Origin of the sequence: Alloalcanivorax sp. C16-2, assembly GCF_046507615.1 — a bacterium.
In the GTDB taxonomy this organism is placed as follows: Bacteria; Pseudomonadota; Gammaproteobacteria; order Pseudomonadales; family Alcanivoracaceae; genus Alloalcanivorax; species Alloalcanivorax marinus_A.
The window spans coordinates 1-55217 of sequence record NZ_JBKFTL010000007.1; the positions used below are offsets into that span (position 1 = coordinate 1).

Sequence of the window (55217 nt, forward strand, 5' to 3'; positions counted from 1 at the left end):
CAGTTCGATTAAGTCTTTAAAGTGCCTTCGCACTTAAAGCATGCTCAGCTCGAAACAAATTCAACTAGGTTGACTTGTTCAAAGCCGATATCTTTTTAGACACCTACTTCGAACAGGTCCCACACGTTTGCTTGCCTGATTGTTAAAGAGCGTTTGGAAGCGCTTGGCTTCCCGACCGGGGCGTTTGCCGCTTGGCTGTGCCCGCCGTCGTTGTGGGTGCGCATTCTAGGGATTTGCGGAGAACCGTCAACACTTTTTTTCCAATGGATTCATCAAACGGTCAGAACTTGATCATAGCGCCCAAAAAAGCGGCTTTCCGGGCGCAAACCGCTCATTTTCCAGGCAAAAACCGTCCTCGCAACCGGTAGCCGATGAGGATGGCGGCCACCGTCAAAAACGCCAGGGTCTCCCCGAAACCGGATTTCTGCACCCAGAACTGATGGATCAGGGCCAACGGCAGCGCCACGAAGATCAAACGGTGCAGTTTCACCCAGCGCTTGCCAAGCCGCCGACGGGACTTGCGGGTGCTGGTCAGCGCCAAAGGCCACAGCAACAGCCAGGCGGCGGCACCGGCGATAATGTAGGGGCGCTTGCTCAACTCGGTGGCCAACCGGCCCGGGTCCCAGCCCAGGATCAGGGTCGCCCATGCAAGAAAGTGCAAGCTGGCGTAGATGAACATCCACAGCCCGAAGGTACGCCGCCAGATCACCAAGGCGGGGATATCGAGCACCCGCGCCGCCGGGCGCATGGTCAGGCACACCAGCAACAGCACCAGCGCCCACCAACCCAGCGCATTGACCAGCGCCGCCACCGGGTCCGGGCCGCTGGCGCCGGTGAGTCCTTCGTAGAGCACCCAGGCCAGGGGCAACGCGCCCAGGGGCCAGGCGATCCAGGTCCAGGCCTTGGGATTGTGGGTCCTGCCCGCCGCCATCAGTAGTTCTTTCTCAGGTCCATGCCCTTGTACAGGCCCGCCACCTGGTCATAGCCATTGAACAGTTCCGTGGGCCGCCAGTTGGGGTTGAACAGGGAGTTGGGCAGGCGCCGCTCCCGGGACTGGGACCAGCGCGGATGGTCCACTTCGGGGTTCACATTGGCGTAGAAACCGTACTCCCTGGGCGCCAGCAGGTTCCAGGTGGTTTCCGGGCGTTTCTCGGTGAACTCGATGCGCACGATCGACTTGATCGACTTAAAGCCGTACTTCCAGGGCACCACCAACCGCATCGGCGCACCATTCTGATTGGGGAGAGTACGCCCATACAGGCCGATGGCCATCAGCGTCAGGGGATGCATGGCCTCATCCAGGCGCAATCCTTCCCGGTAGGGGAAGTCTATGCCCGTGAACGGCGAGTCCACACCGGGCATCCGCTTGCGGTCGGCCAGGGTGGTAAAGGCCACGTAGCGAGCCTTGCTGGTGGGCTGGAGAGCCTTGAGCAGCGCCGCCATTGGAATACCCACCCAGGGAATCACCATGGACCAGGCCTCCACGCAGCGCAGCCGGTAGATGCGCTCCTCCACCGGCAACCCCTTAATCAGGTCCTCCAGATCAAAGGTGCCGGTACGCTCGGCGGCGCCGGCGACGGTGACCCGCCAGGGATCGACCTTCATGGCGCCGGCGTGGGCGACCGGGTCGTCCTTGCCGGTGCCGAACTCGTAGAAGTTGTTGTAGTGGGTGACGTCGTCGAAGGGGGTAAGCTTCTCGTCGGTGCGCGGCTCGCCGGCCTTGGCGCCGGCCACCTGCTGGCGTAACCAGGCCGGCCGCGAGCCGTCCTCGGCGGCCGGGTCCACGGTGCGCGCCCAGGACGGGGTGGCGGCGAACAAGCCGGCCAGCCCGCCCATAATCATCAGCTCACGGCGCTTGAGATAGACGGACTCCGGGGTGATTTCGGAGCTTTTCGGCTCATTTCTGTGGCGTTTTCGAATCAGCACGGCTCGATCTCCTGTTCGGCTACTCCGTTAGAGAGGCGAACCGCGCCTTTGTTACACCGGTTTCTTGCGCAGCCGCCAGAGGTTCAACAACAGCCCGGTGACCACGTACACCACGGCCACGGTCAGCAGCACCAGCGGCGGGTCCAGAAACACGATGGCGAACGCCACGATCACGCCCAGCAACACCTTGAACGGCACCCGCCCGATGTGAAATTCCTTGAACGAGTGGTAACGCACCGAGGACACCATCAGCAGACCCGCGCCGGCCACCGTGAAGGCTACCAGCCAGGAGATGTCGTTTCCGTCAACGCCGCGACTGGCGCCCAGCCACACCAGGGTGGCCACCAGGCCGGCGCCGGTGGGGCTGGGCAGCCCGATGAAGAAACGCTTGTCGGTGGTTTCCGCCTGCACGTTGAAACGAGCCAGACGCAGAGCGGCGCAGGCCAGATAGATGAAGGCCGCCATCCAACCAAACTTGCCGAGCTCGGAGAGCCCCCAGGAGTACGCCACCAGCCCCGGCGCCACGCCAAAGGCCACGCAGTCCGAAAGCGAGTCGTATTCCGCTCCGAACTTGCTCTGGGTGTTGGTCAGACGGGCCACGCCGCCGTCCATGCCATCCAGGATGCCGGCAACGATGATGCCCACGGCGGCGGCCTCGAACAGACCGTTCATGGCCGCCACGATGGCGTAGAACCCGGCGAACAGGGCGCCGGTGGTAAACAGGTTGGGCAGCAGATAGACCCCCTTGTGACGGGCGCCGGTGCGTTCCGCCTCTACTACCTCGAAGGTCTCCGTGCCGTGTTCCTTTTGCTCTTGCTGATCGGCCATGGTGCCTCGCCATTGTTGCGGTCCGGCCTAGTCTATCATCGCCACCGGGGATTTTCGGCCATAAAAAAACGCGCCCCGGAGGGCGCGTTTCCGTCGGTCGGAACCACCGGCCGAAGCCGGGGACGGCTTCAGTTCTTGGACTTGTCCACGATCTGGTTGGCCTGGATCCAGGGCATCATGCCACGCAGCTTCTCACCCACCTGCTCGATGGGGTGCTCGGCATTCTGACGACGACGAGCGGTCATGCTCGGGTAGTTGAGGCCGCCCTCGTTGATGAACATTTTCGCGTATTCGCCGGTCTGGATGCGCTTGAGCGCATTGCGCATGGCTTCGCGGGACTGCTCGTTGATGATCTCCTGGCCGGTGGTGTATTCACCATACTCGGCGTTGTTGGAGATTGAGTAGTTCATGTTGGCGATGCCGCCTTCGTACATCAGGTCGACGATCAGCTTCAGCTCATGGAGGCACTCGAAGTAAGCCATCTCCGGCGCGTAACCGGCTTCCACCAGAGTCTCGAAACCGGCTTTAACCAGCTCCACGGTACCGCCACACAGCACCGCCTGCTCACCGAACAGGTCGGTTTCGGTTTCATCCTTGAAGGTGGTTTCGATGATGCCGGTGCGGCCGCCGCCGATGCCACAGGCGTAGGACAGCGCCAGGTCCTTGGCCTGACCGGAGGCGTCCTGGAAGATGGCGATCAGGTCGGGGATGCCGCCACCACGGGTGAACTCGGTGCGCACGGTATGGCCCGGCGCCTTGGGCGCCACCATGATCACGTCCAGGTCCTTGCGCGGCACGATCTGGTTGTAGTGGATGCAGAAGCCGTGAGCAAAGGCCAGGGTGGCGCCCTGCTTCAGGTTGGGCTCGATTTCATTCTGGTAGATGGCGGCCTGGTTCTCGTCCGGGGCCAGTACCATCACCACGTCGGCGGCCTTGACCGCTTCCGGCACGCTTTTCACGGTGAGGCCGGCGCCTTCCGCCTTGGCCGCGGAGGAGGAACCTTCACGCAGTGCCACCACGACGTCGACACCGGATTCCTTCAGGTTGTTGGCGTGGGCGTGGCCCTGGGAACCGTAGCCGATGATGGCCACTTTCTTGCCCTGGATGAGGGAAAGGTCACAATCCTTATCGTAGTAGACTTGCATGGTGTTGCCCCGAATCTTGGTTAAGGTCAGCGAGAAAGGCCTACACCTTAGGCCATGCCTCGCGTTGCGTAAAATGATATATTCGCAACACAGTATGCCGACTGGCGAAACACCCCATGGACACCCGCTCCCTGCGTCTTTTTCTCGCTCTGGCGGAAACCCTGCATTTCGGGCGCGCCGGCGACCGCTGCCACATGAGCCCCTCGGCGGTGAGCCGCACCATCCGGCAACTGGAAAACGAACTGGGCGCCGCCCTCTTCCTGCGTGACAACCGCAGCGTCAGCCTCACCCGGGAGGGCCGCCGCTTCCAGCAATACGCCCGGGAGACCCTGGCCCAGTGGGACGGCCTGCGCCATTCCATGCAGGAGAGCAGCCGGGTGCTGCAGGGGGAACTGAGCCTGTATTGCTCGGTGACCGCCAGCTACAGCTTCCTCTACGACATCCTCAGCCGCTTCCGTAACGACTACCCGGGCATCGAGATCAAGCTGCACACCGGCGACCCGGCCCATGCCATGGACCGGGTGATGACCGGCCGCGAGGACATCGCCATCGGCGCCCGCCCGGACACCCTGCCCCGGGCCGTGGCCTTCCGGCCTATCCTGCGCTCCCCGTTGCTGTTCATTGCTCCCACCGACCAGCCGGAACTGGCCACCGCCCTGGCCGGCCCGGCCCGTGCCGAGGCCTGGCGGGAGGTGCCCATGATCCTCTCCGAGGAAGGGTTGTCCCGCCAGCGCCTGGATCAGTGGTTCCGGACCCTGGGCATCCCGCCACGCATTTATGCCCAGGTGAGCGGTAACGAGGCCATCGTCAGCATGGTGAGCCTGGGCTTCGGGGTCGGCGTGGCGCCGCGCATCGTGCTCGACAACAGCCCCCTGGCGGACCGCACCCGGCCCCTGGACGTGACCCCGGCCCTGGCGGATTACGAGGTGGGCCTGTTCACCCGCGAGAAGCGCCTCGCCGACCCGGTGATCCAGGCGTTCTGGTCGCAGTTGCGGTGACGCTCGCGGCCGCGCGGCAGGGGGCGACATCCGTCGCGATCAACGCCGGTGCCTTCTTCATCGCGACTGAAGCCGCTCCTACAGGGCGAGACATAAAAGAGGCATGAAAAAAGCCGCCCCGGGGGGCGGCTCTTCAGGGTGCCGGGCGAAAAAGGCTCAGAGGCTGAGCACTTTCTCGCCGCGTGAGATGCCGGAGACGCCGGAGCGCACCACTTCCAGCACCTGGGTTTCGCCGATGGCGTTGATGAAGGCTTCCAGCTTGTCCGTGGTGCCGGTGAGCTGGACCGTGTACACGGTGCTGGTCACGTCCACGATCTGGCCGCGGAAAATATCCACGGTGCGCTTCACCTCGGCGCGCTGGGCGCCGGTGGCCTTGACCTTCATGAGCATGATCTCGCGCTCAATATGGGCCCCTTCGGTCAGGTCCACCAGCTTGACCACCTCGATAAGCTTGTTGAGGTGTTTGGTGATCTGCTCGATCTTCTTGTCATCGCCGGTGGTGGTCATGGTCAGGCGCGACAGGGTCTCATCCTCGGTGGGGGCCACCGTGAGGGTTTCGATGTTGTAGCCGCGCTGGGAGAACAGACCCACTACCCGGGACAGGGCCCCCGGCTCGTTTTCCATGAGAATAGAAATAATACGTCGCATCATCAGGTCCGCTCCGTCTTGCTCAGCCACATATCACGCATGGAACCGTCGGCGATGTGCATCGGGTAGACGTGCTCGGTGGGGTCCACATAGATATCCATGAATACCAGACGGTCCTTCAGCGCGAACGCTTCTTCCATGGCGCCGTCCAGGTCCTCGAATTTTTCCACCTTCATGCCCACGTGGCCGTAGGACTCGGCCAGCTTGACGAAGTCCGGCAGGGATTCCATGTAGGACTGGCTGTGGCGGCCGCCGTACTGCATGTCCTGCCATTGGCGCACCATGCCCAGGGCCTGGTTGTTGATGTTGATGATCTTGATCGGCAGCCCGTACTGCAGGCAGGTGGACAGCTCCTGGATGTTCATCTGGATCGAGCCTTCACCGGTGACACAGGCCACCACCGCTTCCGGGTGGGCGAACTGCACGCCCATGGCCGCCGGCAGACCGAAACCCATGGTGCCCAGACCGCCGGAGTTGATCCACTGGCGTGGCCGGTCGTACAGGTAATACTGGGCGGCGAACATCTGGTGCTGGCCCACGTCGGAGGACACATAGGCCTCGCCGTTGGTGGCCTTGTAGAGCGCCTGAACCACTTGCTGGGGCTTCATCGGGCCCTGCTCGTTGGTCTCGAAGCGCATGCCGTGCACCTTGCGCCAGCCCTCGATTTCCTGCCACCAGCGGTCCACGCTCTTGTGGTCCGGCTCACCGCTCTCCTCAAGCATGGTGAGCATTTCCTCCAGCACCTGTTTAACCGGCCCGACGATGGGAATATGCGCCGCCACGTTCTTGGAGATGCTGGCCGGGTCGATGTCGATGTGGATGATCTTGGCGCCCGGGCAGAACTTCTTGGCGTCGTTGGTGACACGGTCGTCCAGGCGCGCGCCGGCGGCCAGGATCACGTCCGCGTTGTGCATCGACATGTTGGCTTCATAGGTGCCATGCATGCCGAGCATGCCCAGGAACTGCTTGTCGGTGCCCGGGAAGGCGCCCAGCCCCATCAGCGTGTTGGTGACCGGGAAGTTAAGCTTGCGGGCCACGGCGGTGAGCGCCTCGCTGGCGTCCCCCTGAACCACGCCGCCGCCAGAATAGATCACTGGCCGCTTGGCCTTGAGCAGCTCGTCCACGGCCTTGCGAATCTGGCCGGAGTGGCCACGGGTGACCGGCGCGTAGGAGCGCATCTTCACCTTCTTGGGGTACTCATAGGGGAAGGTGTTGTGCGGGGCCGTGTGGTCCTTGGGAATATCCACCAGTACCGGGCCGGGACGGCCGGTGCTGGCGATGTAGAACGCCTTCTTGATCATCTCCGGGATCTGACGCGGATCACGGACCATGAAGCTGTGCTTCACGATCGGCCGGGACAGGCCGACCATGTCGGTTTCCTGGAAGGCGTCATCGCCAATCCAGTCGGAACGAACCTGGCCAGACAGCACCACCATGGGAATGGAGTCCATGAAGGCGGTGGCGATGCCGGTGATGGCGTTGGTGGCGCCGGGGCCGGAAGTCACCAGCACCACGCCGGGCTTGCCGGTGGAGCGGGCGTAGCCGTCGGCGGCGTGGGTCGCGGCCTGCTCGTGGCGCACCAGAATATGATTGACCTTGTCCTGCTGGAACAGCGCGTCGTAGATGTGCAGTACAGCGCCTCCGGGGTACCCGAAGATGTACTCCACTCCCTCATCCTGCAGTGCGCGGACCACCATTTCCGCGCCGGATAACATTTCCACGTTGATTACCTCGAATCACAAAATAGCATTCACTCCGCCGACCAGCGGCGGAACGGGAGTGTGTTGCAAAACCTGCGGGAAGAGCGCCTTGCTTGGGCGCCCCGGGTCCGCGTGGAGGTGGCCGACGGCGGACACAGGTCAGGGAAGCTCGGAGGGGAGCGCACATCCACGCCCGGATCCTCCAGAGAATCCACCAGCGGGACATACGTGCAGTATTGGCTGCTTTAGGACGACGCGGTAACGCCGCCCCGGGTCCCGGCCACACAAGCACCGGTAAGTGCCTGCGGGTTCCGATCTCCGGAAAGGGCTTAATATTGTCAGAAATGCGGGCGTTTTCAAACCCCTCAAAGCCCCTTTGGTTGCACAATACAGGCCGCCGGGGGCATTCTGATCCGGCCACTGAAGGGGGAAAGCAGACCATGACAAGAGTTCGCCGAGCACTCCTCGCCGGCGCCGTGCTGGCCCTGGCCATGCCGGCCCTGGGTGCCAAGTTCTATAAATGGGTGGATGACGATGGCGTCACCCACTACGACACCAAGCCGCCGACCGGCCAGACCGCCAGCGAGGAGGTGCGCACCCGCCACTCCGCCAGCTCCGATCAGGATCAGGCGGTCAAGCGCCTCGAGGAGCGCCGGGCCGCCGAGGCCCAGGCCGCGCAACGCCGGGAGGAAGAACGCCGGGTACGGGAGAATCCGGACCAGGTCAGCGAGGAGCGTTGCGCCAGGCATCGCCAGAACCTGGAGGTTCTGCTCAACAAGCCGATCGTGCGGGCCAAGAACCCGGAAACCGGCGAGATGGAAGTGATCGACCAGGCTCGCCGCGAACAAATGCTGGAGGAAGCCCGCGCCGCCATTGAGTTTTGCGAGGCGCGGTCGAAGCGATGAGCGATTATTTGCGCGAGCGCTTCGAGGACGTGGATCTGACACCCGGCCAGGGCCGTATCAGCGCCACGATTTCCATCGGCCTGGGTCTGCTCGCCGTACTGGCCGGTTTCTGCTTCCTCTATCCGGAGCTTTTCACCACCCCGGAATTCCGCGGTTTCTACAATGCGACGGTGCTGCGCGGCGTGCTGTTCGCCGGTATCGCCGTGGCGTTCGTGGCCGGCTTCATCAGCGTGTTCCGGCACGCGGACCGGCGCTACGGGCTGGCCGGGATGGTGCTGGCCTGCATGGCGGCGCTGCTCGGGTCCGGGCGGCTGGATGTGCCGCCGGTGGACGGGCGCAGCCTGTATGCCGGCTTCGATTATTTCATTCTCACCCTGCTGGTGCTGGGGCTGGTGTTCATCCCGCTGGAGCGCATCTACCCCAAGGATCGGGATCAGCGGGTGCTGCGCCGGGGGTGGATCACCGACATGAAGTATTTCCTGTTCAGCCACGTGGGCGTGCAGCTGATCAGCTTCTTCACGGTGATTCCGATCCAGGTGTTCCTGCACGACCATGTGCATCGCGGGTTTCAGCAATGGGTAGCGGCGCAGCCGTTATGGCTGCAGTTCCTGGAGTTGCTGGTGGTGGTGGACCTGGCCAGTTACTGGATTCACCGGGCTTTCCATGAGGTGCCCTGGTTGTGGAAATTCCACGCCGTGCACCACTCCAGCGAACGGCTGGACTGGATGGCCTCATCGCGGCTGCATCTGGTGGAGATTGTCGCCAACCGGTTCGCCGGCTATCTGCCGATCTTCGTGCTCGGGTTCGCGCCGTCGGCGGTGTACGCCTATCTGGTGTTCATTTCCTTCCATGCCATCTTTATTCACGCCAATGTACGCTTCCGCTTCCCGGTGGTGCGCTGGCTGATCGCCACGCCGGAGTTTCACCACTGGCACCATTCCTCGGAGGACGAGGCGGTGGACAAGAATTACGCCGCCTTCCTGCCGGTCTACGACAAGCTGTTCGGCACTCTGTTCATGCCCGATCGGCTGGCGGCCCGCTACGGCACCCGGGCCAGCACGCAAGTACCGGAAGGCGTGGTGCGGCAGTTTTCATTCCCGTTCCGCCGCGACAAAACGCCCCGCCCCTGATCGCCACTTGTTGTGTAGGAGCGACCGGGCGGCGTTCCTACGAACCGGTCAGGGTGCGATCAATAAAGAAGGGCCGGATAATCCGGCCCTTCTTTTGTCCCCGGGGTGATGACCTCAGCCCTTGGCGAAGGTCAGCTTGTCGTCGGCCACGTCCACCCGGATGGTGTCGCCCTGGCCGAATTCGCCCTTGAGCAACGCCTGGGCCAGCGGGTTTTCCAACTGTGACTGGATCGCCCGTTTCAGCGGCCGCGCGCCGTAAACCGGATCGAAGCCCGCTTCCACCAGCTTGTCCAGGGCCGCCTCGGAAAGCTCCAGACCCATTTCCCGCTCGGCCAGCCTTTTCCTCAAGTAGTCGAGCTGGATGGCGGCGATACCCTTGAGCTGCCCCTGGCCAAGCGGATGGAACACCACCGTCTCGTCCACCCGGTTGATGAACTCCGGACGGAAATGGGTGCCGACCACCTCCATGACCGCGTCCTTCATGGCCTGGTAGTCATTGTCTCCGGCCAGGCGCTGGATCAGATCCGAGCCCAGGTTGGAGGTCATCACCACCACCGTGTTGCGGAAGTCCACGGTGCGGCCCTGGCCATCGGTGAGACGGCCGTCCTCCAGCACCTGCAGCAGCACGTTGAACACGTCCGGATGGGCTTTCTCCACCTCATCGAGCAGCAGCACGGAGTAAGGTTTGCGGCGTACCGCCTCGGTCAGATAACCGCCCTCCTCGTAGCCGACGTAGCCCGGGGGCGCGCCGATCAACCGGGCCACGGAGTGCTTCTCCATGAACTCGGACATGTCGATGCGCACCATGGCCTCCTCGGTGTCGAACAGGAAGCCGGCCAGGGCCTTGCACAGCTCGGTCTTGCCCACGCCTGTCGGGCCGAGGAACAGGAAGCTGCCGTTGGGCCGATTGGGGTCGGCGAGGCCGGCGCGGGAGCGGCGCACGGCATTGGCCACCGCGGTCACCGCCTCGTCCTGGCCGATTACCCGCTGGTGCAGGGCCTCTTCCATGCGCAGCAGCTTGTCGCGCTCGCCTTCCAGCATCTTGGACACTGGAATACCGGTCCACTTGGAGACCACCTCGGCCACTTCCTCGTCGCTGACCTTGTTGCGCAGCAGCTTGGTTTCCACCGGGCCGGCCGCTTCCTCGCGCTCCTGAGCCTGCTTGACCTTCTGCTCCAGATCCGGGATCACCCCGTACTGCAGCTCGGACATGCGGTTCAGATCGCCGGCGCGGCGCGCCTGCTCCATGTCCACCCGGGCCTGCTCCAGTTCCGCCTTGTACTGCTGGGCGCCCTGCAGGGCGGCCTTCTCGGCGTTCCAGATTTCCTCCAGATCAGCGTATTCCTTCTCCAGCTCGGCAATGTCTTCCTCGAGCTTGTCGAGCCGCTTCTTGCTGGCTTCGTCGGATTCCTTGCGCAGCGCCTCGCGCTCCATCTTGAGCTGAATCAGACGCCGGTCCAGACGATCCATTTCCTCGGGCTTGGAGTCGATCTCCATGCGAATACGGCTGGCGGCCTCGTCGATCAGGTCGATGGCCTTGTCCGGCAATTGCCGGTCGGTGATGTAACGGTGGCTCAGCTTGGCGGCGGCGATAATGGCGCCGTCGGTGATGTCCACGCCATGGTGCACCTCGTAGCGCTCCTTCAGGCCGCGCAGGATGGCGATGGTGTCCTCCACCGTGGGCTCGTCCACCAGCACTTTCTGGAAGCGCCGCTCCAGAGCCGCGTCCTTCTCGATATGCTGCCGGTATTCGTCCAGGGTGGTGGCGCCCACGCAGTGCAGCTCACCCCGGGCCAGGGCCGGCTTCAGCATGTTGCCGGCGTCCATGGCGCCGTCCGCCTTGCCGGCGCCGACCATGGTATGCAGCTCATCGATAAACAGGATGATGCGGCCTTCCTGCTTGGACAGCTCATTGAGCACCGCCTTCAGTCGCTCCTCGAATTCACCCCGGTACTTGGCGCCGGCGATCAGAGCCGCCATGTCCAGCGACAGCACGCGCTTGTCCTTGAGGCCTTCCGGCACCTCGCCATTGACGATGCGCTGGGCCAGCCCCTCGACGATGGCGGTCTTGCCGACGCCCGGCTCGCCGATCAGCACCGGGTTGTTCTTGGTGCGCCGCTGCAACACCTGGATGGTCCGGCGGATCTCGTCGTCACGACCGATCACCGGGTCCAGCTTGCCGCTTTCCGCTCGCTCGGTGAGGTCGGTGGTGTATTTTTTCAGCGCTTCCATCTTGTCCTCGGCATTGGGGTCGTTGACCGCCTCGCCGCCACGGACCTCCTGGATTTTTTCCGCCAGCACCTGTTTCCTGACGCCGGCGTTCTTCATCAATTTTCCGATCTCGCCGCCATCATCACAGGCCGCCAGCAGCACCGCCTCCGTGGAGATGTACTGATCTCCACGTTGCTGGGCCTCGCGGTCGGCCAGATTGAACAGCCTGGCCAGGTTCTGCGACAGCTGCACGTCGCCGGTGAACTGGCCCACGGTGGGCAGCTTGTCCAGGGCCATCTTCAAGGCGGTGACCACATCCGCCGGGTTGGCGCCGGCCTTTTCCAGCAACGGCGCGGCCACCCCGCCCTGCTGCTGCATCAACGCCAAAAGCAGGTGCACCGGCTCGATGGCATTGTGGCTCTGGCCCACGGCCAGGGACTGGGCTTCGCCAATCGCTTCCTGAAGTCGGGAAGTCAGTTTGTCCATTCTCATGAAACGTCTCTCCTTTCGCGCGCCATGGCGGCCCCGTCAGCGGCGACCGGCGCATGGCCGTCTGTTCAAAAACTGAACTTAAAATGCGGTCTTACGTGAAGGTTTCAAGAGGCGGGACAGCGGATATTGATCGACGTCAAGAGCGATCAGGCCGACGCCAGCCAGATCAGGCTGGCGAAGCGACCGGTCTGCCCTTCGGCGCGATAGGAATAGAAATGATCCGGGTCGGAGGCGGTGCAATGCTCCCCGCCCGACACGTCCTCCACGCCGGCGGCGTTGAGAGCCAGGGTGGCGGCATAGGCCAGGGAAAAGCGCCAGTGCCCGGGCTGGCTGTCGCGGCGGAACGCGCCCCAGTACTCGGCACCCAGGTCGATAAAGGCGCGGTGCACGTCCTCGCCCACCTGATAGGCCTGCTCGGAGATCGCCGGCCCCAGCCAGGCCGAAAGCGGCTCGCCGTCCGGCGCCAGGGTGGCCACGGCACGGCCCAGGATGCCGGCGTGCAAACCGCGCCATCCGGCGTGCACCGCCGCCACGGCGCCGCCATCGGCACGCGCCAGCAGCACCGGCAGGCAGTCGGCGGTGAGTACCACGCAGGGCCAGCCGGCTTCACTGGTCCAGACGCCGTCGGCGCGCACATCCGTCTCGCCGGCACGAATCACCCGATCACCGTGGACCTGCTGTAACCAGGCCGGAGGATGGTCGGTGCCCAGCAACTTGTGCACATGGCGGCGGGCTTGCTCCACCCGATCCGCCTCGTCACCACAGTTCATGCCCAGGTTGAAGCCGTGCCAGGGCGGCGGCGAATGGCGGCCAAGACGCGTGGTCACCACGGCGCGAACGCGGGGGTGAGGATGCCATTCCGGGCGCAGCCACTGATTGATGTCAGGCAGCGTCATGGTGCCTCCCGGTCCGCCTCCAGGGCCTGGATCAATGCCTGGTAGTCCGCCGGCAACGGGGACTCGAATTCCATGTATTCGCCGCTCGCCGGGTGCACCAGCCCCAGTTTGCGGGCATGCAGGGCCTGGCGTGGGAAGCGCCGCAGGGCCTCGCGCAGCTCCTCACTGGCGCCGGCGGGCAGCTTGAGACGGCCACCGTAAAGCGGGTCGCCCACCAGCGGGTAGCGGCGGTACGCCAGATGCACGCGGATCTGGTGGGTGCGGCCGGTTTCCAGGCGCACCTGCACCCGGGTGTGCGCCCGGTAGCGGTCCAGCACCCGGTAGTGGGTCACCGCGTTCTTGCCGCCGTACTCCAGCACCGCCTGGCGTTTCCGGTCCACCGGATGGCGCCCCATGGGCGCGTCCACGGTGCCGCCGCCGGTCATCACTCCCACGGCCACCGCCTCGTATTCCCGGTACAGGCTCTTGTCCTGGAGCTGGGCCACCAGGCCGGTGTGCGCTTCCACGGAACGGGCCACTACCATCAGACCGGTGGTATCCCGGTCCAGGCGGTGGACGATGCCCGCCCTGGGCAGGCTGGAAAGGCGCTCATCCAGGTGCAGGAGTCCGTTGAGCAGGGTGCCGTCTGCATGACCCGCGGCCGGGTGCACCACCAGCCCGGCGGGCTTGTCGATGACGATCAGGTCCTCGTCCTGGTAGACCACCGGCAGTTCGATGGCCTGGGGCTGGTCGTCGATCTCCGGTTCCAGCTCCACCGCCAGGGTCAGGGCCTCGCCGCCAAGCAGCTTGTCCTTGGGCCGCGCGACGCGTCCGTCGACGGTAAGCGCGCCTTCCTTGATCCAGTTTTGCAGCCGCGATCGGGAGAAGCCGTCGAACAGTTCGGCGGCGGCCTGATCCAGCCTTGACCCGGCGTACTGATCGCCCACCTCCTCGGTGCGCTGAATTTTCTCGCCGCCAAGATGTCCCATAGTCCGACCTGTGATTACAATAGGCGCTCCATTGTACCCCGTCGTACCGAGGAAAAAATGCCGAGACTGATTTGGCCCCTGCTGGCCGCCCTGCTGCTGAGCGCCTGCGCCAGCAAGCCGGAGGAAAGCCCGGAACGCACCGAGGCGGCCCAATACCGCGAGGCCCAGGACGCCATGGACTCCAACAACTACCTGACGGCCATCGACCGGCTCAAGGAACTGGAGGCCCGCTTCCCCTATGGCCGCTACGCGGAGCAGGCCCAGCTGGACCTGATTTACGCCCACTTCCGCTCCCAGGAATACCCGGAAACCGTGGTCGCCGCCCAGCGCTTCATGCGCAGCTATCCGGCCCATCCGCGCCTGGATTACGCGTTGTACATGCGCGGGCTGGCCAATTTCTACATGGAACGGGGCTTCTTCGATTCCTTCATGAGCACCGACAAGTCCTCCCGGGACCTGGGCTCCGCCCGGGACGCCTTCGAGGATTTCGAGCGGCTGGTGACGCGCTTCCCGGACAGCGAATACGCCCCGGATGCCCGTTCACGCATGGTGTTCATCCGCAATGAGATGGCCCGCCACGAGCTTCACGCCGCCCGTTACTATGCCCGACGCGGCGCCTACATCGCCGCCATCAACCGGGCCCAGTACGTGGTGCAGCACTATCAGCGCACGCCGATGGTGCCGGAAGCCCTGGCGATCATGGTGGAAGGCTATGAGCGGCTGGACCGGCCGGAGTTGGCCGACAAAAGCCGCCGCGCCCTGGCCGAGAGCTGGCCGGACAGTGAGTACCTGGACGATGACGGCCAGGTCAATCTGGCCTGGTGGCCCAGCGAGCACAAGGGTCTGCTGAGCCTGCTGACCTTCGATCTGCTCTGAACCCTTTCGCGGCTAAAGCCGCTCCTACGGCGCGCGGCTGAAGCCGCTCCTACGTCGAATCCACCGGCCGTAGGAGCGACCGGGCGGCGTTCCGCTTCAGTCGCGATGCCTCAATCCCCGGGCCGCCAGCCGTTGGTGATCGGGTAACGCCGGTCCTTGCCGAACGCCCGACGACTGACCCGGGGCCCCACCGCCGCCTGCCGGCGCTTGTACTCGTTGCGGTCGGTGAGCTTCACCACCCGGTACACGGTGTCCCGGTCGAAGCCGTCGCGGATCACCGCCTCGGCGCTCATGTCCTGCTCCACGTAGCGCTCCAGAATGGCATCCAGCTCGTCGTAGCCGGGCAGTGAGTCGGCATCCACCTGGTCCGGCGCCAGTTCCGCCGACGGCGGCCGGGTGATCACCCGTTCGGGGATAATCTCGGTGCCCGCCTGCTGATTGCGCCAGCGGGCAATACGGTAGACCGAGGTCTTGAACACATCCTTGAGCACTGAAAAGCCGCCGGCCATGTCGCCGTAAAGGGTGGCGTAACCCACCGCCATCTCGCTCTTGTTGCCGGTGGTGAGCACCACCGAGCCATTCTTGTTCGACAACGCCATCAACAGCACACCCCGGCAGCGGGCCTGCAGGTTCTCTTCGGCGGTGTCGGTGGGCAGGCCGGCGAAGGCATCATCAAGGATTTCCATGAAGCCGTTGAACGCCGACTCGATGGGAAGCACCCGGTAGTGAACCCGCAGGGTACGCGCCTGCCGCTCGGCGTCCTCGATGCTCATTTGGGCGGTGTAGCGGAAGGGCATCATCACCGCTTCCACCCGCTCCGGCCCCAGGGCATCCACCGCCACCGCCAGGGTGAGCGCAGAATCGATGCCACCGGACAGCCCCAGCAGGGCGCCTTTGAAGCCGTTCTTGTTGACGTAATCCCGGGTCGCCAGCACCAGGGCGCGGTACAGGCTCTCGTCGCCTTCCGGCGCCGGCAGCATCTCACCGTGAACGCGCGGCACGCCGCCGTCCTGATCCAGGTCCAGGGGCACCAGCCCCTCCTCGAAGCTGGCCCCCTGCACGCGCCGCTCGCCGTTGGCGTCCACGGCGAAGGAGGCACCGTCGAACACCAGTTCGTCCTGGCCGCCCACCAGATTGCAGTAGAATACCGGCAGACCGGTTTCCCGGGCGCGGGCGGCGACCTGCTCGTAGCGTTCGTCGAGCTTGCCGAGCCGGAACGGCGAGGCATTCAGATTGATCAGGCAGGTGGCGCCGGCTTCGGCGGCGGACGCCGCCGGGCCCTGGAACCAGATGTCCTCGCAGATGGTCAGGCCCAGCTTCTCACCGCCCAGTTCAAAGACACAGGGCTGATCCCCTGCCTGGAAATAGCGCTTCTCGTCGAACACCCGGTAATTGGGCAGGCAGCGTTTGAAGTACTCATGGCGGGGCCGGCTCTCACCGGGGAACAGAACCCCGGCGGCATTGCGGCGAATACCGTTGCGCACCGCCGGATAACCGAGCACCACCGGCACCGGAATCTCCGCGCCAATGGCGGCCAGTGCCTCATCGATACGGGTGTTGAGGCTCGGACGCAGCAGCAGATCCTCCGGCGGATAGCCGGTGAGCATCAGTTCCGGGAACATCACCAGTTCAGCGCCCAGCAGGTTGCGGGCTTCGCGGGTGGCCGCCACCACCGCGCCGGCGTTGCCTTCGATGTCCCCCACCAGCGGGTTACGCTGGGCCATTACGAGTCGCATAGTACCGCCTTTTCTCCGTGGAGCGGTGATTGTACTCTGTAGCCGCCTGACCTTGCACAGGCGTCTGGGAGAACCTTATGGGGTTGATTCGGCTGCTTATTCTGGCGGCACTGGTGTACCTGGTGTGGCGTTTCGCCAAACGCCTGCTGGCCGCCACCAACGGCGGTGACGACCAACGTCCGGCGCGCTCCGCGGAGCCGCGCGGCGAAACCATGATCCGCTGCCAGCAGTGCGGTCTCCATGTGCCCGAGCGGGAAGCATTCAAGCACCGGGGCCTGGGTTTTTGTTCCCAGGAGCACCAGCGCCAGTATCTGGAACACCATGAGCCCTAGCTGGACGCCGGCGCGCATTTATAATCTTTACCGCATCGTCATCGCCACGGTGCTACTGGCCTCGTTCTATCTGAGCGACCGCACGGTGATCGGTCAGTATCTGCCGGTCCTGTTCGAAGCCACCGTGATCGGCTACCTGATACTCACCCTGCTGTCCTCGCTGATGGACTACGCGCGGCCCGCGCGCAAGCCCGCCTGGGCCCAGCCGGTGGCCCTGGTGATCGATGTGCTGGTGCTGGGATTGGTGGTGCATGCCAACGGCGGCCTGGAAGGCGGCCTGGCGGTGCTGCTGCTGGTCAACGTGGCCGGCGGCAACATCCTGCTGCGCGGCCGGCTGGGCTTCCTGATCGCGGCCCTGGCCACGCTGACGGTGATGTTCGAGCAATTCTACTTCGCCATCCAGACCAGCGACGGAGCCCCGTTCCAACTGACCGAAGCCGGCCTGCTGGGCATCGCCTTCTTCATGGTATCGCTGATCATCCAGCAGATCGCCGAGCGCCTGGAGCGCAGCGAAGGCATCGCGGCCCGCCAACGGGTGGCGATCCAGCGCCTGGAGGCGCTCAACCAGCAGATCGTGGCGCGCATGCGCACCGGGGTAATGGTGTTTGATGAAGTCCAACGGGTGCTGCAGTCCAACCCGTCGGCGGATGCCTTCTTCGGTATCGTCATGGCCGGCCAGCACCTTCCCGAATCGCTGAGGGAACGCTACCACCACTGGCAGGCGGCGCCCCACATAGCGCCGGCGCCGTTCCGCCCCTCCCGCCAATCGCCGGAAGTGAGCGCCCGCTTCGCGGCCATGGACACCGGCCACGAGAACCTCACCCTGGTGTTCCTGGAAGACACCGCCCACATCGCCCAGGAGGCCCAGCAACTCAACCTGGCCTCCCTGGGGCGGCTCTCGGCCACCCTGGCCCACGAAATCCGCAACCCGCTGAGCGCCATTAGCCACGCCACCGAGTTGCTTGGCGAGGCGGACGCATCCCCCGAGGACGCGCGCCTTCTGAGCATCATTCGCAAGCACGTGCAACGGGTGAACGGCATCATCAGCGATGTGCTTGATCTGTCCCGCCGTCCGCGTGGCCAGGCGGCCCGTTTTTCCCTGGCCGAGGCCCTCGGCGACATCGTTGCCGGCTGGCATCAACGCGGCCCGGGCTTTGAGCGTCTGATGCTGACCCCAGGCGACACCGAGGTGGCGGTGCGCTTCGACCGCAACCAGTTCGTCCAGGTCCTGGACAACCTGATCGGCAATGCCTTTCAACACGGCGGCGACGCGCTTTCCGTGACCCTGGCCTACGGCGTGCATCCTCGTACCGGCCTGCCCTGGGTCACGATCACCGACGACGGCCCCGGCGTGCCCGAAGAGGCCCGCGCCCATTTGTTCGAGCCCTTCTACACCACCAGCGATCAGGGCAACGGCCTGGGACTGTACGTGTGCCGCCAGTTGTGCCAGGCCAATCAGGCCACCCTCGACCATGAGGACGCCCAACCGGGCGCCCGCTTTGTGATAACCTGTGCGCACCCGGATCGGCAGTTTCAATAACCATGAAAGAGAATACGCCTCGCGTTTTGGTAGTGGATGACGAAGCCGACCTGCGGGAACTGCTCGTCATTACCCTTGGACGCATGAAGCTCGATGCCACCGCGGCGGCGTCGCTGGAGGAAGGCCGGCGACTGCTGGACGGCGGGACTTTTGATTTGTGCCTCACCGACATGAACCTCGGTGACGGCACCGGTCTTGATCTGATTCGTCATGCCGCCGCCCGCGCCCCGGACATGCCAGTGGCGGTGATCACCGCCTACGGCAACATGGAAGTGGCCACCGAGGCCATGAAGCTGGGCGCCTACGACTTCATCGCCAAGCCGGTGGCCCTGGACCGCCTGCGCCAACTGATCGAGGACGGCCTGGGCATCAGCCGGGCCGAGCCGGCCGCCGAGGGCGCAGGCGAGGAGGACGGCCTGATCGGTCGGGGCCCGGCCATGCAGCGCCTCAAGCAACAGATCCGCAAGCTGGCGCGCAGCCAGGCGCCGATCTACATCAGCGGTGAATCCGGCAGCGGCAAGGAACGGGTGGCGCGGCTGATCCATGCCCTGGGCCCGCGCCGTGAGAAACCCTTCGTGGCCGTGAACTGCGGCGCGATCCCTTCGGAATTGATGGAAAGCGAGTTCTTCGGCCACCGCAAAGGCAGCTTCACCGGCGCCGTGGAGGACCGCAAGGGTCTGTTCCGGGAAGCTGACGGCGGCACCCTGTTCCTCGACGAGGTCGCCGACCTGCCCCTGCACATGCAGGTGAAACTGCTGCGCGCGATCCAGGAAAAGACCATCCGTCCGGTGGGTGAATCCCGCGAATTCGACGTCAACCTGCGCATCCTCTGCGCCACCCATCGCAATCTCGGCGAAGAGATGACCGCCGGCCGCTTCCGCCAGGACCTCTACTACCGGCTCAACGTGATCGAGGCCCATGTGCCGCCGCTGCGGGAACGGCCCGAGGATATTCCCGCCCTGGTGGAGCACATTCTGCTGCGTCTCGGCCAGGCCTGGGAAACCGCCCCTCCCGAGGTGGGCGACGGCGCCATGGCGGCGCTGCGCCAATACACCTTCCCCGGCAACGTTCGCGAGCTGGAAAACATTCTTGAGCGCGCCATGACCCTGTGCGACGGGCCGCGCATCGAGCCGGACCACCTGCACCTGCCAAGCGCCGAACCGGCCCCACAGATCGCCGGAGACCCCGGCGGGCGGCACCCCCAGCTACCGCTGGAGGACTATCTGCAGGAAATCGAGAAACAGGAAATTCTGCGCGCGCTGGACGCCACTCACTGGAACCGCACCGCCGCCGCCAAGAAGCTGGGCATGACGTTCCGTTCCCTGCGCTACCGCCTCAAGAAGCTGGAGCTGGATCAGGAAGAGGACGGCCCCAGCGAGTAATCCGCCGGGTCCAGGAACGGCGTTTCGCCGTTCATCAACTGCACCAGGAATTCCGCACTGGCCGGCGCCGACACCAACCCATTGCGGTGATGGCCCACGGCGGCGAACACGCCGTGGGTGCCGGGTACTTCCCCCAGATAGGGCCAGTCCCGGCCGCAACCGGGCCGCACCCCCGCCCAATGGTGCTCGGGGGGCAGATCCGCCAACGCCGGCAGGATCGAGGCCGCCATGGCCTCCAGGCGGCGTCGCCCCTCCTCCGTGGGTTCGGTGGACGCGTCGCCTTCCTTCAGGGTTGAACCGGCCAGCACGGCGCCATCGGCACGGGGAATCAGATAGCCGTTTTCCGTCAGCACGATGGACGGCACCTGCCCTGGCGCCAGCCGATACAACAGCATCTCGCCCTTGGCCGGGAAGAGCGGCACCGACACCCCCAAGGGGGCCAGCAGCGACGGACTCCAGGCCCCGGCGCTGATCAGCACCGACGGCGCGGCCAGGCGCTCACCGCCGGCCAGCACCACGGTGGCGCCCCGCCCCTCTGGTTCCACGGCCACCGCCCGATCCTCCACGCGCCGGACGCCCTGGTCCGCCAGCCGCGCCCGCAGCGCCTTGAGAAGACGCGGGTTACGGATGTTGCCCACCTCCGGAAACCAGACGCCGTCGCGATCCTCCGCGGCTGGCCACGCATCGGCCAGGGCACGCGGCTCGCAGCGCTGGCGCCAGTCCCGAGCCCAATCCAGAGCGCTCTCGCGCTCCGCCCCGGTGGCTTCCACCCAGAGGCCGCTGTCGCACAGATCGTCGTGCCGCAATCCGGCGTAGCCGGCCAGCCTGGACACCAGCTCCCGGTAGCGGGCCGGACCATCGGCGGTGAGACGGTTCATTGCATCGGGATAGCGCCACGCGAACAGCGGCGCGAGGATGCCGCCGCCGGCCCAGGACGCCGGGGGATGGGACGCCGGTGCATCCACCAACGTCACCCGCCGGCCACGATCAGTGTGCGACAACGCCGACAACAATCCGACGATTCCACCACCGATGATGAGTACATCAGCCATAGCATTCCGAGGGTTCTGGATGACAGGAAGGCCAGCAAAGGTAACACAGAGCAACGCCCCTCGGGGACGTAAACTGAAACCGGATATGGATAACCACCGGGATCTTGCCCCGGATCAAAGCGATGGCGCCGACCGGCGCCCCAGGAGGATGACATGGACGTCACGGGTACGCCGCCGAGAGGTTTTACCCTGGTGGAAAGCCTCACCGCCTTGGCGGTGGCGGTGATTCTGCTCAGCGCCGGGCATTACGTCAGCCGTGATCTGCTGCCCCGGCAGCGGGTGGTGGCCGCCAGCAACCAGGTGCTGGGCCTGATTCAACGCGCCCGCGCCCGAGCCTTCACCCATGGGCCAACACTATTGTGTGATGGTAACAGCCAATGTGATCGTTTCGACGTCACCGACCACCTTGTGGTTGCCGGCGACGCCGACGGCGATGGCCGCATCCGCCCGGCGGATGTGGTGGAACAACTCAAACTGCCCGCCGGCACCACCCTGGAATGGCGGCGCTTTCGCGGCCAGGCGCTACGCTATGGCCGGCTCGGCAACCTGTACTACCAGAACGGACACTTCCTGATCTGCAATCAGGGGCAGGCGCGGCGCATCGTCATGACGGTCATGGGCACTGCCCGCATCGAACCGGACGCAGGCAGCCGCTGCCCCTGATCAATCACCCCAGGAAGCGGAAGAGCCCAGGGTACAAGTGCCGCCCTTGACGAAGCAGGTACGGCCTTCGCTGTCCAGGCGCAACTGGCCGTCACCGCTCTGCGGCCCCTTGGGGTTGGCGGTGATCTCGTAGCGCTGATTGTTATTGGTCACGGAGATACTCACCGTGTAGTAATCGTTGCTGTTCAACTCCGGCGACAGATTACCCAGGTTGCTGTCCGCGTCCTTGTAGGAAAAGCGTCGCGCCCGGTAATTCTCCAGGGACGCCGCCAGATCCATCAGTTTGCCCTGATACTCGGAGCGGCGGGTTTCGCGCACCTGCTCGGTGTAGGCCGGGTAGGCGATGGCGGCGAGAATCGCCACCACCACCACCACGATCATCAGTTCGATCAGCGTAAAACCGCCCTGCCGTTTTTTCGTCAGGCTCATTGCTCACCCTCCTGGCCCGGCGGGAAGTACTGGTTGGCGTCGTTCTTTTCCATCGGATACCAGCGTTGCTTGCGGAACATGTCGTAGGCAATCTCCTCGCCCCCCAGCACTTCCAGCCCCACATTAAAGACCACCTTGGGATCTCCGCCGCCATCGTCGTCATCGTCGCCGTCTCCGCCATTACCACCGTCGCCACCGCCGTCGATGGAGAGGGGCGTCACGCTGGGGGGAATCGAACCGCCTTCCAACTCCTCACCCTCCCAGGTACTGCCGTCGCCATCACCTCCGGAGGTGGTACCGTCATTGTTGAACGAACGCGCCTCGCCGGTCAGCATGTCGGCGCGGTAAGCGTAGGCGTTGCCGTATCGGACCACACAGGGGTCCGAGTCCTGGTCGGTGTCGGAAGGCTTGTAGGTGGTGAACAACACGCTGCCCTGGAAGATGGTCGGCGAGGACATCACTTTCTCGCCCTCGCGATTGAAATCCACGCGCCAGCCATCGCCGGAGCCATCCAGGCTCGGAGCGTTGACGCCATTGACCACCGGAAGATCACTCGGCGTGATGACATCAGGTTGGGAGACACTTTTGAAGTTACGATCCGCCACCACGAAGAGCCCCTCCTCGGTGTCGGTATCCAAGGGGTGTGCGCGGTAACCGGAGCCCAGCACCACATACAGGGTTTCACTGAGCCCGGTTCGCTGATAACCCACCGCCGGCGCCTCGTAGAAGCGTCGATGGTCGGGGGTGCTGGTCCCCCCGAGCGCGGCCAGCCGCACCACGCCCTCAACCAGATCCGAATTGCCGGTCGCCGTATTGTCCAGGTTCACCCGGAAAATCTGGCCGCCAAGATCACCGAAATATAAATAGTCAGCCAGACCATCGAAGTTCAAATCCACCACCGCGACACCGCCGGGCACCCCCCATTTCATCTCGCTGACCTGGGTGCTGGCGCCATCACTGCCAACCGACCAGAGTCGTTCGCCGGTGAGTGCATCCACCATGTAGACCATGTTGCCCAGGTCATCCTTGATCGGGCGGCTACCGGCGGTGTCGTGACCGTCGGGGTCATAACCACCACCGAACACCAGCACCGGCTTGACCGTGTCCCCCACCCGGACGCGCGTCAGAGTGGGCGTGGACCAGGTCTGGCCGAGCCGGTTGAAACCGCTGTCCGGGTCGGCGGTGCTGGTCTCGTCCGCCCAGCCCCCGCGGATACGCCATTCAAGATGCGGGTTATTGATATCGGAAACATCCAGCGCGTAATAATTGCTGCCGCCACGGCGCATGCCGCCGTAGATATGAACCTCATCGGCATCGCCGTTTTCCTTGGCGGTACGGTAGGCGACCCAGCTTCCATCCAGACCATACAGGCTGCGGATGTTGTCTTCCTTCAGGGGCGGAGAGCGGACCAGATCATAAGCCCGTTTGAGCATTTGATCCGGCATGAACGCGAATTTTTCCTCGCCGGTCTTGGTGTCGATGGCATGCAGCATGCCACCGTTGGTGGACACGAAGATGTAATTGACCTGATCATCGGCGTCGCTGCCATCCTGATCCACTTCATAGTTCACCAGCAATGGCACGCTGTGCATCGGGTCCGCCCAGAGCTCCAGCAGAGCCGCGTAGACTTCTTCCTTGGTATCAAAGGCCGGAACCGCATCGTCGGGAATACCGAAATCCGCGGCCTCCATATCCTCCAGCGCGGCCGTGTCCAGCGTATAGGAACCGTTTCCGTTGGCATTGCCCACGATCAGCTTACGACCGGAAAGCTCCGCCCGGGCACCGCCTTTACGCACATCCGGGCCATCCGGCTCGCCGTCGGTCCAAAAGCTCTTGGCGCTCTCACGTACATAACCGGTTTCCGTATCCAGGGCACTGTTGCCATTGGCATCCACCACGCCACCGCCTTCAAGGCGATAACGTTTCAGGTTACCCGGCCAGACCGAGGTGCTTTCCGGTTTGAACATGGCGTAGTAGAGCTGGTCAAGGTGCTCCAGCCGGTTGTTCTGGTTGACCGATACCCCCGGCGAGGTGATGGTCTGGGAATCCTCGGCGATCAAATTCAGGATGTCGTTGAATTCGGCGGCCAGTTCACTGGCGCTGGCAGCCAGGCGGACATCTTCGGTACCGCCGTTTATCGCCACGTTTCTCATGTTGGTGACCTGCGAGGAACCCGAGCTCACGCCAAAAGCCACCTGCCAGGTGCGCACTGAACGCCCCTTGGAGTTCTTGCTTTCATTCAAAAGCCAGGAGGCGAGATCCCGCTGACAATCATAGGAGCCACTGCAATATTCGCCAGTCAGGTTCCTCACACTGTTCGTATCACTGTCCTGGGTCGGATCACCATCGGTCATTACAATGATGTGATTGGACTCGCACTGGTTCTCCATGTTCATGGGTGACTGGTAGTAATTCTCTGAAGTACACCCATGGTAACTACAGGTAATATTCACGGACAGCCGTGGGTCATTATCGGTCGCCTCGCCGCGTTTGGCATAACCCGAGGGGCTCAACCCCATCATGTATCTCGCCATCTCGGAATAGGCTTCCATGGTCGGCGTGTTCGAGGTACCGGAAAGACTGTTCACCAGGCTCTTCACTTCTTCACGGCCCGGGTCATCCATCTCGCTCACCGGGTAGAAGACATAACCACCGTAGCCATTGCTGTCATAGCCACCGTTGAATTTACCCAGCCCGATACGCACCCCATCGCCGAGGCCATCGACCACCTGAGTGAAGGCGGTTTTCAACTGGCTCATCTTGGTCGGGCTGCCACGCTCCATACTGCCGGAGGTATCCAGCAGGAACAGTACGTTGGCGGTTTTCTCGTTCTCGTTGTTGTTCGCATCCACCTGAGCGAAATAGATTTCGGTGTCGTCCGCGTACACCGTGGACGGCGACAGCAGGATGGCGCCCAGCAAAGACAGAAAAAATAAGGTTCTGTTCATGGTTCGCTCCCGATCACTCCTGACCGATGTTGTTGAAATCGGTCGATGACACCATGCCGCGCTTGAGCGCCTGCTGCAGGTGATGGTTTTCGATTTCGAATTGTTCCACTTCCGAATCCCCCATGATCTCGAAGGTGTAATCGACGATCAGGGTACCGCCACCGCTCATGCTGACCTGCCCGCCGGAGACCGGCTGCATGCCTTTCTGGCGAATCCTAGATTGCGCCTGCACCAGCCCCCGTGAATCCATGTAGTCACTGGTGCCGCAGCGCGTCTGCAGCACTACCCCACCGCCAAGACAACGGTATTCCACCTGGCCGAGCAGAAAGGGCTGAAGAGCATTGCTGTTAAGGCCGGAGAGGTATGCATAGGCATCGGCCACCGCGGACTCGGCGCCCTCGAAGGCCATCGCGTCCACCTGGGTACCGGTGGAAATCTTGGCGCTGAACATACTGGTCTTCATCGCCGTGATGCCCATCAGGGAAACGATCACCAGGATCATCAGAGCGATCAGCAGGGCCGCGCCGCGCTCGCCGCGTGCCAGGGTGGGGGCGGTCTGTTTCATACTTCATCCCAACGGTAATTACGGATCGCCACGGTGGACTGGAACTGTCGTCGCAGGCTGCGCCCTTCGTTCACCGTCTCTTCGTGGTCCAGCAGATAAAATGTCTGCTCCTCCTGGGCACCTTCCATGGAGGGCAGCGGCTTTTCCAGCAGCAGGGCGACCTTCACGGCCACCACCTGATCGCCGGCCACGTTATCAGCGGTTACGTAGCGGGCGGCGAACGGAACCGCATCCACGAGCTGGTCGACGCCATAGAGCACCTGAAAGCCGCGCACGTCCTGCAGCAGGATGACGTCATCGGAGGACAGATTGCCCCGGCACTTCAGGTTGCCGTCATCGTCCACCCAGTACGTATTCACCACTTCGGTCATGGCGGCCGGCGTCAGGCCGGTACCGGTGCAATCGGTAAGGCCATGGTGGCTGATGGTGAGGCGGTCGTTACCCTCATTACCACCGTCGGAGGAAGGCGGCATGCCCAGAAAAGTGGCCAGGTGCACACCGGGAAAATCCGTGGCGGCCACCTGGTCATCCATATAGCCGGTCAGTTGCAGGTCCTGGGCAATAAAGCGCAGGGCGAGCTGGCCCTGCTCCTGGGACTCACTCATTGCCTGCTGCAGGGCAAAAGTGCGCTGGTTGGTGGAAAACAGCGACACCGCGGCGGCGGTGATCAGCAGGCCCAGCAGCATCGCCACCATCAATTCGACCAGGCTGAAACCGGCCATGTGGTTGGACGTTCTCATCGTGCCACCTCCATGACCACGCATTCGGAGTCCTCGTCGGCGGCGATCTGGCCATTGGTCAGGCAATCGTCGATGTCCTGGTCGCGCCAGGCCACCACCACGCAACTGGTGATGCCACCGCCGGTATCACAGGGCTCCACCTGGATGCGACCGGCGGGCAACAGGCTGCCCGCCTGCCATTCGAGTTGTTCGATGTCCCAGGCGGCCATCTGGTCCGAACTGCAGGCGCTGTCGTAACAATCGGTGGGCGGCGCGTCACCAAAGGACTGCTGGGCCCCGCCCCACTGGCTCTTGTCCAGGTAGGTGGCCTGGGCGGCGCCATTAACCAGAATACGTTCCAGGGCATCGCGGGCCAGGGCGGTGGCCTGGGATCGGGTCTGGGCGCTTTCCGAGCCTTTCAGGGCACTCAGTTGCAAGCCGGCGTAGCCAAGCACGCCGATGGCCAGAACCAACAGGGCGACCAGGATTTCCACCATGCCCACCCCGGTTTGCTGCTTCATTCGTCTACCCCTTCCCTTACCCACAGGTGATCACCGTATTGTCGACCACGCCAAAGCGTCCGACCTCGATCTTGCGACCGCTCTCGCCGCTACGGTCGTCACAGACCTTGAATTCCACGTTGCTGGCGATGATGCCCGACGGCAGAAAACGGATTTCGCTCACACTACTGGTGACGGTGGCCTTGCCGGCCGGGTGAAAACTCTGGTCGCCCTCGGTGCGGGCACTGTCGTAGAAGATTTCCCAGCCATCGTCCCAGGAGCCGCCCAGATGACGAAGCAGCACCGGTTTGCGAAGATTCACCGCCTGCGCGCGGGCGGTGTTGATGGCGGTGACCAGATCAGCGGTGGTGGCACGCAGAGCGTTGTTGGCGGTGACGTTTTGGAAGGACGGCACCGCCACCGTCAGCAACACCGCCGCCACGGTGATGCCAAGCATCAGTTCAATCAACGTGAAGCCTGCGCTGCGCGCGCTTGTGTCGAGCACCACGGAGTACTCCATTCGCATTGGGGTGACGACACTCTAGCAATTGTAAAACCGTGGACAACGGGACTTAGACAAGCGGTCACTTCACGGACATGAGCGGCATAAGCAAGGGTTTGTATGGTGAAACCCCTGTGAACGGCGTCATGCTTCGCGGTGAACGGGCGGGTAAGAAGGGCTCACGGCGCCCGGTCGGGCGCCGCCGAAAAGGTCAGACGCGCAAGGCGCGGGGCATGGAGAAACGGATGTTTTCCTCGCGACCGGGAATCTCCTGTTCCGGGTCCCCGCCCAGTTCCCGCAGGCGGGCCACCACCTGATGAACCAGCTCTTCCGGGGCACTGGCCCCGGCGGTGACACCCACGGATTTCTTGCCGGTGAGCCAGGCCGGATCGATCACCGCCGGGTCGTCGAGCAGGTGGGACGGCGTACCGCAACGTTCGGCCAGCTCCTTGAGGCGGTTGGAGTTGGAACTGTTCACCGAGCCCACCACCAGAACCAGGTCGCATTCCAGGGCCAGTTGCCGCACCGCGTCCTGGCGGTTGGTGGTGGCGTAGCAAATATCCTCGCGCTTGGGGCCGAGAATGTTGGGGAAGCGGGCACGCAAGGCGTCGATGATGCGCGCGGTATCATCGACGCTGAGGGTGGTCTGGGTGACGAAGGCGAGCCGGTCCGGGTCGTTCACCTCCAGCCGCGCCACATCGTCCTCGTCTTCCACCAGGTACATGCGGCCACCCTTGGAGGTGTCGTACTGCCCCATGGTGCCTTCCACTTCCGGGTGGCCCTGATGGCCGATCAGGATCGCCTCGCGGCCTTCACGGGCGTAGCGGATCACTTCCATATGCACCTTGGTGACCAGCGGGCAGGTGGCATCGAACACACGCAGGGCGCGTCGCTCGGCTTCTTCCTGCACCGCCTTGGAGACACCGTGGGCGCTGAAAATGACGATGGCGTCATCCGGCACTTCATGGAGCTCCTCGACGAACACGGCGCCGCGCTGACGCAGGCCGTCCACCACGTAGCGGTTGTGCACCACCTCATGGCGCACGTGCACCGGAGGCCCGAACACGTCCAGGGCGCGGTTGACGATTTCGATGGCCCGGTCCACGCCGGCGCAGAAACCGCGGGGATTGGCGAGACGGATTTGCATAGGAAAACCTGCTTGGACTGTGAGGCGAGTATACGCGTCGCGGGCCGGCCCCGGCCAGGATCGCGGCGGAAGCCGCTCCTGCCGCGGATGTGGCTGTAGGAGCGGCTTCCGCCGCGATGGTCAGTTCAGGCGGATGGTCTGCTCGGGCACGTCGTGCTGAACGTCGATGATCTCCACCACGAAGGTCAGGTCGCGGCCCGCCAGGGGATGGTTGAAGTCCACCGTTACCCAGTCATCATCCACGTCGGTGACCACCCCGGGCAGCTCGGCACCGGCGGCGTCGGCGAAATTCATCACCATGCCCGGTTCCACGTCCCGCACCTCGAAGGTGGCGCGGTTGAAGTGCTGGACGTTCTGCTCGTTGTGCTCGCCGAAGCCGGACTCGGCGTCGATGAACACGCTGCGCCTGTCGCCCGGCCGCAGGCCGAGAATGGCCTTCTCGAAGCCCGGCAGCAGGGAGCCGTCGCCCCAGGCGAAACTGGCCGGCTCGCCGTCGAAGGTGCTGTCCATCTCGGTGCCGTCCATGAGGCGTACGGCGAAGTGCAGCGTGACACGGGTCTGCGGCCCGGCGAAGAGTTGGTCAGTCATGGGCGCGGCGCCCTCCCAGCAGCATGTCCAGAATGATCAATACCGCTCCGATTGTGATGGCGCTGTCGGCGATATTAAAGGCCGGAAAGTGGTAATCGCCCCAATAGAAATCGAGAAAATCCACCACATGACCCAGCACCACCCGATCATAGAGATTGCCCAGGGCACCACCGAGGATCAGCGCCAGAGCGGCGCCCTGCATGCGCTCGGTCTTGAGCTTGCGCAGCCAGCCCAGGATCAGCACCGCCGCGATCAGCGCCACGCCGGCGAAGAACCAGCGCTGCCAACCGCCGGCGCCGGCCAGGAAACTGAAGGCGGCGCCGGTGTTGTAGGCCAGGGTCAGGTTGAACACCGGCAGAATCTCCAGACGCTCGAAGAGTTCGAAACGCGCCACGATCCAGTGCTTGGTGAGCTGATCCAGGGCGATCACCAGCACCGTGAGCCACAGCCAGTTGAGCTGGCCGGGCAGCCCCCGGCGAGCCGCCGCCTCAGGCATAGTGCCGCTCCTCGCCGGGGCCTTCCACGTTGGTCACGCAACGGCCGCAGATCTCCGGGTGAGCCGGGTCCACGCCGACATCGGCGCGGTGGTGCCAGCAGCGGGCGCATTTGGGATTCGGCGAGGGCGCCACCTTCACCTTGAGGCCGGCCACGGCGCTGGCCTCCAGTTCCGCCGGGGCCTGGGCCAGCGGCTGCAGAGCGGCGGTGGAGGTGATGGTGACGAAACGCAGTTCGTCGCCGAGCCGCTCCAGCAGGGAGCGGACGTCGTCGTCCACGTACAGGGTAGCGTCGGCGGACAGGTTGGCGCGCAGCTCCTTGCGATTACGGGCCTCCTCGATGGCCTTGTTTACCGCCTGCTTGACCGCCTGGATCCGCTCCCAGAACGCCAGGTCCATATCGGCGTCCCCGGGCAGGCCGAACAGGCCTTCGTACCAGGTGGTGAGGAACACCGAGTCGGCTTTTTCACCGGGCAGGTGCTCGTGGATTTCCTCGGCGGTAAAGCTGAGGATCGGCGCCATCCAGCGCGCCAGAGCCTGGGCGATATGGTACAGCGCGGTCTGGCAGGAACGCCGTGCCACGGAGTCCTCGCGGGTGGTGTACTGGCGGTCCTTGATGATATCCAGATAGAAGCCGCCCAACTCGTTGGCGCAGAAGTTGTGCAGGCGCTGATAGACCTGGTGGAACTGGTAGCTGTTATAAAGCTCGCGCAGTTCGTCCTGGACCTGGGCGGCGCGGGCCACCGCCCAGCGGTCCAGGGCCAGCATCTCCTCCGGCGCCAGGGCATTGGCGGCGGGGTCGAAGCCGTTCAGGTTGGAGAGCAGGAAGCGGGCGGTGTTGCGGATGCGCCGGTAGCTGTCCGCCACCTGCTTGAAGATGCTTTTGGAGACGGTCATCTCGCCCCGGTAGTCCGTGGAAGCGATCCACAGCCGCAGGATATCGGCGCCCAGCTCGTTCCAGACCTCCTGGGGGGCGATCACGTTGCCCAGGGACTTGGACATCTTGCGGCCCTGCTCGTCCACGGTGAAACCGTGGGTGAGCACGCCCTTGTAGGGCGCCGCGCCGCGCATGGCGGTGCTGGTCAGCAGCGAGGACTGGAACCAGCCCCGATGCTGGTCGGAGCCTTCCAGGTACAGATCCGCCGGCACGGTCAGCTCCGGGCGCTGTTCGAGCACGGAAAAGTGGGTGGTGCCGGAATCGAACCACACATCCAGCACGTCGGTGACCTTGCTGTAGCGCTCGGCGTCGGCGCCCAGCAGCTCCGCCGGGTCGAGCTGGAACCAGGCCTCGATGCCCTCCTTCTCGATCCGCTTGGCCACTTCCTCGATCAGGCGCGGGGTGTCCGGATGCGGCTCGGAGGTGTCCTTGTCCACGAACAGAGTGATCGGCACGCCCCAGGTGCGCTGCCGGGAGATGCACCAGTCCGGGCGATCGCGCAGCATGCCTTCCATGCGCGCCTGGCCCCAGTCCGGCGTCCAGGTGATTTTCTTCACTTCCTCGCGAGCCCGCTCCAACAGGCCATGCCCCCCCATGGAGATGAACCACTGGGCGGTGGCGCGGAAGATGATCGGCGTCTTGTGGCGCCAGCAATGCGGGTAACTGTGGGTGATGCTCTTCTTGGCCACCAGGGTGCCGCCTTCCTGCAGCGCCTCGATCACCGGCCCGTTGGCCTTGGTGACATGCAGGCCGCCCACCACCGGCAGGCCGTCGCGGAACACACCGTTGTCCTGCACCGGGCTGTCCACTTCCAGGCCGTAGCGCTTGCCCACCACGAAGTCGTCCTCGCCGTGGCCGGGCGCGGTGTGCACGCAGCCGGTGCCGGCGTCGGTGGTGACATGCTCGCCCAGCACCACCGGCACCTGGCGGTCCAGGAACGGGTGCTGGAGTTTCAGGAATTCCAGGGCACGGCCCGGGAAGGCGGCGGAGCGGCGAGCGCCGTCCAGCCCATAGCGCTCGGCGGCATCGTCGGCCAGGGCCTCGGCCACCACCAGCTCACGGGCGCGACCGTCCTGGTCGCCGCTGAGCAGCACGTAATCCTCATCGGGATGGACCGCCACCGCCTGGTTGGCGGGCAGGGTCCAGGGCGTGGTGGTCCAGATCACCAGCGCCGGGGCGCCGGCTTCCACGCCGGTGCGGGCGGTGAAGTCCGCCGGGTCCACGGCGGCGAACGCCACGTCGATGGCCGGGGACTTCTTGTCCTGGTATTCCACTTCCGCTTCCGCCAGGGCGGAGGCGCAGTCCAGGCACCAGTGCACCGGCTTGAACCCCTTGGTGAGCAGGCCCTTCTCAACGATCTGGCCGAGCGCGCGGACGATGTTCGCCTCGGTGTCGTAATTCATGGTCAGGTAGGGGTTGTCCCAGTCCCCGAACACGCCCAGGCGGATGAAGTCCTTCTTCTGCCCTTCCACCTGCTCGGCGGCGTAGGCCCGGCACTCCTCGCGGAAGGTACGCGCGTCCACCTTGTGGCCGGCCTTGCCTACCTTCTGCTCCACCTTGTGCTCGATGGGCAGGCCATGGCAGTCCCAGCCGGGCACATAGGGCGCATCGAAGCCCTCCAGCCCCCGCGCCTTGACGATCACGTCCTTGAGCACCTTGTTGATGGAATGCCCGATATGAATGGAGCCGTTGGCGTAGGGAGGGCCGTCATGGAGCACGAACTTGGGACGGCCGGCGGCGGTCTCGCGAATCCGGCGGTACAGATCCTGCCGGCGCCATTGCTCCAGCCGTTCCGGTTCGCGCTTGGACAGACCGGCTTTCATGGGAAAGTCGGTATGGGGAAGATTCAGCGTCGCCTTGTAGTCCGTCATAGTCCGTCGTCTTGTGCAAAGAAGGCTTTAACCTGCTCCAGGTCCCGCCACATGGCGGCCTTGAGTTGATCCAGGCTGTCAAAGTTCGTTTCCGGGCGCACGAATTGATGAAAGTGCACGGTCAGATGGGCGTCGTACAGATCGCCCTGAAAATCCAGCAAATGCACTTCCAGGCGGTTCTCGCGGCCATTCACAGCCGGCCGCGTGCCCAGGTTGGCGGCGCCGGGCCAGCCGCTCAGGCCGCCGCCGTCCACGCGCACCGCGAACACCCCCTGCAGGGGCGATACCGGTCGCTTGAGCGCCAGATTCACCGTGGGGATGCCCAGGGTGCGGCCAATCTTGTCACCGTGGCGTACCCGGCCACTGATGCCATAGGGGCGACCCAGCAGGCGCTCGGCGAGGATGAAATCGCCCTGCTCCAGGGCGCCACGCACCCGGGTACTGGACACCCTCTCGCCGTCCACCTGGCAAGTGGGAGTATCGGTTACTTCAAAGCCGAACGCCTGGCCGGCCCGGCACAGATAATCGAAATCCCCGTCCCGGCCACAGCCGAAACGAAAATCGTCACCCACCACCAGATAATCAATGCCCAGCCCGGCCACCAGCAGATCACGCACGAACGCTTCCGCGCCCAGGCTTCGGAAACGCTCATCGAAACGGGCGCACAGCACCTGATCCACGCCCTTGCGACGCAGGGCGATGAGCTTGTCACGCAGGCTCATCAGGCGCGCCGGCGCCTGCTCCCCGGCGAAAAACTCCTGGGGCTGAGGCTCGAACAGCATCACCGTGGCCAGCTTGTCACGGGCACGGGCCTCGGCGATCACCTTGTCCAGAATGCGCTGGTGGCCCAGGTGCACGCCATCGAAATTGCCGATGGTGGCCACGCACCCTCGGTGCATGGACCGCAGATTGTGAATGCCGCGAATCAGTCGCATCCCGCCCTCGTCGCCATCCCGGAGCCGCCGCGCCCGCGTATCCGGGGGAAAAGAGGGCCGATTATAGAAATCATCGGCGCAGGTGGCGAGGTCTGAGGCCAAGAATCAGCAGCACCAGGGCATAAATCGCCAATCCGGCCAGCACGATCACCGTCAGCCAGCCAATGCGCGCCATCAGCGGGCCTTCCATCCAGACACCGGCCTGGCGGGCAAGAAAATGGATCGCCACCACCATGGCGCCGCCGGCGCACAGCAACCGAACGCCGTGGGCGCCCCAGCCCGCCCCGGGCCGGTAGACGCCGCCCCGGCGCAGGCCGGCGAACAGCAGGCCGGCATTGAGCCAGGCGGACAGCGAGGTGGCCAGGGCCAGGCCGGCGTGCTGCAACGGCCACACCAGGGCCAGGTTGAAACCCATGTTGGCGATCATGGCGATGACGCCGATCTTCACCGGGGTCTTGGTGTCCTGGCGGGCGAAGTAACCGGGCGCCAGCACCTTGATCAGCATGAACGCCAGCAGGCCGGCGCTGTAAGCGCGCAGGGACTCCGCCGAGCGCAACACATCGGTGGCGCTGAACTCGCCATGGCGGAACAGGGTCGCCAACAGCGGCTCCGCGATCACCGCCAGCGCCAGGGCCGCCGGCACGCCGATCAGAAGCACCAGCCGCAGGGCCCAGTCCAGGGTACGCGAGAACGCATCCGGGTCCGCTTCGGCGTGCTTGCCGGACAGACTGGGCAGAATCACCGTGCCGATGGCGATGGCGAACACTCCCAGGGGCAGCTCGGTGAGCCGGTCGGAGTAATACAGCCAGGTCACCGAGCCGGTTTGCAGCAGCGATGCCAGCACCGTGTCCAGCAGCAGGTTGATCTGGCTTACCGACACCCCGAACAGGGCCGGCGCCATGAGCCGCAGAATGCGGCGCACGCCCTCGTCCCGCCAGGCCATGCGCGGCACCGGCATCAGGTGCAGGCGGGCCAGGAACGGCAACTGAAACAGCAATTGCACCACACCGGCGATCAGCACCCCCCAGGCCAGCGCCACCGCCATGCGCCCCTCGGCGAAGCGCGGCGCCAGGAACAGCGCGCAGCCGATCAGGCTCAGGTTCAGCAGCACCGGAGTGAAGGCGGGCACCGCGAACCGGCTCCAGGTGTTGAGAATGGCGCCGGAGAAGGCGGTCAGGGCAATGAAGAACAGGTACGGGAAGGTGAGCCGCAGCATCTCCACCGCCAGCGCCCTTTTATGGGGATCGTCGCCGAAGCCCGGGGCGAACACCCAGATCAACAGCGGCGCGCCCAGCACGCCGATCAGGGTAACCAGCGCCAGGGTACCGCCCAGGGTCCCCGCCACACGGTCGATGAGCAGCCTGGTGGCCACCAGGCTGCCCTCTTCCCGGGAGCGAGTGCGGTATTCGCTGAGCACCGGCACGAAAGCCTGGTTGAAGGCACCCTCGGCGAACAACCGGCGCAGGAAATTGGGAATCCGGAACGCCACGAAGAAGGCGTCGGTGCCGGCGGAAGCGCCCAGCAGGCGGGCCAGCACCACGTCGCGCACCAGGCCCAGCACCCGGGAGAGCAGCGTCATGCCACTGACTACCAGGGTGGAAGCCAGCAAGCCGCCTTTTTTGTCGTCTCTCGCCTGGTCGCCCATCAGCCCTCCGGAAAACCGACCAAGGGTACCCAAAGCACTGCCCGCCCGCCAGCGGCATGGCCCGGCCCGGCGGCACGATCGCGGCCGAAGCCGCCCGCCACGGTCGTGAATTCCCACCATTGACATTCCGGGAAGGGATCGGCATGATTGCGCACCTTCAAACCGGCCCACGGGCACTCGTGCGTCCCGGTTTCACCGAATCAAGCAGATCGACGGCTCGTCGGTCGTCAGTTAAAAAGATAGGAGCAGGACCTTGGCTAACTCACCGCAAGCACGCAAGCGCGCGCGTCAGGCGGAAACGCGTCGTCAGCACAACGCGGCGATGCGCTCCATGGTGCGTACGTACCTCAAGAAGGTGAACGCGGCCATTGCCTCCGGCGACCAAGGCGCCGCTCAGGAAGCGTACCAAAAAGCGACCTCGGTGCTGGACAAGGCCACCCGCAAGGGCAAGTTTCACCCGAACAAGGCGGCACGCCACAAGAGCCGCTTGAACGCCAAGATCAAGGCCATGGCGGCCTGAATCTGATCAAACTGGCGTCAGACAAAAAAACCGGCCTCTGGCCGGTTTTTTTGTCTGACGCTGGACGCTCGAAGCCTGACACCTCCACCCCGCCGGCGTCAGGCTTCCATGACCACCATGTTGTCCCGGTGGATCAGTTCTTCCTCGTTCATGAAACCCAGCACCCCGGCGATTTCATGGCTCTTCTTGCCGCATAGCCGGCGGGCGTCGGCGGCGTCGTAGTTAACCAGGCCACAGGCCACCCGATTGCCCTGCTCGTCCTCGCAGGCCACCATCTCGCCCCGGGAAAACTGCCCGAACACATCCACCACGCCCACCGGCAGCAGGCTGGAGCCGGCCTCGCGCACGCGCCGCGCGGCGCCGGCATCCAGCACCAGCCGGCCGCGCATGCGCAAGTGCCCGGCCAGCCACTGCTTGCGGGCATTCATGGGTGACGTGTCCGGCATCAAAGTGGTGCCCGGCGCGCCACCATCGCGCAACTCGGCGAGCACCTCCGGGCGGCGCCCCGAGGCAATCGTGGTCATGGCGCCGGAGCGGGCCGCCAGGCCGGCGGCGCGCACCTTGGTGGCCATGCCACCGCGCCCCAGCCCGGAACCACCGCCACCGGCCATGGCGGCGATCGCAGGATCGGACGCCCGCGCCTCACGGATCAGGCTGGCCGCCGGATTCTGGCGCGGGTCGGCGTCGAACAGCCCCTCCTGGTCGGTGAGGATCACCAGCCGCTCGGCCTCCACCAAGTTGGCCACCAGGGCCGCCAGGGTGTCGTTGTCACCGAAGCGGATCTCGTCGGTAACCACGGTATCGTTCTCGTTGACCACCGGCACCACCGCGAAGCCCAGCAGTGTCAGCAGGGTGCTGCGCGCGTTCAGGTAACGCTTGCGGTCGGACAGATCGTCGTGGGTGAGCAGCACCTGGGCGGTATGCAGCCCGTGCTTGCGAAAACAGGACTCCCAGGCCTGCACCAGCCCCATCTGCCCCACTGCCGCCGCGGCCTGCTGCTCATGGACCGATTCCGGCCGACGCGACCAGCCCAGGCGCGTCATCCCCTCGGCCACGGCACCGGAGGACACCACGATGGGCTCGATGCCGGCGGCGCGCAGCGCCACCATGCGATCCACCCAGAGCTGCATCAGATCCCGATCCAGGCCGCGCCCGTCGTTGGTGAGCAGGGCGCTGCCGATCTTGATCACCCAGCGCTCAGCGCTCATAGACGATCTCCACGTCGTGGTCGTCGTCGTCATCATCGTTGTCCCGGGCGGCTCGGTTGACGCGCTTGATCTCCTGGATCTTTTCCCGCGCCTCGGCCTCCAGGCGATCGCGCAGGTCGCGCTGCTCGGCGGCGTATTCCGGATCTTCGCGCTCGCGCAGCCGTCGCTCCTCGATGGCGTTCATCAGCGCGTAGGTCAGCTCCTCGCACCCCACCCCGGCGGCGGCGGACAGGCGGAACACCGGCCCCTGCCAGCCCAGTTCCTCGACGATGGCATTGACCCGCTCCTCGGCCTCCTGGTCGGGCAGCAGGTCGATCTTGTTGAACACCAGCCAACGCTCCTGCTCGGCCAGCGCCGGGGAGAAACGATCCAACTCGTCGGCGATGGCATCGATCTGATCCGCCGGCTCACCGTCCGGCGGAGCGATGTCCACCACGTGCAGCAACAGCCGGGTGCGCGCCAGGTGCTTGAGAAAGCGGATACCCAGACCGGCCCCCTCGGCCGCGCCCTCGATCAGGCCGGGAATGTCGGCCACCACGAAACTGCGATAGCGATCCACCTTCACCACGCCCAGGTTCGGCACCAGGGTGGTGAACGGGTAATCCGCCACCTTTGGCTTGGCGGCGGAAATGGCGCGGATCAGGGTGCTCTTGCCGGCATTGGGCATGCCCAGCAGCCCCACGTCCGCCAGCACCTTCAGTTCCAGGCGCAGCCGGCGCACCTCACCGGGGATTCCCTTGGTGGTCTTGCGCGGCGCCTGGTTGACGCTGCTCTTGAAGTGCACGTTGCCCAGCCCGCCGCGGCCACCCTTGGCCACCATCACCGTCTCGCCGTCGGCGGTCAGGTCCGCCAGCACCTCGTCGGTGTCCACATCCACCACGGTGGTGCCCACCGGCACCTTGAGGTAGATGTCGTCGGCGGATTTGCCGGTCATCTGCCGGCCCTTGCCGGGCTCACCGTTGCGCGCCTTGTAACTGCGCTCGTAGCGGTAATCGACCAGGGTGTTGAGGTTGCCGTCGGCGCGTACATAGACGTGCCCGCCGGCCCCGCCGTCACCGCCATCGGGACCGCCGAATTCGACGTACTTCTCGCGCCGGAAACTCAAACAGCCGTGGCCGCCGTTGCCGGCGCGAACATCAATGGTGGCTTCGTCGACGAATTGCATGGGACGACTCTTCAGAACAGGTGGATGGGTATTCTAGCGTAGCTTGCCGTTTGTGGCCCGCCGTCCGACAGCCACAAAAAAGCCCCGCGGGCCGAGCCTCGCGGGGCTTTCGTGTGATCCCGGAGGGATCAGGCCACGGGCTCGATCACCACGTACTTGCGACCCAGCGGGCCCTTGGTTTCGAACTTCACGCGACCGGCCTCGGTGGCGAAGATCGTGTGGTCCTTGCCCATGCCGGTGTTCACACCGGAATGGAAGCGGGTGCCACGCTGACGGATGATGATCTCGCCGGCCTTGACTTCCTGGCCGCCAAAGCGCTTCACGCCAAGGCGTTTACTTTCGGAATCGCGACCGTTACGAGTACTACCACCGGCTTTTTTATGTGCCATGTCTCAATCCTCTAATGCGTTACGGATCAGCCCTGGATCCCGGTGATTTTCACCGCCGTGTACCACTGGCGATGGCCTTGCTGCTTGCGGGAGTGCTTGCGGCGACGGAACTTGACGATTTTCACCTTCTTGTGGCGGCCTTGCTCGACCACCTCGGCGGAAACCTTGGCGCCGTCCAGCAGGGGCTGGCCCACCTTGACGTCGTCGCCGTCGGCAACCAGCAGCACCTGATCGAACTCCACGGTCTCACCGGTGGCCACTTCGATCTTCTCCACGCGCAGGGTATCACCCTCTTCAACGCGGTACTGCTTGCCACCCGTCTTGATGACTGCGTACATCTTGCTTGCTCCGGATAAATCCACTCGCGGGCGGGCGTCCACATTCGGGAGGCCACTTTCGGTGCCCGGGGGATGATGAAAACAGGGTCGCGAAGTGTACGCTAACCGGAGCCTCTTCTCAAGAGGCCCGCGGCCATCCCCGGAGCCGCCCCGCGCGGCGGCTTCACCGGCGATGGCTTTTCTTGACTGATCGGGCCCCGCTGCTAGCATTGCCCGCTGTTCACGCCCCCTTTTTTGGAAACGCGCTCCATGGATTTCAAGGCCATCAGTTCCGTCGTCGGCGACGACTTCGAGGCGGTGAACCGCTTCATCACCCACCACCTGGACACCGAGGTCCCGCTGATCCGGGAAGTGGGCGACTACATCGTCGGCTCCGGCGGCAAGCGGCTGCGGCCACTGGTGGGCCTGCTCAGCGCCCGGGCTTCCGGCTACACCGGCGACCAGCACGTGGACGTGGCGGCGGTGATCGAATTCCTGCACACCGCCACCCTGCTCCACGACGACGTGGTGGACGAATCCAGCCTGCGCCGGGGCCGCCCCACGGTGAATGCGGTGTGGGGCAACTCCGCCAGCGTGCTGGTGGGTGATTTCCTGATCTCCCGGGCCCTGCAACTGATGGTGGCGCTGGAGGACCAGCGCCTGCTGGAAATCCTCTCCCAGAGCACCAATACCATCTCCGAGGGTGAGGTTCTGCAACTGATCAACACCCGCGACCCGGACACCACCGAATCCAGCTACATGCGGGTGATTCACGACAAAACCGCCAAGATGTTCGAATCCGCCGCCGAAACCGGCGCCGTGCTGGGGGCACGCAACGGTCCGAACCGCTGCGCGGACTTCGCCACCTTCGGTTTGCACCTGGGCATCGCTTTCCAGCTCATCGACGATGTGCTGGACTACCAGGGCGACGTCAGCGAGTTGGGCAAGAACGTGGGCGACGACCTGGCCGAGGGCAAGCCCACCCTGCCCCTGATCTACGCCATCCAGCATGGCGCGCCCCAGCACGCCGAGCTGATCAAGGCCTCGATCCGCGGGGGCGGCCTGGATCACCTGAGCGAGATCGTCGACATCGTGCGCGAGTGCGGCGGCCTGAGCTACACCATCGAGCGGGCCGCCGAGCACACCGAACGGGCTCTGGACGCGCTGTCATCGGTGCCCGAGTCCCCCTATAAGGACGCGCTGCGCCGCCTGGCGGAGGAATCCCTGCAGCGCACCTACTAACTGGATGAATGGAGAATGGCATGAAACAGCTTCTCGTCCTGGCCGCCGCCGCCCTGCTGGCCACCGGCTGCGCGCTCAGCCCTCAGCAGATCGAGGTGGCACCCAAGCCCGAGGTGGAAGCGGCCAACCTGGGCCACAACCGCCCGGTGGAAGTCATCGCGGTGGACTCCCGTGGCCAGAAGGCGTTCGGCTCCCGTGGCGGCGTGTACAAGGACACCGCCCTGGTGCAACCCTCCAACGACGTGCGCGCGGCACTGGCGGACTCGGTGCGCAAGGGCCTGCAGAGCCTGGGGTTCAATGCTTTCAACCCGGGCCCGGACGCCACCACCCTGGAAGTGCGCCTGGAAAAGCTGGATTACATCCCCGAGGAAGGCTCGGTGGTGAACCGGGTCAACCTGGACCTGACCCTGCTGGCCGAAGCGCGCCGTGGTGACACCACCCACACCGGCACCTACAACAGCAGCGTCGAGCACAAGCTGCCGTTCACGCCCTCGGCGGCACGCAATCAGGAAATGGTCAACCAGATCCTCAGCCGCTCCATCGAGCGCCTGCTCAACGACCAGGAGATGATTCGCTTCCTGGCCGGCGACGATATGCCCTGAGACCGCTCATTCGTTCTCCGGGCGCGCCGTCACCTCCGGCGCGTCCGGGTCCGTCATCGCCACCGTGAACAGCAGCGGTCGGCAGCAGACGTGGCAATCCTCCACGTATTCCTGATCCCCCTGGGACGGATCCACCAGGGCATCGAACCATTCCCAGCAATGCGGGCACTGCACCGGCACCGGTATCAGTTCCATCGCCCTACTCCGGCAGCCGCAGGCGCCGCAGCCAGTCCGGCTCCGTCTCGACCGGTCGAGGCTCACCCTGCCCCCACACCGGCCCCGGCCAGCACGGGTCGCCCTCGAAGCGGGCGATGACGTGCACATGCAGCTGCGGCACCAGATTGCCCAGCGCGCCCAGATTGATCTTGTCCGCGCCGGTGACGCGCTCCAGCTCGGCGGCGAGGTGATTCACCGTGGTCAGCAAAAGAGCCTGCTCCGGCAGCGGCAGATGGTGCCACTCGCGCAGGCCATCGCGCTTGGGCACCACGATCAGCCAGGGAAAGCGGGCATCGCGCATCCAGCGCAACCAGCACAGATCGGTTTCGCCCAGCGCGCCGGTATCGGCCGCCAGACGGGGGTGGAGAGTGGTCATGGTCACAAATCCGCCTTAAAAGCCCGGGGCGATGGCTGGGCAAGACCGCCGCCGTCGCCTAAGATGATACGCAAAAATTAGCGCTCTCAAGAAAAGCCGGCGAGCATACACAAGTACGCAAGGGGAACGCCGGTCCATTTCCAAGGATGGCGTACGATACCTGTCTGGGGGAAGATCATGGAATGGGTAGCCATCATTACCGTCGTGGCGCTGTTGCAATGCGCCCTGTTCAGCTTCCTGGTCGGCCGCGCCCGGGTCAAATACCAGGTGCGCGCACCGGCCGTGCACGGCCATGAAATCTTCGAACGCTGCCAGCGCGGCCACGCCAATACCGTGGAGCAGTTGGTGCTGTTCCTGCCAGCGCTGTGGTTGTTCGGCTGGTATCTGGAACCGCGCGCGGCGGCGGTGCTCGGCGTGCTGTTCGTGATCGGCCGGCAACTTTACTTCAACGCCTACCTGCAACAGCCACGCAATCGCGGTCGTGGTTTCCTGATCGGCTTCCTGGCCACCCTCACCCTCCTGCTCGGCGGCCTGGGCGGCGCCGTCTTTCAGCTCATCTCCGGCTAACGATCACCCGGGCTATCGATCATCCGGGCTATCGATAGTCCGACGGGCTGCGCCCGGTCCAGCGACGGAAAGCACGGGCGAAATTGGAAGCATCGGAATACCCCAGCGCCAGGGCGATTTCATCCACCGAGCGGTGGCTCTGGGTCAGATATTCCACCGCCAGCCCTTTGCGCAGGTCATCCAGCAGGGTCTGGTAGCTGGTGCCCAGTTGCTGGAGCTTGCGCTTGAGCGTCCGTGACGACATATGCAGCTCCGACGCCACGTCGTCGACACCGGGGAAGCCTCCGGAGCCGGCCAGCATGATGCGCCGTACCTGGCCAAGCAGCGCCGGCGGCGCCTTGATCCGTTCCATCTCCTGCTCGCACTGGGCGGCGGCCATCTGGGCCAGGCGCGGGTCGGCGAAACGCAGGCGCCGCTGCAAACGCTCCACCGGAAAGCGCATCTGGCTGTAGGCGCAATCGAAGTACACCGGCACCGGAATCAACGGACGCAACCGGGAGAAATAGGCCGGCTCCGGGTAGGAGAAGCGCAGCTCACCGAGGATTTCCACGTCGGGAATCAGTTGCATGGCCATGAAATGGAAACTGGAGAACAGGCTCTCCACCACCAGCGGCGCCAGATCGCCCAAGGCCAGCATTTCGTTGACCTGGAGCACCGCCCAGTCACCGTCGCTGAAACTCTCCAACTGAATGATGGTGCTGCGGGTGCGGAAGAACTTGACCGCCAGCTCGATGGCGTCCCCCAGTGTCTCGCTGCTCATCGCCGCGTAACCGAGAAAACCATGGGATGAGAGGGTCATGGACGCCCCCAGCTCCCAGCCCATCCAGGGCTCGCCGGTGAGTGCCAGGGCACGCCGGGCGAAACGGTCGAACACGGCGGCGGTGAGCCGCGCCTTGGGATCACGCCAGCAACCCGGTTCGATCGGCAACCCTTCCAGGGCGCGCTCCTCCTCGATGCCACGCTTATCCAGAAACTCCAGCATCAGCGCCAGATATTCGGCGGAGATGGTGTAGTCCTCCGCGCTCATTTTTAGAATCGTCATACTTATTGTCCCATGGCCCAATATGACCAGCCCGGGCACAAGATACGCATACCCTTCCGGCCAAGGCAAGACCACAGCGACAACACGACGCTGGAGGAAAGCCATGACCGCCAACTGACAACCTGGGTCACATCCTGCCATGGCGCGCCGCCGGCGGCATCGGCGCCGTTTGGGTGGTGAAATCCCAACTTACTGATTTTTATATGAAAAGCCGGAGCCATGGAGTGGCACGATTCTGGCTTTGCCAGAATCGGGCAGAGGAATGGTCACCATGAGCAAAATCGTCAGAGTGGAAAAGCGGCACCCGGAAACGGCCCTGGAAAACCTGAACCGGCTCACCGGGCTGGATTTCCAGAGCTGGCCGGAATCTCTGCTGGAAACAGGTGAGGACGTGGTCGTCGACAACCTCGACACCGCGTCCCGGCCCGAGGGGGGAAGCCTGGCGTGCCGGCGCGTGGCCGATAACGGTCGCTAACCCGGCTGGCGGGCCCCGGGGGGAAGAAAAGGGGCCCGCCCCGCGGCTTGATGCCGAACAGTGTCAGTAGTTGGAGATCAGCTTGTCCTGGGGACGCAGTGCCGTGCCACGGCGCTGCATGTACAGTTCTTCCACCACGTAGAGCATGCCCGGATCGGAGAGGCGCAGGGAAATCTGAACCTGTTCCACGTTGTCGGTGAAACGCAACCGCACCAAGCCGGACAGCAGCGCGCTGCCGTCACCTTTCACCTGCGCGGCATCCACCAGCACCGCCTGGTCGTTCTTGGTGTCCAGGTAACGAACCAGCAACTGAACCTGGCCCGGCTCCCCGGAGACCCTGGTCCAGGCCGCCACATTGAACTCCGCATCCCACTGTCGCGCGCGGGCCGGTCGCCCGTCCGCCCAAATCCGGCTGGGCACCTTGGCGATGAACTTCTCGATCATGAATTCGTATCTCGGCCGATTGGTACTTTCCTATGGAGTGTACGGGGCCCCGGGCGGTTCCCGCCACGTTCGAATTGGCGCCGGCGTTGGGAGCTCCATCACAGGCTGCCCAATTTCCTACACCTTTCCATTGTTTAATTGTTCGACAATGCATACTCCATCCAAGCGACGGCGCCCGTATCGTTCACGGCGAAGAGGTTAGCGAAGACGCTTAGGAGGTACACATCATGGGTGAACTGAAAGACCTGCGTGAAGATCAGGAAAAGCTGCTGAGCCGCGTCAGGAGTTTCGGCGACAAGCTCTACCTGGCCGGCCTGGGCGCCTACAGCAAGGCCGGTGACAGCTCCGAGGAGCTGTACGAACAGTACGTCGAGGCCGGTAGCGAAGCCTATGGCGATGACGCCGAGGGCAAATCCAAACTCCTGCTGGCCGGTCGCGGCTTCACCGTGCGCGCCCGGGCGCTGCTTGAGGAAGCGCCGCGCAAACGCCAGGAGCTCTACGAACAATTCATCAGCACCGGCAAGGAAGCCCGTGGCGAGAAAGCCGAGACCAGCAATGAGTTCGTTCTGGCGGGGCTCGGCGCCTTGACCACCGCCCGCGAGCAGAGCCGCAAGCTGTTCGAGGAGCTGGTGAGCGCCGGCGAAAAACAGCGCGTCTGATTCTTATTCCCTTTTTCTGCCTACTCTCCTTTGGCGGGGCCCCTGTGGGCCCCCTTTTTTTGCGCCGCTGGCGGCGCTAGGCTTGCGGAATTCGAAACCAGCAGCGAGCAGACCATGGCCAAACGCCGTGACCGGGCCGCCACCGGCGGTCGTTTCTGGAAACTCACCGGCATGACCACCTCCATCGCCACCCGGGTGGCGGGCCAGCAGGTGCGCGGCTGGTTCCAGTCGGAGCAGGACCGGCGCGAAAGCCGCGAGGAACTGATGCGCCACATAGGCCGCGAGGTGGCCGCCACCCTGGGACAAATGAAGGGGGCGGTGATGAAGGTCGGCCAGATCGCCTCGCAAATGCAGGATGTGCTGCCCCGGGAAATCAGCGAGCAGTTGGCGGTGCTGCAGAACGCCTCGGCGCCGATGCCCTTCCATGTTATCCGGCGGCAGCTTGAGCGGGAGCTGGGCGGCCCGGTGGCGGATCATTTCCAGGACTTCCAGGAAACACCGTTCGCCGCCGCCTCCATCGGCCAGGTCCATCGCGCCACCACCCTGGAGGGCGAGCAGGTGGTGGTCAAGGTTCAGTATCCGGCGGTGAAGGCTTCCATCGATTCCGACATGAAGCACCTCAAGCGCATCCTCAAGCTCGGCAGTCTGTTGCGCGTCGACGAGCGGGCCCTGGACGCGGTGTTCCGGGAGATTCGCCAGCAGTTGGATGAGGAACTGGATTACCACCAGGAAGCGGAAAACCTGAACCTGTTCCGGGACTTTCATCGTGACGATCCGGATGTGGTGATCCCGCAGGTATTCCCGGCCCTGTCCGGGGCCACCGTGCTGACCCTCAGTCTGGAGGAAGGCACGCCGCTGGAGCAGGTGGACGACGCCCATGGCTTCGATCAGGCCCTGCGCAACCGGCTCGGCGAGCGGCTGTTCGATCTGCTTGCCCGTCAGATCTTCCAGCTGCATGCGGTGCATTGCGACCCCCACCCGGGCAACTTCGCGTTCCGCCAGGATGGCGCCATCGTGTTCTATGACTTCGGAGCGGTGAAGCGCCTTCCCGCCGAGGACGTGGCCTTGATGGCGGCACTCACCGGCGCCGCGCTGTCCGGTGACTGGGCGCGGCTGGATCAGGCGCTGGTGGACATCGGCGCCCGCCGCGCGGACACCTCCGTGCCGGACGGCTTTTACGAAGCCTGGGTGCCGGTGCTGATGCAGGGCATCGCCGACACGCCGTTCGACTTCGAAACCGCCCGGGTCCACCAGGACGTGATGAAACAGGCCAAAGCCTCTGCCTGGGAAGACATGCTGAAGTTTCAGCCCAGCTCGCGGACCCTGCTGGTGCAGCGGGTGGTGGGCGGACATTACTGGACCATGAAGAACCTGGGAGTGGCCAGCGCGCTGCGCCCGCGCCTGGAGCGGATTCTGGAGAGCCGTTGACGCAATCGTGGTGGGAGCGACTTCAGTCGCGATCACGGGGGCGCCCTCTTCATCGCGGCTGAAGCCGCTCCTACCGTGTTCCGCAGGCGGCGGGGCGTATTCGCCGCTTAGCCGTAATGGACGGACGAAAAAGGAAACGCCGGCGTTCAAGCCGGCGCTTTCGGTTCGCCTTCCCTGGCGGTTCGGGGCCTCCCTTTCCCCGGATAGGGGGACGGATCAGAACGCGGAGCGCAGGCCCACGCTGATGCCGGAGATTTCTTCATCGTCCTGATCGTAGTAGCGCATGTACTCCAGGTTCGCGCCAAAGGTATCGGTCAGGTTGAAGTCGATGCCGGCACCGTAGGATTCACCTTCGTAGTGCTCGTCATCGTCCACGGAGTAGTCGATACCGGCCACCGAACCCTCGGCTTTCACGGTACCTTTGAGTTTGGTGTAACCACCGATGATGTAGGGGTGCACGGCTTCGGCCAGAGGCGCGGACAATTTCACGTAACCGCCGTACATGTTGTCCAGTTCGAAGTCGACGATGCCCTTGGAATCCTCATCGAAGCCCATGCCACCACGGGCCTCCAGGCCGATGTAGTCATTGAACTCGATGCCGGCGCGCAGAACGGCGGCGTCGATTTTCAGCGTGTCGCTGTCGTACTCGTCGTTGTCGTACTGGAACTGGCTGTAGTTGGCGCCGATATACGGACCCGCCGCGAAGGCGCCGCCGGCCACCAGAGTACAGGAGAGGACCATTGCCTTGCCCAGAATCTTGACCTTCATTTGCGTCTCCTTTTGCGTGTGAAGTCATCAGTTTGAAACAGGGTACTTGGCCTCGTTCCAGAACCCCCGTTAAATACGGTAAAAGCAACGTGATAATAATCACATTCGGCGACAAGCCACCGGGAAGGGTGAATGAAGCGTTCGATGAGGGCGGCGGGGATAATGATCGGGCTGCTGCTGCTACTGGGCGGTGGCGCCCATGCAAACATTTTGACACTGGGCGATCAGCCCTCCTATGACGCGGCGCCGGCGTTGCGCTGGCTGGACGGCGGCGAACGGCGGCTGACACCGGAGCAGGCACTGCGGCGCCTGCGCGACGGCGATGGCCAGCGCCTGTCCGACAGCTACCCCACCCTTGGCTTCCGCCAGGGCGACCAATGGCTGCTGCTGACCCTGACCAACCACTCCGGGCTGGACCTGTGGTATCTGCGTGCCGCGCGCCCACACCTGGACCAGCTCGACCTGTATGTGTTCGATCAGAGCGGGCAGCGTCTGCACCATTGGCGCAGTGGCGACCGGGTGGCGTTCGAGCAACGCCCCCTGCCCCACTACCAACTGGTGTTTCCGCTGGTGATCCCTGAGGGCGCGCGCTGGTGGCTGCTGTTCCAGGCCCGTGGCGATAATGTGATCGATTTCCCCCTGACCCTTCGCACGCCGGATGATTTCAATCGTCTGGATGGCCGGCTCAATCTGTTCCACGGCTTTTATTTTGGCGCCGTGGCCATCCTGTGCCTGTTCAACCTGCTGATTTTTCTTTCCATCCGAGAACCCAGCTACCTTCATTATGTGCTCTACCTGGGGACCTTCGGGCTCAATCTGTTCGCCCGGGAAGGCCTGGCGTTTCAGTGGCTCTGGCCCGGCGCGCCGGACTGGAACCACCACAGCCTGACGGTGCTCAATCTGCTTACCCTGGCTTTTTCAATGGTGTTTTCCTGTTCCTTTCTGGAATTGCGCAAGCGGGCACCGGCGCTGAACCGGGCACTCACCGGCACCGCCGTGGCGCTGATGATTCTGGCTCCGATCTCCTTGCTGAATTTTGATTTCTTTATCCAGTTTTCTTCCGCCATCGTATTGCCATGGCCGTTCATCGCCACCGGTCTGGCGATCTGGCTGGTGGGGCGCGGCTACCGCCCGGCACTGTTCTATCTGATCGCTTTCGCCTCGGTGGCGGTCACCTCGGTGATCTACATTCTCAAGACCTTCAATCTGGTGCCCGGGCACTGGCTGATCGAGAACGCCTTCCAATTGGGCATTCTGATCGAGGCGGTACTTCTGTCCTTCGCCCTGGCCCACCGCATGACCACACTGAAAACCGAGAACGACCGCATCCAGCGTGAAGCCAACGAGGTGCTGGAACGGCGCGTGGAGGAGCGCACCCGGGAACTGAACGCGGCGCTCAGCGCCCGCGGCGAGTTCCTGGCGATGATGAGCCATGAAATCCGTACGCCACTGAACAGTATGATCGGCACCGTGGACATCCTGCGCGACACCCCACTCAATGACGAACAGCGGCGGCATCTGCATGTGATCGAGCAGTCCGGCGCCGCGCTCACCAACCTGATCGATGATGTGCTCGACTATTCCCGTCTGGACGCTGGCAAAATGCCCATCGATCAAACCCCCTTCGACCTGCCGGCCCTTATCCGTGATTGCACGACGCTGTTCGAGCACCGTGCCCGCCTGCAGGCCAGCGAGCTACGCCTGACGCTGTCACCGGAGCTGGGAGAGTACTGCATCGGCGATCCGGTTCGGCTACGGCAGATCCTGGTCAATCTGATCGGCAACGCGGTGCAATTCACCCATGACGGCGCCATCGACGTGAGCGCCCGCCGCGAGGAGGCCAACCGCGATTATGTACTCTTCGAGGTACGGGACACCGGCATCGGCATCGCCCCCGGCCAGCTGGAGCACCTGTTCGATTATTTCCAGCAAGGCCGACCCGGCGCCCGCCCGCCCCAGGGCGGCAGCGGCCTGGGCCTGGCGGTATGCCGCCAGCTGGTGGAGATCATGGGCGGCGAAATCGGCGCCCAGAGCACCTTGCACAGCGGCTCGCTGTTCTGGTTCCGTCTGCCACTGCCACCCGGCGAGCCCAGCCAGGAAGAGGCCACCCCCGCCACCGTGGTCGAGGGCCCCGGCGCGCGCCTGCTGATCGTCGACGACAACCACGTCAACCTGCTGGTGGCCGAGGGGCTATGCCGCAAGCTCGGCCACGAATGCGAAACGGCGGAAAGTGGCACCGAGGCACTGGCGACCCTGCTGGCCCGACCGGACGGCTTCGATCTGGTGCTGATGGATTGCGAAATGCCCGACATGGACGGCTTCGAGACCACCCGGGCGATCCAGCGTCTGCAGCGGGAAGGGCGCCTGCCGGTGATTCCGGTGATCGCCCTGACCGCCCACGCGGTGCCGGAGAAAATCGCCGCCTGCCACGACTCCGGCATGGTCGGCCATATCGCGAAACCGGTGAATCTGGCGCGCCTGAACCAGGCGCTCAACGCGGCCCTGGACGGAATCGCCAACAGCCGCCGTTGAGCCCGGCCGCTAATCAAGCTGGCGCAACAGCGCGTCGGTAAACCGGCTCAGATCATTGAGCGAGGCGCAGCGCCGGGCATCACGGCAGTAAGGCAGGTAGCGCGCCATGATGGCATCACCGCTGTTCCAACGCGACGGTGGCTCGGGGTTGAGCCAGAACACCTGGCGGGCGCGGCGGGCAATGTCCGCCAGGTGGCGCTCACCGGCGGGCAGGTCGTTGTTGCGTGCGTCACCCAGGATAATCACCGTGGTCTGGCGGTCGATCTCGCCCCGGCAGCACGCCTCCAGCTCCTGGAACATGGTGCCGTAGTCGGTGCCGCTGCCGGACACCCGGTCGAGAATCCGCCCCACCGCCACGTCCGGCGAATAGCGGTCGAAATCCTCGGTGACCTCATCGAAGCGCGCCGCGAAGGCGAAGCTGCGCACCCGGGGCAGCACATCGGTCATGGCGTAGAGAAACTGCAGCAAAAAGCGGGCGGCGTCGCGCACCGAGCTGGACACATCGCAGACCACCAGTACCTTGGCCTTGAGGCGGCGCCGCTCACGCCAGTGCAGTTCCACCGGCACGGCGTTATAGCGCAGGCTCGAGGCCAGGGTGCGGCGCGCATCCAGGGCGCCCCGGCGGGCTTTTTTCTGGCGGCGCTGGTGGCTGCGCGCCAGGCGCCGGGCAAGACGTCGCACCAGTTCCTGGACCTGTTGGAACTCACGCAGATCCCGGAACGGCGCCGCCCGCAGCGTGTGCTCTCGGAGCGCGCGCCCGTGGGCACGCCCATGCAACTCGAACTGCCGCTGCACATGGGCCAGCGCTCGCTCGCGTACCCCGCCGCGCCAGTCACGAAGCTGCTCGGCGCGGTGGCGGTCGGCGTGGCGCGGGGAAGCATCCAGGCGCAGAATCTCGTCGTCCACCGCGCCCATCCCCATGCTCATCAGCAGACGCCGGGCGTAGAGCCCCTGCTGGGTGATCACCTGCATGGCGGTGAAATCGATGCCGGCGGCGGCCTGGGCCAGAGTTTGTTCCAGTTGCGTGCCGTCCTGGGAAAGCAGCGACGCGGCGGCCGGCTCCAGGCTCTCGCCGCTCTCCCCGTCCGGGGCTGGCGCCGGCGGCGGCTCGCTCCCGGCCTCGCCGTCGCTCTCCTCGAACTGGAAGAAAGTATCGAAGCAGTGGTCGAAATCCGGCCGCTCCGCCTCGCTCTTAACCAGGGTCAAGGCGAGGGTCTCACGGAACTGCTCGCGGGGGTGGTAACCGATCAGGGCAGCGGCGCGGAACGCTTCCTCCGCTTCCACCGGCGAAATACGGACGCCGGCGCCACGCAGGGCGCGCACGAATTCATGCAGGCGCCGGGCGGCCATGACTCAGGACGCGCCGCCGTGCCGGCGGAACCAGTGCGGCAACAGATCCCGGGCCAGCTCCGCGTCCTGTTCGTTCTTCAGCACCAGGGTCAGGGTCTGCTCCACCAGCTCCGGCTCCAGGCTGTCGGCGTGCAGCAGCACCAGGGCCCGGGCCCAATCCAGGCTTTCCGATACCGCCGGCAGCTTCTTCATGTCCTGCTCGCGCAGGTGCTGGATGAAGTCCACCAGCTGCTCACGCAGCCGGGCATCCAGTTCCGGCACGCGCTCGGCCAGAATACGTCGCTCCAGGGCCGCTTCCGGGTAAGGGATATAGAGGTGCAGGCAGCGCCGCTTGAGGGCGTCGGACAGCTCCCGCTGGTCGTTGCTGGTGAGAAACACCAGCGGCTGGTGGCGGGCGCGCACCGTACCCATCTCCGGAATCGAGATCTGGAAATCCGAAAGCAGCTCCAGCAGGAACGCCTCGAACTCCTGATCCGCCTTGTCGATCTCGTCGATCAGCAGCACCACCGGCTCGTCGGCGCGCAGGGCGCGCAGCAGCGGCCGCGGCTCCAGGAAGGTCTCGCTGTAGAAGGCGTCCCCCAGGTCACCGAGCCGGTGCATGCTCTGCTCCAGGCTCTCGGTGTCCGCCAGCACCCCACTGAGCTTGTCGCGCAACAGTTGGGTATAAAGCAGCTGCTTGCCGTACTTCCATTCATACAGCGCGCGGCTCTCATCCAGACCTTCGTAGCACTGAAGCCGGATCAGCGGCGCTTCCAGGAAGCCGGCGGCGGCCTTGGCCAGCTCGGTCTTGCCGACGCCCGGCGGGCCCTCCACCAGCACCGGCTTGTGCAGCTGCGCCGCCAGATACACCGCCAGAGCGGTACGCTGGTCGCAGATGTAGCCCTGGCGGGCGAAGCTTTGCGTGACGTCGTCGACGGAATCAATCCGCGTCTTCATGGGAACGCGCCCCCTAGTACCTGTTTGGTGGTGTTATTGTCGTGTCTCAGTGCAGGGTGGTGCCGTCGGCGAGCGTGGTGACCGTCTGGCCGGCCGGGGCTTCCTCGCCATCCTCGGTGACATCGAAGTGCAGCGAATGCACCTCGCCGTCGATCATATCCGGGATGCGGTCCAGGAAGTCGTCCAGGTAATCGGACTCGAAGTGCCGTTCCAGGGCGTCCAGGTCGGTCCACTGCTGCCACAGCATGATGACCCGGGGCGAATCCGCCTTCAGGTAAACCTCGTAGGACAGACAGCCTTCCTCGTCACGGGCCTGACGAGCCAGATGCTGGGCGAGCGCCACCGCGCTCTCGCGCAGATTATCGCGGACCGGAATCAAACCTTTGACAATGACCATACTGCTCTGGGGAACGGGGAATGAACCCGGCAGTATATCACGAAACGGCGTTCCAGTCCGCCCGCTCACAGGGCCGCCTTGAAGGTGACCGAGTCCCCCAGCGGGGCACGGCCCACCCGGGTGCGGTTGGCCGCCACGCTCTCGTCCTCGTAACCGAAGCTGATCCCCAGAAGGATGGCGGTGCTGTCCGGCTCGCCGAACACATCCCGCACGTCATCGGGGTAATAGCGCATGCTGCCCTGTGCGCAGCTGCCCAGGCCGTGGGCGGTCATGGCCAGCATCAGCGACTGGATGTACATGCCCACATCCAGGGCCACGGTGGGGCCGAAGCCACGCTCCATGCCGATGAACACCACATGGGGCGCGTCGAACAGCTCGAAATTGCGCAACTGGGCGCGCAGGCGGCCGGGCTTGTCGTCCCGGGCGATGCCCATGTTGTTGTACAGCTCCACCGCGCAATCCACCTGTCGCTGCCGGTAGACGCCCTCGAACTTGCCGGCGTTGGGTTCGAAATCCGGCGCCGTGGGCACCCCGGCGGAAACCTTCTCGACCATGCGGCGGCGCAGTTCATCCCGGGTCTCGCCGGAGGCCACGAACACCTTCCAGGGCTGAATGTTGCAATTGGAGGGCGCCAGTTGGGCCAACTCGAAGACATCGCGCAGCACTTCGTCGGGGACCGGCTTGTCCAGGAAGCCGCGCACCGAACGACGCTGTCGCATCGCCTCGGCCAGGGAAACGGATTCAGGGCTCATGGGCATCCTTTGTTCTTTAATTAAAATGGAATGGAGTTCCATCCTATCCATTCGCCGACAAAGTACAACCACGGCGGCGCGCCGGCCCTGGTCCTTTCGACGACGAGAGCGCATCATCGACGGGGACACATAGCAACGTGGCCGCGTGCCGCCAGGGAAGTCGAAATAACAAGGGGAATTCCATGAACTACTTCGTCACCGGAGCCACCGGTTTCATCGGCCGTTTTCTGGTCGCCCGCCTGCTCAAGCGCGACAACGCACGGGTTTTCGCCCTGGTGCGGCCGGGTTCGGAGTACAAGCTGGACGCCATGCGCCGCCGGCTGTGCGTGGAGGAAAACCGGCTGGTGCCGATCAGTGGCGACCTGACCAAGAAGCTGCTCGGCGTGAGCAAGCGCGACCAGGACGACCTGGTGGGACAGATCGATCATTTCTTTCATCTGGCCGCCATCTATGACATCAGCGCCGATGAGAACAGCCAGCGCTACATCAACATCGAAGGCACCCGGCACACCCTGAAACTGGCCGAAAAACTGGATGCGAAGTGCTTCCATCATGTCTCATCGGTAGCCGCCGGCGGTCTCTACGACGGCGTGTTCACCGAGGACATGTTCGAGGAGGCGGTGGGCCTGGACGACCCTTACCTGCTGACCAAGCATGAGGCGGAGGCCCTGGTGCGGCACGAAAGCCGGATCCCGTGGCGCATTTACCGACCGTCCCTGGTGGTTGGGCATTCCCAGACCGGCGAAATGGACAAGGTCGACGGCCCCTATTACTTCTTCAAGCTGATCCAGAAGCTGAAGGACTTTCTGCCCAACTGGATCCCCTTGGTTGGCCTGGAAAGCGGCCATTTCAACATCGTGCCGGTGGATTTCGTCGCCGACGCCCTGGACCACATCGCTCACCAGAAAGAAGGCAACGGCCACTGTTTCCACCTCACCGCCGACCGCAGCTACAACTTCGGCGAGGTGATGGACATCATCGCCAGCGCCGCCCAGGCACCGCGCATGCCGGTGCGGCTGGACGGCAAGGTGTTCGATGCCGTGCCCGGCTTCGTGCGCAAGGGGGTGAGCGCCCTGACCCCGCGCCTGCTGGTGAACCAGACCCTGGAGAACCTGGATATCCCGCCCTCGGTGATCAAGTTCCTCACCTTCCCCACCGAGTACGACAACCAGCGTGCCCGCGCCGCCCTGGAAGGCAGCGGCATCGAGGTCCCGGAACTGGAGAGCTACATCCAGCAGCTGTGGGATTTCTGGGAAAACCATCTGGACCCGGACCGCGACAGCCGCGAGGATGAATTGCAGCCGATGCCATCGCTGCCGGAGCGGGTGGAGGACAAGATCGTGCTGATCACCGGCGCCACGTCCGGTATCGGCAAGGCGTCCGCCCTGAAGCTGGCCCGCGCCGGTGCCACCGTGCTGGTGGTGGCGCGCACACCGGAGAAGCTGGAGGAGACCCTGCACGAGATCAAGCAGCTCGGTGGCACCGCCCACGCCTACCGCTGTGACGTATCCAAGCTGGAATCCGTGGACGAGCTGGTGGAGCAGGTGCTGGCCGACTATGGCCGGGTGGATATCCTGGTCAACAACGCCGGCCACTCCATCCGCCGCTCCGTGGTGCATTCATTCCATCGTTTCCACGACTTCCAGCGCACCATGCAGCTCAACTACTTCGGCGCCCTGCGCCTGATCATGAAGCTGATGCCGGGCATGGTCGAACGCGGTTTCGGCCATGTGATCAATATTTCCAGCATCGGCGTGCTCACCAACGCGCCCCGCTTCTCCGCCTATGTGGCGTCCAAGGCGGCGCTGGACTCCTTCACCCGTTGCGCCGCCAGCGAGCTGGCCCACCAGGGCATCCACTTCACCACCATCAACATGCCGCTGGTGCGCACCCCCATGATCGCGCCCACCAAGCTTTACAATCACGTCCCCACCATCAGCCCCAACCAGGCGGCGGACATGATCTGTGAAGCCATCGTGCGGCGCCCCAAACGGATCGCCACCAGCCTGGGCGTGCTCGGCCAGGTAATGCACTTCATTACCCCAAAGGTGACCGAGACGATCATGAACACCGGCTACAAAATCTTCTCCGATTCCGCCGCCGCCATGGGCAAGCGCGAGACCACGCCGAAGAAGATCAGCCGCGAACAGGCCGCCTTCTCACGGTTGTTCAAGGGGATTCACTGGTAAGCCGAGAGATCCGCCCCGCCGCGATGACCGTAAAGGGTTCATCGCGGGCCGGTGGCCCCCGAATGCCCAGACAAAAAAAAGCCCCGCCAAAGCGGGGCCGAGTGTCCGGTGTTTCCGGAAGCATACGCAGCGGGGCGTCGCCGCCCCATGAACATAATGCCCCGACGGGCGCCGCCGTCTCTTGATCCAGGTCAGGAGCCGGTGCGTTGAGCTCGCTCCGCCGCTAAAGCCCCTTTTCCGCCAGAAAATTGAGGATCTCCCGGTTCACCTCCACCGCCTGCTCCATCTGAATCCAGTGGCCACACTGATCCAGCATCACGGTACTCAGGTCAGGCACGTAATCCGGCATGCGGGCCAGGGCCTTCTGGCTGAACAGCACCACCGGATCCTGCATGCCGCCCAGGAACAAAGCGGGCGCGGTCAGCGTCCAGTTATCGTCGTCGCGGCTTTCCTCCCAGGAGGCGTCCATGGCCCGATACCAGTTGAGCGCCCCAGTGAAGCCGGTTTTGCGGAACCGCGCCACGTAATAGGCCAGATCCTCGTCGCGCATCCAGCGCGGCGGCGTCCGGGGCGGTTTCATGGCCGCCAGTACCCGGGTATCGTCCGGGGCCACCCGGAAGTCCTCGATGCCGTCGGCGGAAAGGCTGTGGAACAGCCGGCGCAGGCTGTCCTCCACATCCGCCTCCAATTCCTGTTCCGGCACCTCGGCCTGCTGGAAATACAGCATGTAGAAAAAGTGATCGCCGAACATCTCACGCATGGCGTGGGTCGGCGGCCGTGGCGCCGGGCCGCCGTAGGGCACGGACAGGCCGACCAGGGCGGCGACCCGATCCGGGCGCTGGCGCGCCACCTGCCAGGCCAGGGCACAGCCCCAGTCATGACCGACCAGGATGGCACGATCCGCGCCCAGGGCATCCATCAGGGCGATGACGTCC

Annotated in this window: 54 protein-coding genes (1 of these 54 running past the window's edge); 17 read left to right on the forward strand and 37 right to left on the reverse strand. The window is 64.5% G+C overall.

All coding sequences use genetic code 11. From position 1 onward, the window contains the following. Positions 1–331 precede the first annotated feature (331 nt). The 4 genes from ACLD02_RS18450 to ilvC form a co-directional block, all read right to left on the reverse strand. Positions 332–931, reverse strand: a complete 600-nt coding sequence (locus tag ACLD02_RS18450; protein ID WP_410299382.1) for a sulfite oxidase heme-binding subunit YedZ — start codon at positions 929–931, stop codon at positions 332–334. Further along, positions 931–1926 carry a protein-methionine-sulfoxide reductase catalytic subunit MsrP gene (msrP, locus tag ACLD02_RS18455; RefSeq protein ID WP_410299383.1) on the reverse strand — a complete coding sequence of 332 codons (996 nt, stop codon included), beginning with the start codon at positions 1924–1926 and terminating at the stop codon, positions 931–933. The genes ACLD02_RS18450 and msrP overlap by 1 nt, the downstream gene beginning before the upstream one ends. 51 nt (positions 1927–1977) lie before the next feature. After that, on the reverse strand, positions 1978–2754 hold the full coding sequence (gene pssA / locus ACLD02_RS18460) for a CDP-diacylglycerol--serine O-phosphatidyltransferase (protein WP_203105688.1): 777 nt from the start codon (positions 2752–2754) through the stop codon (positions 1978–1980). 128 nt (positions 2755–2882) lie between these two features. Continuing rightward, positions 2883–3899, reverse strand: coding sequence for a ketol-acid reductoisomerase (gene ilvC / locus ACLD02_RS18465; RefSeq protein ID WP_203105689.1), 1017 nt, complete (start codon positions 3897–3899; stop codon positions 2883–2885). 116 nt (positions 3900–4015) lie between these two features. On the opposite strand from ilvC, the gene ilvY reads away from it, so the two are divergent. After that, a complete protein-coding gene (gene ilvY / locus ACLD02_RS18470; RefSeq protein ID WP_203105690.1) occupies positions 4016–4897 on the forward strand; it encodes an HTH-type transcriptional activator IlvY in 882 nt (293 codons plus the stop codon). A 156-nt stretch (positions 4898–5053) separates the two neighbouring features. Here ilvY and ilvN read toward each other — a convergent pair whose 3' ends face one another. Together ilvN and ACLD02_RS18480 are read right to left on the reverse strand one after the other, a co-directional pair. Then, positions 5054–5545 carry an acetolactate synthase small subunit gene (gene ilvN, locus ACLD02_RS18475; RefSeq protein WP_161385911.1) on the reverse strand — a complete coding sequence of 164 codons (492 nt, stop codon included), beginning with the start codon at positions 5543–5545 and terminating at the stop codon, positions 5054–5056. Between the two features lie 2 nt (positions 5546–5547). Then, positions 5548–7266 (reverse strand): acetolactate synthase 3 large subunit, encoded by a 1719-nt coding sequence (locus tag ACLD02_RS18480; protein ID WP_203105691.1) that lies wholly within the window; start codon positions 7264–7266, stop codon positions 5548–5550. A gap of 419 nt (positions 7267–7685) precedes the next feature. Between ACLD02_RS18480 and ACLD02_RS18485 the strand changes: the two genes are divergently transcribed. Both ACLD02_RS18485 and ACLD02_RS18490 read left to right on the forward strand, forming a co-directional pair. Then, entirely contained in the window at positions 7686–8150 is a 465-nt protein-coding gene (locus ACLD02_RS18485; RefSeq protein WP_410299384.1) for a DUF4124 domain-containing protein, read from the forward strand. Then, positions 8147–9280, forward strand: coding sequence for a sterol desaturase family protein (locus ACLD02_RS18490; protein WP_410299385.1), 1134 nt, complete (start codon positions 8147–8149; stop codon positions 9278–9280). The genes ACLD02_RS18485 and ACLD02_RS18490 overlap by 4 nt, the downstream gene beginning before the upstream one ends. 114 nt (positions 9281–9394) lie before the next feature. Here the strand turns inward: ACLD02_RS18490 and clpB are convergent, their stop codons facing one another. The 3 genes from clpB to rluD all read right to left on the reverse strand — a co-directional run bounded on the left by clpB (position 9395) and on the right by rluD (position 13847). Further along, positions 9395–11983 (reverse strand): ATP-dependent chaperone ClpB, encoded by a 2589-nt coding sequence (gene clpB / locus ACLD02_RS18495; protein WP_203105694.1) that lies wholly within the window; start codon positions 11981–11983, stop codon positions 9395–9397. 146 nt (positions 11984–12129) lie between these two features. Further along, positions 12130–12879: a peptidoglycan editing factor PgeF gene (gene pgeF, locus ACLD02_RS18500; RefSeq protein WP_410299386.1), complete on the reverse strand. Its 750-nt coding sequence runs from the start codon at positions 12877–12879 to the stop codon at positions 12130–12132. Beyond that, positions 12876–13847 (reverse strand): 23S rRNA pseudouridine(1911/1915/1917) synthase RluD, encoded by a 972-nt coding sequence (gene rluD / locus ACLD02_RS18505; protein WP_410299387.1) that lies wholly within the window; start codon positions 13845–13847, stop codon positions 12876–12878. Before rluD ends, pgeF begins: the two co-directional genes overlap by 4 nt. Before the next feature lie 57 nt (positions 13848–13904). Here rluD and ACLD02_RS18510 point away from each other — a divergent pair, with 57 nt between their 5' ends. Further along, the gene (locus ACLD02_RS18510) at positions 13905–14723 is read left to right on the forward strand and encodes an outer membrane protein assembly factor BamD (RefSeq protein ID WP_203105697.1); all 819 of its coding nucleotides are present in this window, start codon (positions 13905–13907) and stop codon (positions 14721–14723) included. A gap of 110 nt (positions 14724–14833) precedes the next feature. On the opposite strand, the gene ACLD02_RS18515 is transcribed toward ACLD02_RS18510, so the two are convergent. Continuing rightward, positions 14834–16459, reverse strand: a complete 1626-nt coding sequence (locus ACLD02_RS18515; protein WP_203105698.1) for an NAD+ synthase — start codon at positions 16457–16459, stop codon at positions 14834–14836. Between the two features lie 77 nt (positions 16460–16536). Between ACLD02_RS18515 and ACLD02_RS18520 the strand changes: the two genes are divergently transcribed. From ACLD02_RS18520 to ACLD02_RS18530, 3 genes are read left to right on the forward strand one after another with little or no spacing between them, the layout of a single operon-like run. Then, on the forward strand, positions 16537–16791 hold the full coding sequence (locus ACLD02_RS18520; RefSeq protein WP_203105699.1) for a PP0621 family protein: 255 nt from the start codon (positions 16537–16539) through the stop codon (positions 16789–16791). Further along, entirely contained in the window at positions 16781–18331 is a 1551-nt protein-coding gene (locus ACLD02_RS18525) for a sensor histidine kinase (protein WP_410299388.1), read from the forward strand. Before ACLD02_RS18520 ends, ACLD02_RS18525 begins: the two co-directional genes overlap by 11 nt. 2 nt (positions 18332–18333) lie before the next feature. Beyond that, complete coding sequence (locus ACLD02_RS18530; protein ID WP_410299389.1) at positions 18334–19713, forward strand: sigma-54-dependent transcriptional regulator; 1380 nt, start codon at positions 18334–18336, stop codon at positions 19711–19713. Here ACLD02_RS18530 and ACLD02_RS18535 read toward each other — a convergent pair. Next, complete coding sequence (locus tag ACLD02_RS18535) at positions 19686–20765, reverse strand: NAD(P)/FAD-dependent oxidoreductase (protein WP_410299390.1); 1080 nt, start codon at positions 20763–20765, stop codon at positions 19686–19688. The two genes, ACLD02_RS18530 and ACLD02_RS18535, sit on opposite strands and share 28 nt — an antisense overlap. Before the next feature lie 153 nt (positions 20766–20918). Here ACLD02_RS18535 and ACLD02_RS18540 point away from each other — a divergent pair, with 153 nt between their 5' ends. Beyond that, positions 20919–21428 carry a Tfp pilus assembly protein FimT/FimU gene (locus tag ACLD02_RS18540; RefSeq protein ID WP_203105703.1) on the forward strand — a complete coding sequence of 170 codons (510 nt, stop codon included), beginning with the start codon at positions 20919–20921 and terminating at the stop codon, positions 21426–21428. On the opposite strand, the gene ACLD02_RS18545 is transcribed toward ACLD02_RS18540, so the two are convergent. The 12 genes from ACLD02_RS18545 to murJ form a co-directional block, all read right to left on the reverse strand. Next, positions 21429–21857 carry a type IV pilin protein gene (locus tag ACLD02_RS18545; protein ID WP_203105704.1) on the reverse strand — a complete coding sequence of 143 codons (429 nt, stop codon included), beginning with the start codon at positions 21855–21857 and terminating at the stop codon, positions 21429–21431. Further along, positions 21854–24805 (reverse strand): pilus assembly protein, encoded by a 2952-nt coding sequence (locus tag ACLD02_RS18550; protein ID WP_410299391.1) that lies wholly within the window; start codon positions 24803–24805, stop codon positions 21854–21856. Before ACLD02_RS18550 ends, ACLD02_RS18545 begins: the two co-directional genes overlap by 4 nt. Before the next feature lie 13 nt (positions 24806–24818). Beyond that, complete coding sequence (locus tag ACLD02_RS18555) at positions 24819–25370, reverse strand: PilX N-terminal domain-containing pilus assembly protein (RefSeq protein ID WP_203105706.1); 552 nt, start codon at positions 25368–25370, stop codon at positions 24819–24821. Then, positions 25367–26110, reverse strand: a complete 744-nt coding sequence (locus tag ACLD02_RS18560) for a PilW family protein (RefSeq protein ID WP_203105707.1) — start codon at positions 26108–26110, stop codon at positions 25367–25369. Before ACLD02_RS18560 ends, ACLD02_RS18555 begins: the two co-directional genes overlap by 4 nt. Then, a complete protein-coding gene (gene pilV, locus ACLD02_RS18565; RefSeq protein WP_203105708.1) occupies positions 26107–26610 on the reverse strand; it encodes a type IV pilus modification protein PilV in 504 nt (167 codons plus the stop codon). Before pilV ends, ACLD02_RS18560 begins: the two co-directional genes overlap by 4 nt. 16 nt (positions 26611–26626) lie before the next feature. After that, the gene (locus tag ACLD02_RS18570; protein WP_338015243.1) at positions 26627–27094 is read right to left on the reverse strand and encodes a GspH/FimT family pseudopilin; all 468 of its coding nucleotides are present in this window, start codon (positions 27092–27094) and stop codon (positions 26627–26629) included. A 208-nt stretch (positions 27095–27302) separates the two neighbouring features. Further along, positions 27303–28238, reverse strand: coding sequence for a 4-hydroxy-3-methylbut-2-enyl diphosphate reductase (ispH, locus tag ACLD02_RS18575; RefSeq protein ID WP_203105709.1), 936 nt, complete (start codon positions 28236–28238; stop codon positions 27303–27305). 120 nt (positions 28239–28358) lie between these two features. Next, on the reverse strand, positions 28359–28826 hold the full coding sequence (locus tag ACLD02_RS18580) for a peptidylprolyl isomerase (protein WP_203105710.1): 468 nt from the start codon (positions 28824–28826) through the stop codon (positions 28359–28361). Beyond that, entirely contained in the window at positions 28819–29322 is a 504-nt protein-coding gene (gene lspA, locus ACLD02_RS18585; RefSeq protein WP_410299392.1) for a signal peptidase II, read from the reverse strand. The genes ACLD02_RS18580 and lspA overlap by 8 nt, the downstream gene beginning before the upstream one ends. Further along, positions 29315–32128 (reverse strand): isoleucine--tRNA ligase, encoded by a 2814-nt coding sequence (gene ileS, locus ACLD02_RS18590; protein ID WP_410299393.1) that lies wholly within the window; start codon positions 32126–32128, stop codon positions 29315–29317. The genes lspA and ileS overlap by 8 nt, the downstream gene beginning before the upstream one ends. Beyond that, positions 32125–33063, reverse strand: a complete 939-nt coding sequence (ribF, locus tag ACLD02_RS18595; RefSeq protein ID WP_203105713.1) for a bifunctional riboflavin kinase/FAD synthetase — start codon at positions 33061–33063, stop codon at positions 32125–32127. The genes ileS and ribF overlap by 4 nt, the downstream gene beginning before the upstream one ends. Positions 33064–33133: 70 nt before the next feature. Continuing rightward, positions 33134–34708, reverse strand: a complete 1575-nt coding sequence (gene murJ, locus ACLD02_RS18600; protein WP_203105714.1) for a murein biosynthesis integral membrane protein MurJ — start codon at positions 34706–34708, stop codon at positions 33134–33136. A gap of 253 nt (positions 34709–34961) precedes the next feature. Here murJ and rpsT point away from each other — a divergent pair, with 253 nt between their 5' ends. After that, positions 34962–35228, forward strand: a complete 267-nt coding sequence (gene rpsT / locus ACLD02_RS18605; RefSeq protein WP_203105715.1) for a 30S ribosomal protein S20 — start codon at positions 34962–34964, stop codon at positions 35226–35228. Between the two features lie 98 nt (positions 35229–35326). Here the strand turns inward: rpsT and proB are convergent, their stop codons facing one another. The 4 genes from proB to rplU form a co-directional block, all read right to left on the reverse strand. Then, positions 35327–36436, reverse strand: a complete 1110-nt coding sequence (gene proB, locus ACLD02_RS18610; RefSeq protein WP_238401152.1) for a glutamate 5-kinase — start codon at positions 36434–36436, stop codon at positions 35327–35329. Then, positions 36426–37601 (reverse strand): Obg family GTPase CgtA, encoded by a 1176-nt coding sequence (gene cgtA, locus ACLD02_RS18615; RefSeq protein ID WP_410299394.1) that lies wholly within the window; start codon positions 37599–37601, stop codon positions 36426–36428. The genes proB and cgtA overlap by 11 nt, the downstream gene beginning before the upstream one ends. Positions 37602–37729: 128 nt before the next feature. Next, a complete protein-coding gene (gene rpmA, locus ACLD02_RS18620) occupies positions 37730–37990 on the reverse strand; it encodes a 50S ribosomal protein L27 (protein ID WP_203105717.1) in 261 nt (86 codons plus the stop codon). A 26-nt stretch (positions 37991–38016) separates the two neighbouring features. Continuing rightward, complete coding sequence (gene rplU, locus ACLD02_RS18625) at positions 38017–38328, reverse strand: 50S ribosomal protein L21 (protein ID WP_203105718.1); 312 nt, start codon at positions 38326–38328, stop codon at positions 38017–38019. A 249-nt stretch (positions 38329–38577) separates the two neighbouring features. Between rplU and ACLD02_RS18630 the strand changes: the two genes are divergently transcribed. Both ACLD02_RS18630 and ACLD02_RS18635 read left to right on the forward strand, forming a co-directional pair. Then, positions 38578–39549 (forward strand): polyprenyl synthetase family protein, encoded by a 972-nt coding sequence (locus ACLD02_RS18630; RefSeq protein ID WP_410299395.1) that lies wholly within the window; start codon positions 38578–38580, stop codon positions 39547–39549. Positions 39550–39569: 20 nt separating this feature from the next. Next, on the forward strand, positions 39570–40151 hold the full coding sequence (locus ACLD02_RS18635) for a YajG family lipoprotein (protein WP_203105720.1): 582 nt from the start codon (positions 39570–39572) through the stop codon (positions 40149–40151). A 6-nt stretch (positions 40152–40157) separates the two neighbouring features. Here ACLD02_RS18635 and ACLD02_RS18640 read toward each other — a convergent pair whose 3' ends face one another. Both ACLD02_RS18640 and ACLD02_RS18645 read right to left on the reverse strand, forming a co-directional pair. Further along, the gene (locus tag ACLD02_RS18640; RefSeq protein ID WP_203105721.1) at positions 40158–40346 is read right to left on the reverse strand and encodes a CPXCG motif-containing cysteine-rich protein; all 189 of its coding nucleotides are present in this window, start codon (positions 40344–40346) and stop codon (positions 40158–40160) included. Positions 40347–40350: 4 nt separating this feature from the next. Further along, positions 40351–40743, reverse strand: coding sequence for an HIT domain-containing protein (locus ACLD02_RS18645; RefSeq protein WP_203105722.1), 393 nt, complete (start codon positions 40741–40743; stop codon positions 40351–40353). A gap of 177 nt (positions 40744–40920) precedes the next feature. On the opposite strand from ACLD02_RS18645, the gene ACLD02_RS18650 reads away from it, so the two are divergent. Continuing rightward, positions 40921–41310: an MAPEG family protein gene (locus ACLD02_RS18650; protein WP_203105723.1), complete on the forward strand. Its 390-nt coding sequence runs from the start codon at positions 40921–40923 to the stop codon at positions 41308–41310. Between the two features lie 28 nt (positions 41311–41338). On the opposite strand, the gene ACLD02_RS18655 is transcribed toward ACLD02_RS18650, so the two are convergent. Continuing rightward, positions 41339–42352, reverse strand: coding sequence for an AraC family transcriptional regulator (locus ACLD02_RS18655; RefSeq protein ID WP_203105724.1), 1014 nt, complete (start codon positions 42350–42352; stop codon positions 41339–41341). A 271-nt stretch (positions 42353–42623) separates the two neighbouring features. Between ACLD02_RS18655 and ACLD02_RS18660 the strand changes: the two genes are divergently transcribed. After that, entirely contained in the window at positions 42624–42827 is a 204-nt protein-coding gene (locus ACLD02_RS18660) for a hypothetical protein (protein ID WP_203105753.1), read from the forward strand. 63 nt (positions 42828–42890) lie between these two features. Here the strand turns inward: ACLD02_RS18660 and ACLD02_RS18665 are convergent, their stop codons facing one another. Then, positions 42891–43271 carry a hypothetical protein gene (locus ACLD02_RS18665; protein ID WP_203105725.1) on the reverse strand — a complete coding sequence of 127 codons (381 nt, stop codon included), beginning with the start codon at positions 43269–43271 and terminating at the stop codon, positions 42891–42893. A gap of 227 nt (positions 43272–43498) precedes the next feature. Here ACLD02_RS18665 and ACLD02_RS18670 point away from each other — a divergent pair, with 227 nt between their 5' ends. Both ACLD02_RS18670 and ACLD02_RS18675 read left to right on the forward strand, forming a co-directional pair. Further along, positions 43499–43930: a phasin family protein gene (locus tag ACLD02_RS18670; RefSeq protein WP_410299396.1), complete on the forward strand. Its 432-nt coding sequence runs from the start codon at positions 43499–43501 to the stop codon at positions 43928–43930. 114 nt (positions 43931–44044) lie between these two features. Further along, a complete protein-coding gene (locus ACLD02_RS18675) occupies positions 44045–45358 on the forward strand; it encodes an ABC1 kinase family protein (RefSeq protein WP_410299397.1) in 1314 nt (437 codons plus the stop codon). A gap of 216 nt (positions 45359–45574) precedes the next feature. Here ACLD02_RS18675 and ACLD02_RS18680 read toward each other — a convergent pair whose 3' ends face one another. Continuing rightward, positions 45575–46126, reverse strand: coding sequence for a porin family protein (locus ACLD02_RS18680; RefSeq protein WP_203105728.1), 552 nt, complete (start codon positions 46124–46126; stop codon positions 45575–45577). Between the two features lie 132 nt (positions 46127–46258). On the opposite strand from ACLD02_RS18680, the gene ACLD02_RS18685 reads away from it, so the two are divergent. Next, complete coding sequence (locus ACLD02_RS18685; protein WP_410299398.1) at positions 46259–48658, forward strand: 7TM diverse intracellular signaling domain-containing protein; 2400 nt, start codon at positions 46259–46261, stop codon at positions 48656–48658. A gap of 9 nt (positions 48659–48667) precedes the next feature. On the opposite strand, the gene ACLD02_RS18690 is transcribed toward ACLD02_RS18685, so the two are convergent. The 4 genes from ACLD02_RS18690 to ACLD02_RS18705 form a co-directional block, all read right to left on the reverse strand. Further along, on the reverse strand, positions 48668–50008 hold the full coding sequence (locus tag ACLD02_RS18690; protein WP_410299399.1) for a VWA domain-containing protein: 1341 nt from the start codon (positions 50006–50008) through the stop codon (positions 48668–48670). A gap of 3 nt (positions 50009–50011) precedes the next feature. After that, complete coding sequence (locus tag ACLD02_RS18695) at positions 50012–50944, reverse strand: AAA family ATPase (RefSeq protein ID WP_203105730.1); 933 nt, start codon at positions 50942–50944, stop codon at positions 50012–50014. Positions 50945–50990: 46 nt separating this feature from the next. Then, positions 50991–51341: a putative quinol monooxygenase gene (locus ACLD02_RS18700; protein WP_161385866.1), complete on the reverse strand. Its 351-nt coding sequence runs from the start codon at positions 51339–51341 to the stop codon at positions 50991–50993. Positions 51342–51406: 65 nt separating this feature from the next. Continuing rightward, a complete protein-coding gene (locus tag ACLD02_RS18705) occupies positions 51407–52093 on the reverse strand; it encodes a nitroreductase (RefSeq protein ID WP_203105731.1) in 687 nt (228 codons plus the stop codon). A gap of 182 nt (positions 52094–52275) precedes the next feature. Between ACLD02_RS18705 and ACLD02_RS18710 the strand changes: the two genes are divergently transcribed. Further along, complete coding sequence (locus tag ACLD02_RS18710) at positions 52276–54282, forward strand: SDR family oxidoreductase (protein ID WP_410299400.1); 2007 nt, start codon at positions 52276–52278, stop codon at positions 54280–54282. A 223-nt stretch (positions 54283–54505) separates the two neighbouring features. Here the strand turns inward: ACLD02_RS18710 and ACLD02_RS18715 are convergent, their stop codons facing one another. Continuing rightward, a protein-coding gene (locus ACLD02_RS18715; RefSeq protein ID WP_203105733.1) for an alpha/beta fold hydrolase crosses the window boundary here: on the reverse strand, positions 54506–55217 show its 3' portion. It continues 248 nt past the right edge of the window; 712 of the gene's 960 nt are visible here — the last part of the coding sequence; its start codon lies beyond the right edge, outside the window; its stop codon occupies positions 54506–54508.

What these genes read in the sequence shown, in the direction of transcription:
- ilvY (WP_203105690.1), top strand. Translation starts at nt 4,016, where the DNA reads ATGGACACCCGCTCCCTGCGTCTTTTTCTCGCTCTGGCGGAAACCCTG.
- ilvN (WP_161385911.1), bottom strand. Translation starts at nt 5,545, where the DNA reads ATGCGACGTATTATTTCTATTCTCATGGAAAACGAGCCGGGGGCCCTG.
- ACLD02_RS18645 (WP_203105722.1), bottom strand. Translation starts at nt 40,743, where the DNA reads ATGACCACTCTCCACCCCCGTCTGGCGGCCGATACCGGCGCGCTGGGC.
- ACLD02_RS18655 (WP_203105724.1), bottom strand. Translation starts at nt 42,352, where the DNA reads ATGACGATTCTAAAAATGAGCGCGGAGGACTACACCATCTCCGCCGAA.
- lspA (WP_410299392.1), bottom strand. Translation starts at nt 29,322, where the DNA reads ATGCCTGAGGCGGCGGCTCGCCGGGGGCTGCCCGGCCAGCTCAACTGG.
- ACLD02_RS18525 (WP_410299388.1), top strand. Translation starts at nt 16,781, where the DNA reads ATGAGCCCTAGCTGGACGCCGGCGCGCATTTATAATCTTTACCGCATC.
- ACLD02_RS18695 (WP_203105730.1), bottom strand. Translation starts at nt 50,944, where the DNA reads ATGAAGACGCGGATTGATTCCGTCGACGACGTCACGCAAAGCTTCGCC.
- ACLD02_RS18485 (WP_410299384.1), top strand. Translation starts at nt 7,686, where the DNA reads ATGACAAGAGTTCGCCGAGCACTCCTCGCCGGCGCCGTGCTGGCCCTG.
- ACLD02_RS18690 (WP_410299399.1), bottom strand. Translation starts at nt 50,008, where the DNA reads ATGGCCGCCCGGCGCCTGCATGAATTCGTGCGCGCCCTGCGTGGCGCC.
- ACLD02_RS18670 (WP_410299396.1), top strand. Translation starts at nt 43,499, where the DNA reads ATGGGTGAACTGAAAGACCTGCGTGAAGATCAGGAAAAGCTGCTGAGC.
- ACLD02_RS18545 (WP_203105704.1), bottom strand. Translation starts at nt 21,857, where the DNA reads ATGAGCCTGACGAAAAAACGGCAGGGCGGTTTTACGCTGATCGAACTG.
- pilV (WP_203105708.1), bottom strand. Translation starts at nt 26,610, where the DNA reads ATGAAGCAGCAAACCGGGGTGGGCATGGTGGAAATCCTGGTCGCCCTG.
- ACLD02_RS18700 (WP_161385866.1), bottom strand. Translation starts at nt 51,341, where the DNA reads ATGGTCATTGTCAAAGGTTTGATTCCGGTCCGCGATAATCTGCGCGAG.
- clpB (WP_203105694.1), bottom strand. Translation starts at nt 11,983, where the DNA reads ATGAGAATGGACAAACTGACTTCCCGACTTCAGGAAGCGATTGGCGAA.
- pgeF (WP_410299386.1), bottom strand. Translation starts at nt 12,879, where the DNA reads ATGACGCTGCCTGACATCAATCAGTGGCTGCGCCCGGAATGGCATCCT.
- cgtA (WP_410299394.1), bottom strand. Translation starts at nt 37,601, where the DNA reads ATGCAATTCGTCGACGAAGCCACCATTGATGTTCGCGCCGGCAACGGC.
- ACLD02_RS18555 (WP_203105706.1), bottom strand. Translation starts at nt 25,370, where the DNA reads ATGAAACAGACCGCCCCCACCCTGGCACGCGGCGAGCGCGGCGCGGCC.
- ACLD02_RS18705 (WP_203105731.1), bottom strand. Translation starts at nt 52,093, where the DNA reads ATGAGCCCTGAATCCGTTTCCCTGGCCGAGGCGATGCGACAGCGTCGT.
- ACLD02_RS18550 (WP_410299391.1), bottom strand. Translation starts at nt 24,805, where the DNA reads ATGAACAGAACCTTATTTTTTCTGTCTTTGCTGGGCGCCATCCTGCTG.
- ACLD02_RS18710 (WP_410299400.1), top strand. Translation starts at nt 52,276, where the DNA reads ATGAACTACTTCGTCACCGGAGCCACCGGTTTCATCGGCCGTTTTCTG.
- rplU (WP_203105718.1), bottom strand. Translation starts at nt 38,328, where the DNA reads ATGTACGCAGTCATCAAGACGGGTGGCAAGCAGTACCGCGTTGAAGAG.
- ACLD02_RS18580 (WP_203105710.1), bottom strand. Translation starts at nt 28,826, where the DNA reads ATGACTGACCAACTCTTCGCCGGGCCGCAGACCCGTGTCACGCTGCAC.
- ACLD02_RS18660 (WP_203105753.1), top strand. Translation starts at nt 42,624, where the DNA reads ATGAGCAAAATCGTCAGAGTGGAAAAGCGGCACCCGGAAACGGCCCTG.
- ACLD02_RS18630 (WP_410299395.1), top strand. Translation starts at nt 38,578, where the DNA reads ATGGATTTCAAGGCCATCAGTTCCGTCGTCGGCGACGACTTCGAGGCG.
- murJ (WP_203105714.1), bottom strand. Translation starts at nt 34,708, where the DNA reads ATGGGCGACCAGGCGAGAGACGACAAAAAAGGCGGCTTGCTGGCTTCC.
- ACLD02_RS18520 (WP_203105699.1), top strand. Translation starts at nt 16,537, where the DNA reads ATGGGGTTGATTCGGCTGCTTATTCTGGCGGCACTGGTGTACCTGGTG.
- ACLD02_RS18650 (WP_203105723.1), top strand. Translation starts at nt 40,921, where the DNA reads ATGGAATGGGTAGCCATCATTACCGTCGTGGCGCTGTTGCAATGCGCC.
- rpmA (WP_203105717.1), bottom strand. Translation starts at nt 37,990, where the DNA reads ATGGCACATAAAAAAGCCGGTGGTAGTACTCGTAACGGTCGCGATTCC.
- ileS (WP_410299393.1), bottom strand. Translation starts at nt 32,128, where the DNA reads ATGACGGACTACAAGGCGACGCTGAATCTTCCCCATACCGACTTTCCC.
- ribF (WP_203105713.1), bottom strand. Translation starts at nt 33,063, where the DNA reads ATGCGACTGATTCGCGGCATTCACAATCTGCGGTCCATGCACCGAGGG.
- ACLD02_RS18515 (WP_203105698.1), bottom strand. Translation starts at nt 16,459, where the DNA reads ATGCGACTCGTAATGGCCCAGCGTAACCCGCTGGTGGGGGACATCGAA.
- ilvC (WP_203105689.1), bottom strand. Translation starts at nt 3,899, where the DNA reads ATGCAAGTCTACTACGATAAGGATTGTGACCTTTCCCTCATCCAGGGC.
- ACLD02_RS18530 (WP_410299389.1), top strand. Translation starts at nt 18,334, where the DNA reads ATGAAAGAGAATACGCCTCGCGTTTTGGTAGTGGATGACGAAGCCGAC.
- ACLD02_RS18635 (WP_203105720.1), top strand. Translation starts at nt 39,570, where the DNA reads ATGAAACAGCTTCTCGTCCTGGCCGCCGCCGCCCTGCTGGCCACCGGC.
- rluD (WP_410299387.1), bottom strand. Translation starts at nt 13,847, where the DNA reads ATGGGACATCTTGGCGGCGAGAAAATTCAGCGCACCGAGGAGGTGGGC.
- ACLD02_RS18490 (WP_410299385.1), top strand. Translation starts at nt 8,147, where the DNA reads ATGAGCGATTATTTGCGCGAGCGCTTCGAGGACGTGGATCTGACACCC.
- ACLD02_RS18680 (WP_203105728.1), bottom strand. Translation starts at nt 46,126, where the DNA reads ATGAAGGTCAAGATTCTGGGCAAGGCAATGGTCCTCTCCTGTACTCTG.
- ACLD02_RS18510 (WP_203105697.1), top strand. Translation starts at nt 13,905, where the DNA reads ATGCCGAGACTGATTTGGCCCCTGCTGGCCGCCCTGCTGCTGAGCGCC.
- ACLD02_RS18640 (WP_203105721.1), bottom strand. Translation starts at nt 40,346, where the DNA reads ATGGAACTGATACCGGTGCCGGTGCAGTGCCCGCATTGCTGGGAATGG.
- ACLD02_RS18685 (WP_410299398.1), top strand. Translation starts at nt 46,259, where the DNA reads ATGAAGCGTTCGATGAGGGCGGCGGGGATAATGATCGGGCTGCTGCTG.
- ACLD02_RS18450 (WP_410299382.1), bottom strand. Translation starts at nt 931, where the DNA reads ATGGCGGCGGGCAGGACCCACAATCCCAAGGCCTGGACCTGGATCGCC.
- ACLD02_RS18535 (WP_410299390.1), bottom strand. Translation starts at nt 20,765, where the DNA reads ATGGCTGATGTACTCATCATCGGTGGTGGAATCGTCGGATTGTTGTCG.
- ACLD02_RS18665 (WP_203105725.1), bottom strand. Translation starts at nt 43,271, where the DNA reads ATGATCGAGAAGTTCATCGCCAAGGTGCCCAGCCGGATTTGGGCGGAC.
- ispH (WP_203105709.1), bottom strand. Translation starts at nt 28,238, where the DNA reads ATGCAAATCCGTCTCGCCAATCCCCGCGGTTTCTGCGCCGGCGTGGAC.
- ACLD02_RS18675 (WP_410299397.1), top strand. Translation starts at nt 44,045, where the DNA reads ATGGCCAAACGCCGTGACCGGGCCGCCACCGGCGGTCGTTTCTGGAAA.
- proB (WP_238401152.1), bottom strand. Translation starts at nt 36,436, where the DNA reads ATGAGCGCTGAGCGCTGGGTGATCAAGATCGGCAGCGCCCTGCTCACC.
- pssA (WP_203105688.1), bottom strand. Translation starts at nt 2,754, where the DNA reads ATGGCCGATCAGCAAGAGCAAAAGGAACACGGCACGGAGACCTTCGAG.
- ACLD02_RS18560 (WP_203105707.1), bottom strand. Translation starts at nt 26,110, where the DNA reads ATGAGAACGTCCAACCACATGGCCGGTTTCAGCCTGGTCGAATTGATG.
- ACLD02_RS18540 (WP_203105703.1), top strand. Translation starts at nt 20,919, where the DNA reads ATGGACGTCACGGGTACGCCGCCGAGAGGTTTTACCCTGGTGGAAAGC.